Source organism: Trichormus variabilis 0441, assembly GCF_009856605.1.
Taxonomy (GTDB): Bacteria; Cyanobacteriota; Cyanobacteriia; order Cyanobacteriales; family Nostocaceae; genus Trichormus; species Trichormus variabilis.
The window spans coordinates 5,125,903-5,183,573 of sequence record NZ_CP047242.1; the positions used below are offsets into that span (position 1 = coordinate 5,125,903).

The 57,671-nt window shown below is 41.5% G+C and carries 49 protein-coding genes (2 of these 49 only partly in view); 27 read left to right on the forward strand and 22 right to left on the reverse strand.

The features are described from left to right. Both GSQ19_RS21115 and GSQ19_RS21120 read right to left on the reverse strand, forming a co-directional pair. Nucleotides 1-335, reverse strand: the 5' end (the start) of a protein-coding gene (locus tag GSQ19_RS21115) for a S1C family serine protease (protein WP_011319812.1). It extends 655 nt beyond the left edge of the window; 335 of the gene's 990 nt are visible here — the first part of the coding sequence; the start codon lies at nt 333-335; its stop codon lies beyond the left edge, outside the window. A gap of 125 nt (nt 336-460) precedes the next feature. Next, nucleotides 461-1,129 carry an HAD family hydrolase gene (locus GSQ19_RS21120; RefSeq protein WP_011319813.1) on the reverse strand — a complete coding sequence of 223 codons (669 nt, stop codon included), beginning with the start codon at nt 1,127-1,129 and terminating at the stop codon, nt 461-463. Between the two features lie 69 nt (nt 1,130-1,198). Between GSQ19_RS21120 and GSQ19_RS21125 the strand changes: the two genes are divergently transcribed. Next, nucleotides 1,199-2,029 (forward strand): uroporphyrinogen-III synthase, encoded by an 831-nt coding sequence (locus tag GSQ19_RS21125; RefSeq protein ID WP_011319814.1) that lies wholly within the window; start codon nt 1,199-1,201, stop codon nt 2,027-2,029. Between the two features lie 85 nt (nt 2,030-2,114). Here the strand turns inward: GSQ19_RS21125 and GSQ19_RS21130 are convergent, their stop codons facing one another. Next, on the reverse strand, nt 2,115-2,567 hold the full coding sequence (locus tag GSQ19_RS21130) for an Hsp20/alpha crystallin family protein (RefSeq protein WP_041456240.1): 453 nt from the start codon (nt 2,565-2,567) through the stop codon (nt 2,115-2,117). A gap of 356 nt (nt 2,568-2,923) precedes the next feature. Here GSQ19_RS21130 and GSQ19_RS21135 point away from each other — a divergent pair, with 356 nt between their 5' ends. The 4 genes from GSQ19_RS21135 (at nt 2,924) to GSQ19_RS21150 (ending at nt 15,503) form a co-directional block, all read left to right on the forward strand. After that, nucleotides 2,924-3,244, forward strand: a complete 321-nt coding sequence (locus tag GSQ19_RS21135; RefSeq protein WP_011319816.1) for a DMT family transporter — start codon at nt 2,924-2,926, stop codon at nt 3,242-3,244. Between the two features lie 950 nt (nt 3,245-4,194). Next, on the forward strand, nt 4,195-9,330 hold the full coding sequence (locus tag GSQ19_RS21140; RefSeq protein ID WP_011319817.1) for an nSTAND1 domain-containing NTPase: 5,136 nt from the start codon (nt 4,195-4,197) through the stop codon (nt 9,328-9,330). A 104-nt stretch (nt 9,331-9,434) separates the two neighbouring features. Continuing rightward, nucleotides 9,435-14,717, forward strand: coding sequence for an nSTAND1 domain-containing NTPase (locus GSQ19_RS21145; protein WP_011319818.1), 5,283 nt, complete (start codon nt 9,435-9,437; stop codon nt 14,715-14,717). A 15-nt stretch (nt 14,718-14,732) separates the two neighbouring features. Next, on the forward strand, nt 14,733-15,503 hold the full coding sequence (locus tag GSQ19_RS21150; RefSeq protein ID WP_224312135.1) for a hypothetical protein: 771 nt from the start codon (nt 14,733-14,735) through the stop codon (nt 15,501-15,503). A 201-nt stretch (nt 15,504-15,704) separates the two neighbouring features. Here the strand turns inward: GSQ19_RS21150 and rnc are convergent, their stop codons facing one another. The 3 genes from rnc to GSQ19_RS21165 form a co-directional block, all read right to left on the reverse strand. Next, nucleotides 15,705-16,391 carry a ribonuclease III gene (rnc, locus tag GSQ19_RS21155; protein ID WP_011319820.1) on the reverse strand — a complete coding sequence of 229 codons (687 nt, stop codon included), beginning with the start codon at nt 16,389-16,391 and terminating at the stop codon, nt 15,705-15,707. A gap of 147 nt (nt 16,392-16,538) precedes the next feature. Then, nucleotides 16,539-17,324, reverse strand: coding sequence for an NYN domain-containing protein (locus GSQ19_RS21160; RefSeq protein WP_011319821.1), 786 nt, complete (start codon nt 17,322-17,324; stop codon nt 16,539-16,541). Between the two features lie 408 nt (nt 17,325-17,732). Continuing rightward, the gene (locus GSQ19_RS21165) at nt 17,733-18,320 is read right to left on the reverse strand and encodes a Uma2 family endonuclease (RefSeq protein ID WP_011319822.1); all 588 of its coding nucleotides are present in this window, start codon (nt 18,318-18,320) and stop codon (nt 17,733-17,735) included. 107 nt (nt 18,321-18,427) lie between these two features. Here GSQ19_RS21165 and bchD point away from each other — a divergent pair, with 107 nt between their 5' ends. Further along, complete coding sequence (bchD, locus tag GSQ19_RS21170) at nt 18,428-20,464, forward strand: magnesium chelatase ATPase subunit D (protein WP_011319823.1); 2,037 nt, start codon at nt 18,428-18,430, stop codon at nt 20,462-20,464. 78 nt (nt 20,465-20,542) lie between these two features. Here the strand turns inward: bchD and GSQ19_RS21175 are convergent, their stop codons facing one another. Next, on the reverse strand, nt 20,543-21,328 hold the full coding sequence (locus tag GSQ19_RS21175; protein ID WP_011319824.1) for an RNA polymerase sigma factor SigF: 786 nt from the start codon (nt 21,326-21,328) through the stop codon (nt 20,543-20,545). 702 nt (nt 21,329-22,030) lie between these two features. On the opposite strand from GSQ19_RS21175, the gene GSQ19_RS21180 reads away from it, so the two are divergent. Continuing rightward, nucleotides 22,031-22,168: a hypothetical protein gene (locus GSQ19_RS21180; protein ID WP_153228396.1), complete on the forward strand. Its 138-nt coding sequence runs from the start codon at nt 22,031-22,033 to the stop codon at nt 22,166-22,168. Nucleotides 22,169-22,597: 429 nt separating this feature from the next. Beyond that, on the forward strand, nt 22,598-24,919 hold the full coding sequence (locus tag GSQ19_RS21185) for a cation:proton antiporter domain-containing protein (RefSeq protein ID WP_011319825.1): 2,322 nt from the start codon (nt 22,598-22,600) through the stop codon (nt 24,917-24,919). A 63-nt stretch (nt 24,920-24,982) separates the two neighbouring features. On the opposite strand, the gene GSQ19_RS21190 is transcribed toward GSQ19_RS21185, so the two are convergent. After that, nucleotides 24,983-25,201: an Hfq-related RNA-binding protein gene (locus GSQ19_RS21190; protein WP_011319826.1), complete on the reverse strand. Its 219-nt coding sequence runs from the start codon at nt 25,199-25,201 to the stop codon at nt 24,983-24,985. 103 nt (nt 25,202-25,304) lie between these two features. Here GSQ19_RS21190 and dapF point away from each other — a divergent pair, with 103 nt between their 5' ends. Both dapF and GSQ19_RS21200 read left to right on the forward strand, forming a co-directional pair. Then, the gene (dapF, locus tag GSQ19_RS21195) at nt 25,305-26,144 is read left to right on the forward strand and encodes a diaminopimelate epimerase (RefSeq protein WP_041456242.1); all 840 of its coding nucleotides are present in this window, start codon (nt 25,305-25,307) and stop codon (nt 26,142-26,144) included. Between the two features lie 229 nt (nt 26,145-26,373). Then, entirely contained in the window at nt 26,374-26,838 is a 465-nt protein-coding gene (locus tag GSQ19_RS21200) for a response regulator (protein ID WP_011319828.1), read from the forward strand. A gap of 63 nt (nt 26,839-26,901) precedes the next feature. Here GSQ19_RS21200 and GSQ19_RS21205 read toward each other — a convergent pair whose 3' ends face one another. Further along, entirely contained in the window at nt 26,902-28,539 is a 1,638-nt protein-coding gene (locus GSQ19_RS21205; RefSeq protein ID WP_011319829.1) for an alpha/beta hydrolase, read from the reverse strand. A 143-nt stretch (nt 28,540-28,682) separates the two neighbouring features. Between GSQ19_RS21205 and ggt the strand changes: the two genes are divergently transcribed. The 5 genes from ggt (at nt 28,683) to GSQ19_RS21230 (ending at nt 34,635) form a co-directional block, all read left to right on the forward strand. Beyond that, nucleotides 28,683-30,464, forward strand: a complete 1,782-nt coding sequence (gene ggt / locus GSQ19_RS21210) for a gamma-glutamyltransferase (RefSeq protein ID WP_011319830.1) — start codon at nt 28,683-28,685, stop codon at nt 30,462-30,464. A gap of 66 nt (nt 30,465-30,530) precedes the next feature. After that, a complete protein-coding gene (locus tag GSQ19_RS21215) occupies nt 30,531-31,682 on the forward strand; it encodes a tyrosine-type recombinase/integrase (RefSeq protein ID WP_158647768.1) in 1,152 nt (383 codons plus the stop codon). Nucleotides 31,683-31,766: 84 nt separating this feature from the next. Further along, nucleotides 31,767-31,934 carry a hypothetical protein gene (locus GSQ19_RS21220; RefSeq protein WP_153228395.1) on the forward strand — a complete coding sequence of 56 codons (168 nt, stop codon included), beginning with the start codon at nt 31,767-31,769 and terminating at the stop codon, nt 31,932-31,934. Continuing rightward, on the forward strand, nt 31,934-32,551 hold the full coding sequence (locus tag GSQ19_RS21225; protein ID WP_011319832.1) for a hypothetical protein: 618 nt from the start codon (nt 31,934-31,936) through the stop codon (nt 32,549-32,551). Before GSQ19_RS21220 ends, GSQ19_RS21225 begins: the two co-directional genes overlap by 1 nt. A 95-nt stretch (nt 32,552-32,646) precedes the next feature. Further along, a complete protein-coding gene (locus tag GSQ19_RS21230) occupies nt 32,647-34,635 on the forward strand; it encodes a virulence-associated E family protein (protein ID WP_011319833.1) in 1,989 nt (662 codons plus the stop codon). On the opposite strand, the gene GSQ19_RS21235 is transcribed toward GSQ19_RS21230, so the two are convergent. Together GSQ19_RS21235 and GSQ19_RS21240 are read right to left on the reverse strand one after the other, a co-directional pair. Further along, a complete protein-coding gene (locus GSQ19_RS21235; RefSeq protein ID WP_153228394.1) occupies nt 34,632-34,862 on the reverse strand; it encodes a hypothetical protein in 231 nt (76 codons plus the stop codon). The two genes, GSQ19_RS21230 and GSQ19_RS21235, sit on opposite strands and share 4 nt — an antisense overlap. 1,259 nt (nt 34,863-36,121) lie before the next feature. Beyond that, nucleotides 36,122-36,331 carry a hypothetical protein gene (locus GSQ19_RS21240; protein ID WP_041456244.1) on the reverse strand — a complete coding sequence of 70 codons (210 nt, stop codon included), beginning with the start codon at nt 36,329-36,331 and terminating at the stop codon, nt 36,122-36,124. On the opposite strand from GSQ19_RS21240, the gene GSQ19_RS21245 reads away from it, so the two are divergent. The 3 genes from GSQ19_RS21245 (at nt 36,308) to GSQ19_RS21255 (ending at nt 38,452) form a co-directional block, all read left to right on the forward strand. Next, complete coding sequence (locus GSQ19_RS21245) at nt 36,308-36,823, forward strand: hypothetical protein (RefSeq protein ID WP_011319834.1); 516 nt, start codon at nt 36,308-36,310, stop codon at nt 36,821-36,823. The two genes, GSQ19_RS21240 and GSQ19_RS21245, sit on opposite strands and share 24 nt — an antisense overlap. A 272-nt stretch (nt 36,824-37,095) precedes the next feature. Next, complete coding sequence (locus tag GSQ19_RS21250; protein WP_011319835.1) at nt 37,096-38,031, forward strand: tyrosine-type recombinase/integrase; 936 nt, start codon at nt 37,096-37,098, stop codon at nt 38,029-38,031. 127 nt (nt 38,032-38,158) lie between these two features. After that, nucleotides 38,159-38,452, forward strand: coding sequence for a hypothetical protein (locus tag GSQ19_RS21255; protein WP_011319836.1), 294 nt, complete (start codon nt 38,159-38,161; stop codon nt 38,450-38,452). 194 nt (nt 38,453-38,646) lie between these two features. Here the strand turns inward: GSQ19_RS21255 and GSQ19_RS21260 are convergent, their stop codons facing one another. Together GSQ19_RS21260 and GSQ19_RS21265 are read right to left on the reverse strand one after the other, a co-directional pair. Next, entirely contained in the window at nt 38,647-38,910 is a 264-nt protein-coding gene (locus GSQ19_RS21260) for a hypothetical protein (RefSeq protein ID WP_011319837.1), read from the reverse strand. A gap of 342 nt (nt 38,911-39,252) precedes the next feature. Then, nucleotides 39,253-39,828, reverse strand: a complete 576-nt coding sequence (locus GSQ19_RS21265) for a DUF1802 family protein (RefSeq protein WP_041456855.1) — start codon at nt 39,826-39,828, stop codon at nt 39,253-39,255. An 85-nt stretch (nt 39,829-39,913) separates the two neighbouring features. Between GSQ19_RS21265 and GSQ19_RS21270 the strand changes: the two genes are divergently transcribed. Together GSQ19_RS21270 and GSQ19_RS21275 are read left to right on the forward strand one after the other, a co-directional pair. Next, on the forward strand, nt 39,914-40,873 hold the full coding sequence (locus GSQ19_RS21270; RefSeq protein ID WP_011319839.1) for an aldo/keto reductase: 960 nt from the start codon (nt 39,914-39,916) through the stop codon (nt 40,871-40,873). Between the two features lie 1,154 nt (nt 40,874-42,027). Continuing rightward, complete coding sequence (locus GSQ19_RS21275; RefSeq protein WP_011319840.1) at nt 42,028-42,747, forward strand: hypothetical protein; 720 nt, start codon at nt 42,028-42,030, stop codon at nt 42,745-42,747. 162 nt (nt 42,748-42,909) lie between these two features. Here the strand turns inward: GSQ19_RS21275 and GSQ19_RS21280 are convergent, their stop codons facing one another. Beyond that, entirely contained in the window at nt 42,910-43,848 is a 939-nt protein-coding gene (locus GSQ19_RS21280) for an alpha/beta fold hydrolase (protein WP_011319841.1), read from the reverse strand. Nucleotides 43,849-44,065: 217 nt separating this feature from the next. On the opposite strand from GSQ19_RS21280, the gene GSQ19_RS21285 reads away from it, so the two are divergent. The 4 genes from GSQ19_RS21285 (at nt 44,066) to GSQ19_RS21300 (ending at nt 49,738) form a co-directional block, all read left to right on the forward strand. Next, a complete protein-coding gene (locus GSQ19_RS21285; protein ID WP_041456248.1) occupies nt 44,066-44,269 on the forward strand; it encodes an RMD1 family protein in 204 nt (67 codons plus the stop codon). Between the two features lie 5 nt (nt 44,270-44,274). Beyond that, a complete protein-coding gene (locus GSQ19_RS21290) occupies nt 44,275-45,999 on the forward strand; it encodes an ankyrin repeat domain-containing protein (protein ID WP_011319842.1) in 1,725 nt (574 codons plus the stop codon). Between the two features lie 263 nt (nt 46,000-46,262). After that, nucleotides 46,263-48,314 (forward strand): potassium channel family protein, encoded by a 2,052-nt coding sequence (locus tag GSQ19_RS21295; protein WP_011319843.1) that lies wholly within the window; start codon nt 46,263-46,265, stop codon nt 48,312-48,314. A gap of 554 nt (nt 48,315-48,868) precedes the next feature. Beyond that, nucleotides 48,869-49,738 (forward strand): shikimate dehydrogenase, encoded by an 870-nt coding sequence (locus GSQ19_RS21300; RefSeq protein ID WP_011319844.1) that lies wholly within the window; start codon nt 48,869-48,871, stop codon nt 49,736-49,738. Nucleotides 49,739-49,799: 61 nt separating this feature from the next. On the opposite strand, the gene GSQ19_RS21305 is transcribed toward GSQ19_RS21300, so the two are convergent. Beyond that, the gene (locus GSQ19_RS21305) at nt 49,800-50,402 is read right to left on the reverse strand and encodes a hypothetical protein (RefSeq protein WP_011319845.1); all 603 of its coding nucleotides are present in this window, start codon (nt 50,400-50,402) and stop codon (nt 49,800-49,802) included. Nucleotides 50,403-50,583: 181 nt separating this feature from the next. Between GSQ19_RS21305 and GSQ19_RS21310 the strand changes: the two genes are divergently transcribed. Further along, on the forward strand, nt 50,584-51,057 hold the full coding sequence (locus GSQ19_RS21310; RefSeq protein ID WP_104010038.1) for a biotin carboxylase: 474 nt from the start codon (nt 50,584-50,586) through the stop codon (nt 51,055-51,057). Between the two features lie 68 nt (nt 51,058-51,125). On the opposite strand, the gene GSQ19_RS21315 is transcribed toward GSQ19_RS21310, so the two are convergent. The 3 genes from GSQ19_RS21315 to upp form a co-directional block, all read right to left on the reverse strand. After that, the gene (locus GSQ19_RS21315; protein WP_010996222.1) at nt 51,126-51,404 is read right to left on the reverse strand and encodes a YggT family protein; all 279 of its coding nucleotides are present in this window, start codon (nt 51,402-51,404) and stop codon (nt 51,126-51,128) included. A gap of 190 nt (nt 51,405-51,594) precedes the next feature. Next, nucleotides 51,595-51,945, reverse strand: coding sequence for a ssl2009 family thylakoid membrane protein (locus GSQ19_RS21320; RefSeq protein WP_011319847.1), 351 nt, complete (start codon nt 51,943-51,945; stop codon nt 51,595-51,597). A gap of 64 nt (nt 51,946-52,009) precedes the next feature. Then, entirely contained in the window at nt 52,010-52,660 is a 651-nt protein-coding gene (gene upp, locus GSQ19_RS21325) for a uracil phosphoribosyltransferase (protein ID WP_011319848.1), read from the reverse strand. A 509-nt stretch (nt 52,661-53,169) separates the two neighbouring features. On the opposite strand from upp, the gene crtH reads away from it, so the two are divergent. Further along, nucleotides 53,170-54,690: a carotenoid isomerase gene (gene crtH / locus GSQ19_RS21330; protein ID WP_011319849.1), complete on the forward strand. Its 1,521-nt coding sequence runs from the start codon at nt 53,170-53,172 to the stop codon at nt 54,688-54,690. A 281-nt stretch (nt 54,691-54,971) separates the two neighbouring features. On the opposite strand, the gene GSQ19_RS21335 is transcribed toward crtH, so the two are convergent. The 4 genes from GSQ19_RS21335 to GSQ19_RS21350 form a co-directional block, all read right to left on the reverse strand. Then, on the reverse strand, nt 54,972-55,907 hold the full coding sequence (locus GSQ19_RS21335; protein WP_011319850.1) for an alpha/beta fold hydrolase: 936 nt from the start codon (nt 55,905-55,907) through the stop codon (nt 54,972-54,974). A 96-nt stretch (nt 55,908-56,003) separates the two neighbouring features. Then, on the reverse strand, nt 56,004-56,381 hold the full coding sequence (locus GSQ19_RS21340; protein WP_011319851.1) for a DUF4112 domain-containing protein: 378 nt from the start codon (nt 56,379-56,381) through the stop codon (nt 56,004-56,006). Nucleotides 56,382-56,466: 85 nt separating this feature from the next. After that, entirely contained in the window at nt 56,467-57,369 is a 903-nt protein-coding gene (locus GSQ19_RS21345; protein ID WP_041456860.1) for a YihY/virulence factor BrkB family protein, read from the reverse strand. Nucleotides 57,370-57,397: 28 nt separating this feature from the next. After that, nucleotides 57,398-57,535, reverse strand: a complete 138-nt coding sequence (locus GSQ19_RS21350; RefSeq protein WP_153228393.1) for a hypothetical protein — start codon at nt 57,533-57,535, stop codon at nt 57,398-57,400. A 131-nt stretch (nt 57,536-57,666) separates the two neighbouring features. On the opposite strand from GSQ19_RS21350, the gene GSQ19_RS21355 reads away from it, so the two are divergent. Beyond that, nucleotides 57,667-57,671 carry the start of a hypothetical protein gene (locus tag GSQ19_RS21355; protein WP_011319853.1) on the forward strand. It continues 469 nt past the right edge of the window, so 5 of the gene's 474 nt are visible here — the first part of the coding sequence; the start codon lies at nt 57,667-57,669; the stop codon falls past the right edge of the window.

The following is a 57,671-nucleotide window of genomic DNA, read 5'->3' on the forward strand; positions in this document are numbered from 1 at the left end:
CTTCTCGCCAAGCCTAATACTAAATGACCAACTTTGAGGGTAGCTGCATCACCAATCTTGGCTACAGGGATTTGGACATCTTGTAACTGAAAGACGGCTATATCAGTACTTGAGTCATGACCGAGGAAAGTCGCAGGTAGGCTTTGTCCCTCGGATACAGTAATGGTAATTTCGTCATAGCGCGGAAGTGATTCATCCGAGGTGATAATAATCCCATTGCGCCAATGAATCCCACTAGAGGAAATCCGTGTACCTGCATTCACAGCAACAACAGAACTACCAGCTTGTTCGACTAGTTCGGCTAAACTATTGGATAACCCTATTAATGAAGACATCAATTTTCTCTACATATTTTCTTGGATGTTCATATCTTGCCGTTTTGTCGGCAGAGATAGCATCGGAAAAATGGGGAGAATTTAATCTAGACAAATGGCTAGTGGCGGACAATAGAGTGGGTAATCTAAGCCTCTAGCCTCTGTTCTAAAAATTCACTGGCTTGTTCTAAAGAATCTAAAATTTTGTAAGTCAAGCATCTGATTTCCGGTGATGGTTGTTCTATATCGGGAACCATAATCGGATACATCCCAGCGCTAAAAGCTGCTTCTACCCCTACACATGAGTCTTCAAAAACTACGCACTGCACAGGTGTAACATTAATTCTGCGACTAACTTCCAAATATATATCTGGTGCGGGTTTACCTTGTGGTACATCTTCGCTGGTGACAATGGTTGTAAAGTAAGGCAAGATACCAGCGTTGCTTAAACGGCGGATGGTGCGGCTGCGGGATGTGCCTGTTCCTAAGGCGATGATAATCCCTAAACTATTTAGTTGACACAATAAGTTTAACGCACCTGGTTTCATTGGCAAACCTTCTTGCAGTTCTCGGCGATCGCCAATTTCAATTCGGTGTCTTTTTATCGCCTCAAAAGGAAAATCATTGCCATATCTTTGTTTGAGAATTTTTTCTCGCCATGACAAATCACGCCCGACAAATTCACTATAAAAATTATCACTCATTATATATCCATGACTGGCTAAGGCTTGCTGCCATGCCCAACGAGCAATGCTTTCTGTATCAAAAAGCAAACCATCCATATCAAAGATTGCGGCGCGGATATTTGCTAACACACTTAATCCCTTATTTTCAGCTTAACAACAACACACTATACAATTACGCTGCTGATTCGATATTTGCCAATGTCTAACTTGCTAACTGCATCTCACCAATTGCCCTTATACGGAAAAAGGATTTTAGTAACAGCGCCAAGAAACTACGCTTCTAGGTTGTCTGCACAAATTATCTGCAAGGGTGGTTTACCGATTCTCATGCCCACGATAGAAACCTGCTATTTACCTAACTTTTCTCAATTAGATGCTGTTATCAGCTGCATAAATGAATTTGATTGGATTGCATTTACTAGTAGAAACGGCATCATAGCATTTTTTGAACGTCTACATAATTTAGATATTTCTATAAATAAATTGCAAAATTGTCAATTATGTGCATTGGGGAAAGATATAGATGTTTTATTATCTTTGTTTGGTAGAGTAGATTTAATTCCTGACGAATCTAGCCCGGCGGGGATTGTGGCTAAATTTTCGCAAATACATGGAATTAGTAGACAAAAAATCTTAGTTCCAGTGCCAGAAGTTATAGGCATACCTGAGCCTAATATTGTGCCTAATTTTATCAAGGATTTAGAAAAATTGGGTATGCAGGTGATTCGTGTACCTACATACATAACTCAATCTTTAGACAAAAATATTTACTCGGTGGAAATAAATTTAATTCAACAAGGCTTAATTGATGTGATTGCCTTTAGTAGTACCGCAGAAATCGAAAGTTTTTTAAAAATGTTTAACTCTAAAAATGAGTTTCAGCATTGTGTTGTTGCTTGTTTTGGCCCTTATACAGCCGCCAACGCCCAAAAGTTAGGTCTGGATGTTTCTCTTGTGTCAACAGACTTTAGTTCTTTTGAAGGTTTCGTAGAAGCAATAGTAAAATTTTATATTGATAGTCCAACGTAATGCGATCGCCTATGTAATATCGTAAGCGATCGCAGTTCATCAAATATTTTGTATAATGAGCAAATATGCCCATTATAGAAGCTAGTTAGCCAACAGCAGATTCAATGTTAACCTTCACGACTTTATTCTTTTCTGCTTCGGCTTTAGGTAATGTCAAATTCAAGATACCATCTTTATATTCTGCCTTGACGTTGGTATTTTGAATACGTGTGGGTAAAGGGATTACGCGTTGGAATTTGCCATATTGGAATTCGCTTTTGACAACACCCTTATCTTCCGTCTTAGTTTCAGATTTACGTTCGCCACTAATATAAACTGCTTTGTCAGTGACTTGTAAATCTACATCTTTAGCATCAATTCCAGGAAGTTCTAGTTTTAGATGAATTGCTTCTGCTGTTTCATGTATTTCAGCAGCCGGAACTCTAGTTAGGGTTCTTTCTAATACTGTAGATGGTAGCATATCTTCCTCAAACAAATGATTTAATTGACGTTGTAAAGTATTTAAATCTTGCCAAGGGTTCCAACGAATAATTGTCATATCTTTGACTCCTCTAAGGTTTTCCTGCGAATCGCTTCCAGGCTTTAATCTTTCATTTGTTCTCATCATATTGAGAAAATAGGTGAGTGTAAATTCGGTTTTTATCACTTAATAGATGATGATGACCGAACCGTAAAAACCAGTATTTTCAGGTACGGGAAACACACATTTTCCTGGTTCGGTAAACTCTACTGTATATATAAAGTTTAGTCAGAAAGTCTGGAATATGAGATTTTTAAAATAGCTGTTCCCCAGATAGCAGAAATGTGAAAAATAAATTTATAAGCTATTTAGATAGCAACATGATTTATTTTTGCTGATAATACATTTTGCTTTTGTAAAAAATACATCACAATATGTCTACAAGTTTAGTTTACTTGCTGATGGCAATTATATTTGAAGTTTCCGGCACCACCTGCATGAAATTATCAGATGGTTTTAATAAATTGACACCTTCTATTTTGATATTTGTATTTTATGGACTTTGTTTTACTTTCCAGACACTATCCCTCAAAAATATTGACATTAGTATTGCTTACTCTGTTTGGGCAGGTTTAGGAACTGCTTTAATTGCTGGTGTTGGTCTAATTTGGTTTCGTGAATCCATGACGCTAGTTAAGTTTATCTCTATGACTTTAATTATCGTGGGAGTAGTTGGCATAAATTCAGGGAAATAAAAACTCTACCCACAAGGGGATCGAGTTTTGTCAGTGGTCAGTGGTCAGTGGCAAAGATATGTAAAAACTACTCCATGTGAGGGTTGGGGTATTAGACCAGTTTCAACAACTGACAACTGACAACTGACACGCAAAGCGCAATAAAAATACCTCATACATAATTTGTATGAGGTAAAAACAGAGGAAATCAACAAAGGATGATAATGTAATTTCGCCTTGTCAAGCTAGGAGAAAGTGTTGTGGTAAAGTATAACCAACTTAGTTGATAGGGTAACCGCCCAGCGTAGATAGTAACTATCGCAAATCTGACAATGGTGTTAGAAAAATTAGCAGACTAATCAACATCAGTCTGCTTTATATGCTCTTGAAAATAGTAAAGATAGAACGATTAAGACCGTAATTCCTTTACTTTGCATACTCTAGCAAAAGCGAATTGCTTTTTGTAGCCAGTTTGGCTAATTTTTATTATTTTCCGGCAATACAAAAGTCACAAAATAACTTCGCCAAACTTTTATATAGGAATCAGATTTGATTATTTTTGGGGTAGCCTACAATTGCACATAAAAATCTCAGCATCTGTAGGGTGGGCATTGCCCACCTTATTATGGTTTTAGTTGGCAATGCCCCATACTACCTGTATTTCAAAAATTAAGTATGAATCCTATATTACTAATAATTATTTAGAAATGTATTTTATTGTTAACATTTTGCAGAATTTATTGCTACATAGTTGTAAGAAACGACATTAAACCTAACTTATAGCCGAAATTAATCAATTGAACTCTAGCTTATGTCAATATAGTATCCGGGAGAGAACCATAGTCATATAAGATATCGAGTTTGTTCACCTCCTATATGGCACGAGTCGTCGTGTCCAAGCAAAACAGTACAAATATATTAATATCGGATTCTTATATTTAGTTTTCCGTAGGAAATTTTGAATTAAAAAAATGTCTCCACTCGGTGTTGCTACCAGTCATTCAACTCATACCCTAGCAACAGGGAAAGCAAAACTTTGGCTGTTGCTAGTGGGAGTTAACCAATACCAAGATGAAAGACTACCAACATTGCGTTATTCGGCTGTTGACTGTCAAGGTTTAGCAGCAGCTTTAGCCGATGCAACTTACAGGTTTCCCGATAAATCAGAGTGGGTACATCATGATTTTGCTACCCAACTACCCACACTTGCCACTGTCAGGAATAGTTTAAACAAAGTTACTCACCAGGCTCAACCAGAAGACACGATTTTATTTTACTTTTCTGGTCACGGTATCCTAGAAACCGGTTCTCAGCAGGTGATTTTGTGTTTAGCAGATACTCAAACAGATGATTTATTGAATACAGGTTTAGGTTTACCAGAACTTTTGCAATGCTTGGAAAATAGCCAAGCACAGACGCAGCTAGTTTGGCTAGATGCTTGTCATAGTGGTAGCCTCACATTTAGGGGTGCGAGAAGTAACCACACACCAGCATCTTTGCCCAATCCTACACCCCAGATAGTGGAATTATTACGCCAACGGGCAAAACAAAGTAAAGGATTCTACGCTTTACTTTCCTGCGATACCAATCAACAGTCTTGGGAGTTTCCCGAATTAGGACATGGGGTATTTACTTATTATTTGATGCGGGGGTTGCGGGGTGAAGCAGCAGACATACAAGGTTTAATTGATGCTGATGGGCTTTATCGCTACGTTTATCACCAGACACGGCAATATATTGAACAAACCAACCAACAATTACGGCTAATTAATCAACAAAATCGCAGTCGAGGAAACACTCAGGTTTATTCAGAATATCCATTGCAAACACCAAAACGTATTGTTGAAGGTGTGGGGGAAGTGATTTTGGGAGTAAAACCTGCGTTAGTTGTGTCTCCCGATGCTCGCAAAGCCTTGATTGTGGAAGGGTTAGCAATTAATCAAACAACTCTGGCTTTTAGTCAACTGTTGGGGACTGTAGGAGGCTTTGGGATTGAGTATTGGCCTCTGGCTCATACCAATCAAGATTTACAGGCTACAATTAGCAATTGTTTACAAACTAGAGAACTGGAGACAGAAAACCAGCAAAATCATTTTGCCACAGTCCTATTATATTTGCGGGGTAAATTGGCGCAAAGTTCAACTGGTGAACCTGTGTTAGTACTGGGAGAAAATATTCAGTTGAGTCGTTCCTGGTTAAGACAACAATTGAGGCGATCGCTATACTCCCAACAAATTATCATCTTAGATTGTCCTTTAGACCAACATAGTCACATATCCTTACAAGATTGGGTAGAAGACTTACAACTGGGATTCGAGCAAGGACAATGTATTATAGCGGCTGCTTCATCACCAGACAATCCTCAACAATTCCTGCAAATTCTACACTCTAACTTACAGGCAAATCAAGAACAACCAAACCTATCAGCCGCCGCTTGGATTAACCAATTGCAACTATCCTCCCCATTACCCTTACACATTTGGTTATCAGGTACAAAGGGAGTAATTGAAATTATCCCTGCAAGTACAGCCGCTAAAGGTAAACAGCCAAACGCCATCGTTGATTTAGGTATTTGTCCTTACAGAGGATTACAAGCCTTCCAAGAAGAAGATATCCAATATTTTTACGGTAGAGAAACCCTCACCCAGCAACTTATCGCAGACTTGGAAACTAAGTCATTTATGGCTGTAGTGGGTGCATCGGGAAGTGGTAAATCTTCCGTCGTCCAAGCGGGATTAATTGCCCAACTCCGCCGGGGTCAGCAATTACCAGGGAGTCAACAATGGTGGATGAAAAGCCTCCGTCCTGGGGAAAATCCTCTAGTCAGCTTATCCCATTGCTTAGTAGATAGTGGTACCGCAAAAGAAAAAGCGTATCAACAAATGCAGATAGAAGGGATGTTATATCAAGGGGCGCAAGGATTTGCCCATTGGCTACATCATCGCAGTGAACCAATGGTAGTGTTGGTGTTAGACCAATTTGAAGAATTATTTACTCTGGCGGCTAGTGAAGATAGGCAAAGATTTATTGACACTGTTTTGGGTGCGTTGGAGTTATCACCAGACAAATTTAAATTAATTCTTACTCTCCGGGCAGATTTTATCGCCCCCTGTTTAGAAATACCTACCTTAGCAAAGCTTTTACAGCAGTCAAGTGTTTTGCTACCGCCTTGTTTAACTCAAGAAGAGTACCGCCGCATTATTATTCATCCCGCCGAAAAAGTAGGGTTAACAGTAGACCCGGAATTAGTCGAGGTGCTATTGCAAGAGTTACATAACTCCCCTGGAGATTTACCATTACTAGAATTTGTTCTCGAACAGTTGTGGGAATATCGAGACAAAGGCGTAATTACCTTACAAGCTTACCAGCAATACTTGGGCGGCATTAAAGGCGCATTGGAAAGGAAAGCCCAAGGAGTTTACGACACTTTAGACCCAGAAGCCCAAGAATGTACAAGGTGGATTTTTTTATCACTGACACAGTTAGGTGAAGGAACAGAAGATACCAGACGGCGGCTACTCAAGTCTGAGTTAATTGTCAAAAAATACTCTGTTGCTTTAGTAGAAAGAACATTGCAAGTTTTGACTGCTGCTAAGTTAGTGGTGGTGAATGGGGATTGGGAAGAGGCAGGAGGCAAGAGGCAGGGGGCAGGGGGCAGGGGGCAGGGGGAAAATATCTTGCTTACAACTCCTTCCGTGACCATAGAAGTAGCCCATGAGGTGATAATTCGTCACTGGTCAACTCTACGGTGGTGGTTGGAGGAAAATCGTAGTAGATTGCGATCGCATCGACAAATTGAACAATCGGCGGCTTTATGGCAGCAAAACAACCAACAGCCCGACTTTTTATTACAAGGTGTCCGGTTAGCAGAAGCCGAGGAAATTTATCTGAATTACACAGATGAATTATCTTGGGATGTCCAACATTTCATTGAAGCTTGTCTCCATGAAAGGCGACGCAAACAACACCAGGAACAAAGCCGACTTAGACAAGCACAAAGGGCTGTCAGTATTATCAGTACGTTGGGTTTAACAGCCTTTGGTTTAGCGGTTTTTGCTTATCAACAAACCCAAAACGCCCAAATCAAAGAAATTCAAGCTTTAAATTCTCTGTCGGAAAACTTTCTCCTCTCCCACAAACAATTAGAAGCACTCATAACTAGTGTGCAAGCCGGGAAGGAAGTACAAAACATTAGCTTAGGAATCCCCGCAGATACCCGCACGCAGACGGCAACCACTTTACAACAAGCAGTCTACAGCACTCAAGAACGTAACCGGTTACTGCATAATGCTTGGGTAACTAGTGTCAGTTATTCACCAGATGGTGAAGTTATTGCTTCTGGTAGTGTAGATAACACTATCCATCTTTGGCGTAGAGATGGTAAATTGCTGACCACTCTCACTGGTCATAATGATGGGGTAAATAGCGTCAGTTTTTCCCCCGATGGTGAAATTATCGCCTCTGGTAGTGCAGACAGTACCATCAAGCTTTGGCAACGCAACGGTAAACTCATCACCACACTCAAAGGACATGACCAAGGTGTCAAGAGTGTTAGTTTTTCCCCCAATGGTGAAATTATCGCCTCTGGTGGTAGTGACAATACCATCAATCTTTGGAGTCGCGCAGGTAAATTACTACTTAGTCTCAACGGCCATAGCCAAGGTGTCAATAGCGTCAAATTTTCCCCAGAAGGTGATACCATCGCCTCCGCCAGTGACGACGGAACAATTAGACTGTGGAGTTTAGACGGTCGCCCTTTAATCACCATCCCCTCCCACACAAAACAAGTATTGAGTATTAGTTTTAGCCCCGATGGGCAAACCATTGCTTCGGCTGGTGCAGACAATACCGTAAAACTCTGGAGTCGTAACGGTACTTTGCTGAAAACTCTAGAGGGACATAATGAAGCTGTTTGGCAAGTAATTTTCTCCCCCGATGGACAGTTAATTGCTACCGCCAGCGCTGATAAAACTATTACCCTTTGGTCGCGTGATGGCAATATCTTAGGAACTTTTGCTGGACATAACCATGAAGTCAATAGTCTCAGTTTTAGTCCCGATGGCAATACATTAGCCTCAGGTAGTGATGATAATACTGTCAGACTGTGGACTGTGAACAGAACACTACCCAAAACCTTTTATGGACATAAAGGCAGCGTCAGTTACGTCAAATTTAGCAATGATGGTCAGAAAATTACCTCACTCAGCACCGACAGCACCATGAAAATCTGGAGTCTGGATGGGAAATTACTGCAAACCTTATCGTCTCCTCTACCTGATGTCACCAGTGTCAGTTTCACCCCAGACAATAACATCGTTGCCTTAGCTAGTCCTGACCATACTATCCACCTTTACAATCGGGATGGCATTTTACTCCGTAGCTTACCAGGTCACAACCATTGGATAACGAGCTTAAGTTTCAGTCCTGACAATCAAATATTAGCTTCTGGTAGTGCTGATAAAACCATCAAACTTTGGAGTGTAAACGGTCGCTTGTTGAAAACTCTCTCAGGGCATAATGGTTGGGTGACAGATATTAAATTTAGCGCTGATGGAAAAAATATTGTCTCTGCTAGTGCTGACAAAACCATCAAAATTTGGAGCTTAGATGGTAAGCTAATCAGGACTTTACAAGGTCATAGTGCTAGTGTGTGGAGTGTCAACTTTTCACCCGATGGTCAAACTCTCGCTTCAACTAGTCAAGATGAAACTATCAAACTCTGGAATTTAGATGGCGAATTAATCTACACCCTCCGGGGTCATGGTGATGTAGTTTACAACTTAAGTTTTTCACCTGATAGTAAAACAATAGCCTCAGCTAGTGACGACGGCACAATTAAGCTATGGAATGTCACTCATGGCACATTACTAAAAACCTTCCAAGGACATCGCGGCGGTGTCAGGAGTGTAAGTTTTAGTCCCGACGGTAAAATTTTGGCATCCGGTGGACATGATACTACAATCAAAGTCTGGAACCTGGAGGGGATAGAACTACAAACCCTCAATCTAGATGAGTTGTTAAACCGTGCTTGCGATCGCCTGCATAATTATCTCACAACCAACCCTAATATAACTACAGAAGAGTATCAGCTTTGTTTTGGAGATTAGGAAGCAGAGGAGTAGGGAGCAGGGAGCAGGGGAAGCAGGGGAAGCAAAGAAGAATAACTATGGACTGTTGACTATTGACTATTGACCAATGACCAATTAAAAATATGCCTCGTGCTGTTGCTACTAGTAGTTTAAATCAAAGCAAAAAAGCGGTTGTCTCGAAATTGTGGTTGCTGCTGGTAGGAGTTAATCAATACCATGATAAGCAACTACCCTCTTTGCGTTATTCAGCAGTTGATTGTCAGGTATTAGCAGAAGCTTTAATTTGTGCAACTCAAGAGCAATTTTCACAACAAGAAGTTAATATTTTTCATGATTTCGCTGCGGAATTACCAATCTTATCGCATATTCGTCATAGCTTACAACAAATCACTGCATCGGCTCAACATACAGACACTATCTTATTCTATTTTTCCGGTCATGGAATGCTGCAAGCAAATACACAGCAAGCATATTTATGTTTGGCAGATACACAAAATGATGACTTAGAAAATACAGGTTTAAGCGTTCAAGAATTATTGCAATATCTAAGTAATAGTGGTGTCCAGAATCAATTAATTTGGCTTGATGCTTGCCATAGTGGCGGCATGACACTACGTAGCTTGAATTCTACACCCCATTTATTAGATATCTTACAACAAAGAGCAGCCAAAATTAAAGGCTTCTATGCTTTGCTTTCTTGCGATACAGACCAGCAATCATGGGAGTTTCCCGAACTGGGTCATGGGGTATTTACATATTATTTGATGCGGGGTTTGCGTGGTAATGCGGCTGATAATCAAGGGATAATTTCGGCTGATGGTTTATATCGTTATGTTTATTACCAAACACTACAATATATAGATAAAATAAATCAACAATTAAGGTTGATTAATCAACAGAAGCGAGGCAAAGGAGATACCGAACTTTATAGTGAATATCCTCTACAAACACCAAAGCGAATTGTCGAAGGAATTGGGGAAATAATTATTGGGAGAATGCAGGCGATCGCTGAATTAATTCCCCCAAGAAAAGCCTTAGTCATTGAGGGGATTATCGGTTCACAAACAGCATTAGATTTTAGTAAAGTCTTGGGTCAAGCCGGAACATTTGAGTTAGAATATCTAACTCATTCTGCAACAACAACTGCCCAAAATATCCGTGAAACTATTAAAGATTTTCTACGTTCTCAAAATCAACTAAAGCAATACACATCCGAAGCACCAGCTACCGTCCTGTTATATCTGCGTGGACGACTAGAAGAAACCCCTACAGGAGAAGCTGCATTAGTTTTATTCCATGATATTTGGTTAAGTCGTTCTTGGTTAAGGCAACAATTACGCCGTTCTTGTGTTACCCAACAAATCATTATCCTAGATTGTCCAGTCAGAACCCACAGTCTATCTCTGCAAGATTGGGTAGAAGACTTACAACTTAGCTCAGATACAGGACAATGTATCATTGCTGCGGCTTGTCCCCAAAATAACCCAGAAATCTTTGCCCAAGCACTCATCGCCACTTTAAAAACTGCTTCTGCACCCGTTGGTTTATCAGTAGCCGCCTGGATAAACCAATTACAAATCCATCTAGCAGCACAAACACCAATTAACCCTTCTATCCCACTGCATATATGGCTGTCGGGTACGCAAGGTGTAATGGAAATCATCCCATCAAGCAATAGCGCCTACAACAATCAAAAACCAACCATCTTAGATTTAAAAATTTGCCCCTATCGCGGTTTAAGAGCCTTTAGCGAAGAAGATGCTCAATATTTCTATGGTAGAGAATCTCTAACTCAACAGTTAATTTCCCAACTAGCTCACAAATCATTCTTAGCCGTCGTCGGTGCATCCGGTAGCGGTAAATCTTCCGTCGTTCAAGCAGGGTTAATTGCTCAACTCCGCCCCGGAAAACAATTACCCGGTAGTGATTCCTGGCTAATTAAAACCATCCGTCCTGGCGTAAGACCCTTAGAAGCCTTAGCACGGCGCTTGGGAGAAGTGAAAGCAGGGGGAGTAGAGGAGCAGCACTCGCCGGGAGAAAAAATTTACCTAGTCCCCCAGTCCCCCCTTCGGGGTTCGCCAGTCGCTTATGGGGGAAACCCCCAAGACCGCGCTGGCTCACCAGTCCCCAATCCCCAGTCCCCAATCCTCCACCTAGAAGCCATGCTCTACCAGGGTGTAGAAGGCTTTGTCTACTGGTTACGTAGCCGACCAGAACCGATGGTGGTGTTAGTGGTTGACCAATTTGAGGAATTATTTACCCTTGCACCCAGTGAAGACAGACAGCGATTTTTAGAACTGCTACTGGGGGCAGTGGAATATGCCTCTGATAAGTTTAAAGTAGTGATAACTGTGCGAGCAGATTTTATCAGCGCCTGCTTGGAAGTACCAGCACTAGCTCACTTATTGCAGCAATCCAATATATTAGTTCCCCCCAACTTGAGTGATGACGACTATCGCCGTGTCATCGTTGAACCAGCCGAACAAGTGGGTTTAAAAGTAGAAGCAGGGTTAGTAGAAGTTCTTTTACGGGAGTTAAACCACTCAGCTGGCGATTTACCACTATTAGAGTTTGTCTTAGAACAATTGTGGGAACATCGCCAAGCTGGTGAGTTAACTTTGTCAGCCTATCAACAGCAAATCGGTGGTATCAAAGGCGCGTTAGAACGCAAAGCCCAGGAAGTTTACGAAAGCTTAGACTCACAAGCCCAAGAATGCGCTCGGTGGATTTTTCTCTCACTCACACAGTTAGGCGAAGGAACAGAAGACACCAGACGCAGGGTGTTGAAATCTGAGTTGGTAGTCAAGAAATATGCTGATGACTTAATTGAACGCACCCTCTTAGCGTTAACATCTGCGAAGTTGGTAGTAGTGAATTTAGAAGAAGAAAGCAAGGTAGAAGCAGGACAAAGTAGAACTTCCTCATCTCTCTCTACTCCTTATTACCCTTTATCTCTAGAGGGAACCCCACCTTCCCCAATCACAATAGAAGTCGCCCACGAAATCCTTATCCGCCACTGGTCAACCTTGCGCTGGTGGTTGGAGGAAAATCGTAGTAGACTGCGATCGCAGCGTCAAATTGAACAAGCTGCGGCATTGTGGAAACATCATCACGCCCAACCAGATTTTTTATTACAGGGTATCCGCCTAGCGGAAGCCGAAGAAATTTACATCAAATACACCGATGAATTATCTCAAGATGTCCAGAATTTCATCGCCGCTTGTTTAGCCGCCAGACAACAACAACAATTAGAACAAAAAAAGCGACTCCGCCAAGCCCAAAGGGCTGTAGCTATCATCAGTATTTTAGGTATCGCCGCTACTAGTTTTGGTGGTTTCGCGTATGTGCAGAAACGCGCCGCCCAGTTGCGGGAAATAGCCGCTTTAAATGCTTCATCGGAGGCGCTGCTATTATCGAATCAACAGTTAGAAGCTATTATTGCTAGTGTGAAAGCAGGAAAAGAACTAAAACAAGTTTTTGCACCAGAAAAAGATGTACAAATAGCCACAGTTGCCACTTTTCAACAAGCCATTGCCAACACTCAAGAAATTAACCGCTTGCAAAGTCACGCTCAACAAGTCAACGCCGTGAGTTTTAGTCCAGACGGCAAAGTTTTAGCATCTGCTAGTGACGACAGGACGGTAAAACTCTGGGATATACATGGTCAATTAATCACGACTATCGCAGCATCCCAAAAAAGAGTAACAGCGATCGCTGTTAGCCGAAATGGTAAATATTTTGCTATTGCTAACGCCGATTATACCATTAAACTTTATGCCTTTGACACTTCATGTCTAACCTTAAAAAGTCTACAAAAATGTATACAATTAATCAAAACTTTCCCTGGACACACAAATATTGTTACCGATGTAGTCTTCAGTCCAGATAGTAAAACTATCGCTTCTAGTAGCTTAGATAAAACTATAAAAATATGGCGCTTTGATGGCAGCATCATTAATACATGGAACGCTCATAATAGCTGGGTAAACTCTATTGATTTTCGCCCCGATGGTAAAATAATAGTTTCCGGTGGCGAAGATAATTTAGTCCAACTCTGGCAAGTAACAAACGGTCAGTTAATAAAAACTCTGGCAGGACATAAGGAACGTATTACCAGTGTTAAATTTAGTCCTGATAGTAAAATTCTTGCTTCAGCCAGTGGCGACAAAACTATCAAATTCTGGCATACAGAAGGTAAATTTTTAAAAACGATAGCAGCACACAATCAACAAGTTAACAGCATTAACTTTAGTTCTGATAGTAAAATTCTAGTTTCGGCTGGTGCTGATAGCACTATAAAAGTTTGGAAAATAGACGGTACGCTAATTAAAACAATTCCCGGACGTGGCGAACAAATCAGAGATGTAACATTTAGTCCTGATAATAAATTCATCGCCTCAGCCAGTAACGATAAAACTGTGAGAATCTGGCAATTGAATTATCAGGAATCAAAAACATCTAATGTTAATAGTATCAGCTTTAATCCTGATGGTACAACATTCGCCTCGGCGGGTTGGGATGGCAATATAACGATTTGGCAGAGAGAAAAATTAGCTCGTTCATCATTGTCTAAAATTCAAACAAATCAAAATATTATTACAACCATTAGTTATAGCCATGATGGTAAAACTATAGCCACAGCTAGCGCTGATAACACTATTAAACTTTGGAATAGTAAAACTCAGCAGTTAATTAAAACATTAACTGGTCATAAAGATAGAGTTACAAGCCTGAGTTTCCATCCCGATAATCAAACAATTGCCTCTGGAAGTGCCGACAAAACTATTAAAATATGGCAGATAAATAATGGTCAATTATTACGCACCCTCACAGGACATAATGACGAAGTGATAAGCATCGATTATAGTCCTGATGGTCAATTCCTCGCATCAGGTAGCGCTGATAATACAGTCAAAATTTGGCAGACAGACGGCACATTAATTAAAAATTTAACAGGTCACGGTTTAGCGATCGCCTCTGTAAAATTTAGCCCCGATAGCCAAACCCTCGCCTCTGCCAGTTGGGATAATACCATCAAACTGTGGCAAGTAACAGACGGAAAACTCATCAATAACCTAAGCGCACACACAGACGGCGTAACTAGCCTCAGCTTTAGTCCCGACGGTGAAATTTTAGCCTCCGGTAGTGCAGACAACACCATCAAACTGTGGAATCTTCCCCACGCCACATTACTCAAAACCCTCTTAGGACATCCAGGTAAAATCAACACCCTTGCTTTCAGTCCCGACGGTAAAACGTTGCTCAGTGGTGGTGAAGATGCTGGGGTAATGGTGTGGAATCTAGATTTAGATGACTTAATGCAGCAAGGATGCGATCGCATCACCGATTATCTCCAGCATAATAGCAATGTGAGTGCAGGCGATCGCCCCATATGTCAGAATTAATTTGGAATGATGTCAGTGCCAAACATTACACGCGAAATATTAGCCGATGACCCCTTTCCGCGGTTTGATGAATGGCTAGACCAAGTAGAACAAGTGCTGGAACAAAATACCGCTTTGCTAATGTTAGACGAGTTTGAGGCATTAGACAGCGCTATAAATAGGGGGCGCTTTGATGAAGAAGATGTTTTAGGAATGCTGCGCCACTTAATCCAACATCGTCCCCGCTTCAAGATGTTATTAGCTGGCTCTCATACTATTGAAGAATATCAGCGTTGGGCTAGTTATTTAATTAACGTCCAAGTAGTGCATATCTCTTATTTAAAGGAAGAAGAAGCACGACAATTAATTGAACATCCCGTCAAATATTTTACTCTCCGCTATGAACCAGAGGCAGTTGAGCGAGTTTTGCAACTTACCCGTTGTCACCCATTCTTAATACAGCTACTCTGCGGAGAAATTATCGTCTTGAAAAATGAACAAGACCCCTCTATCCGGCGCTTAACAAGTTTAGAAGATGTGGAAGCAGCCATACCAGAGGCTTTACAGAGTGGTGGCTTTTTCTTTGCTGATATTCAAAACAACCAAGTAGATGCAAATGGACGGGAGGTTTTACGTTTAATTGCAGCTCAGGGGGAAGGGGAAATTGTTAGCAAGTTCACTTTATCAGAACAATTTCCCGATGTTTGGGAAAGAACGATCGCCCTATTATTACAACAAGAGTTAATTGAAGAAGTTGCAGATAGTTATCGCTTCCAGGTGGAGTTAATTCGACGGTGTTTTGTTTAGTAAAAATTAGTAGATATCTTTGAGTATAAGCTGCCCTGATAGCAATTCTCTATGAAGTTGCACCCAATAAATGATGTAGAGACGTTTCATGCAACGTCTCTACAGTCCAGAATAAAACACATCTTCATTAAGAAACGGTATTACTGTAAATATCAACGAATCATGCAAGTGACCATATAATTTAAAAGCATAATACCCTATTTATGGCAATAATTCTTGTTTATTCAAATTAGCTAAAGCATTTTCGGCGGCTGCTTTCTCAGCCTCTTTTTTATTTTTACCTATACCTTCCCCATACTCTTTTTCTCCTACCAAAACTTTAGCTTGAAACTCTGGGGCATGAGAAGGGCCACTTATTTGTTTTGTTAAGTATTTGGGAGGAGTTGGGCCGATGTTTCGTTGTACCCATTCCTGAAACCGATTTTTTGAATCTACATTAGAACGCACCACTACAATTTGTTCGGGTACAGATTCAAATAAAGGTTCTATAATTACGCGTACGGCTTCAATATTGGAATTATTATCTAAATAATAAGCACCAATCACCGCTTCAAAAGTGCTGCTAAGTAAATTAGGATTTTGATAACCGCCATCTCGAATAGCACCTTTCCCCAGGCGCATCCGAAAATCTAAGCCTACCTCAATGGCAAATTTTGCTAGTTGTTTTTCATCTACCAAAGCCGAACGCCGTCGCGTTAATTCATCTTCTCCCCTGTCAGGGTGACTCCGATAGAGATACTCACCACTTAAGAAATTTAATATCGCATCACCAAGAAATTCTAAGCGTTCATTATGTTCACCTTCTTCTGGATTTTCATTTACATAAGAACGATGGGTAAGGGCGCGGCGTAAAAGTTTTTCATCACGAAATATTAGAATTTTGTGCATTTTTGTTTTTTGACTGTTGGAATAATTAACTAGTAGGAAAATTGGGAAATAGAAAAAGTCTAGTATGTTTAAACATAAAAAAACCGCAATAGTGGCGGTTTTAGATAAACTCAGTTAAGCAAATGAACTAGGTTTTTATAATTGAATTTAAGCAGGTATTCTGTCTAACTCAATTAAAAACAATTTTTCATTGCGCTTTTGTACTTTACCATCTTTGACAGTAGTATCAACGAATTGACTAAAGTTTTTAAATTTCTTGCCATCATTTTTGCAGATAGATGAAAATCCCTGATATTGATGACAACGCTGACGCATTAATTTGTCAATAGATGAAAAGGTTGTGGCTGTACCTTGAACTGATGCAAGCCTGATTGCCTCAATTAGATGCTTTATAGCTTCATTATAAGCAATTGGAGATTTGACCGGAGTGTTTTGATGTTGAGTCTCTTGCTGAATTTTCTGGCTTAACTCCTCTATAAAGTAAAACTCATCAGCAAGCTCTTTCAGTTTTTGTTTTACGTTACCTGCTTCAGCAATCACAATGACTTGTTTGCCAAGTTTTTGTAAAGGATTAATCAATGTTGTAAAGTCTCCATCACCTGAGACAATAATGAATATATCTGGAGATAGATTGTTATTAACTTGTAGGCAATCCACTATCAATTGATTATCAGCACTATTCTTTAAAAGACAAGGAACATCAATCCAGTTAAAACTCAGGTTGGCTAGATTGCGCTTTGCATCAGCCTGGTTTTTAAATTTAGAATTGTAATAGACATTTTTGTGAATTAGTCGTCCTTTTGATGTAGCAAATTCCAGCAATAACTTAGCTGTATCTGGTGTTAATGGAACATTCTGATAATCACACGCAAGCGCAACTATATTTTTGCTCTTGGTTTTTTGTTTGTTTGAGATGGAAAGAATATCTGACATTTGGAGTTATCCAGTATTGTTTGGTTTACTGGACAGCATTACAATCACACATCTAGTAAAAGCATGGCTTTGTGTAAGGAAGTATACTCAAAAAGCGTTTCCTTACCAGCCACAATCTTTTTCTTACTTCTTTTTGATTCATGTCTCAGCCGTAGAATTCCTAGCTTGCTGCGGAGCTTTGTATCATCTTCTCCCCTAAATATTGTTCCCGATTAGCTCATCATCTTGTTGGAAATGGAGTTAATTAAATTAATACTTAAGGGAAAGGATGTCACAAAACTGGGAAGGAAACTAGGAATTCTGCTGCTGAGACAACATCAAAAACCAGTAACTTCAGGCAGTTATAATTGCTGTCTAAAACCACAATTACACAGTACCAAAAGCTTGTCAACACAATTTATACAAACTTTAAAGATTTAGTTTTATAGGCAATATTCTACTTACATCCAGAGATAAATGGGGGAAACATGGTAGGGATATTACCTGATTAGGTAAGACAATTCTCTTATTAAGATAACCGTATTTTCCCTGGCTGTCTTGATAATGTTGACTGTAAGATTCCAAATAATTATCAAATAAATTGAATATCCAATAATCCACAATACCTGCTTTAGCATAGAGAGGTATTTTGATATCTTGGTCATAACTCAAGGAAGAATCAGCAACTTCTATCACTAGCAACACATCACTAGGACTAGGGTGAGCAGATAGATAATTGTCGTCTCGGTTTTTCACAATGGCAAAATCCGGTTCTGGTTCGCTGTTAGGCGGTAAAGTAATTGGGGCTTGGGATTGTAAAGTAGCCCTATCACCGACTAATTTAGGTAATTCTCGTAATAATTTGCGTAAGCAAGTCTCATGGGCTTTACCCTTGGATACCATTTGTATAAGCTCTCCGTTAATTAACTCAATGTGGTCATCTTCGTGGAAAAAGCCCAATTCCGTGAGTTTTTGGTACTCATCGAGGGTGAAGCGTTTAGCTTGAGCGATACTCATAGATTTTTCTCTCCAGGGTAATACAAAGCCTTTATCCTCATAACCCTTATTCTAAATGTGCCAGAAATTGATATGCTAAAAGCCGAGACTAGCTATTTTGCAAACCAATGCCTGCGCCTACTATTAATCCCACAATTACTGCTTTTCCCTTGACAGCCGTAGTCGGTCAAGAAGCCATCAAATTAGCGTTGCTGTTAGCAGCAGTCGATCCTGGTTTGGGGGGAGTAGCGATCGCAGGTCGTCGTGGTACGGCAAAATCTGTAATGGCTCGTGCTATCCACGCCCTACTCCCACCCATTGAAGTTGTTAAAGGCTCATTGAGCAATTGCGATCCCAACCACCCAGAAGAATGGGATGATTATCTATTGGCGGAGTACGCTGACAAAAATCTTCAAGATGTCCCCACGGAAATTATTCCCTCGCCTTTTGTGCAGATTCCCCTTGGCGTGACAGAAGACCGCCTCCTGGGTTCTGTGGATGTGGAACAGTCGGTGAAGCAAGGAGACACCATATTTCAGCCAGGGTTACTCGCCACAGCTAACCGGGGTGTGCTGTATGTGGATGAAATCAATTTATTAGATGACCAAATATCAAATCAGCTATTAACAGTCCTCTCGGAAGGTCGTAACCAAATTGAGCGTGAGGGGATTAGTTTTCAGCATCCTTGCAAATCTCTGTTTATCGCCACCTACAACCCAGAAGAAGGCGCATTACGGGAACATTTACTAGATAGAATTGCGATCGCTCTTTCGGCTGACGGTGTTCTCGGTCTAGATCAAAGAGTAACAGCTGTTGAGCAGGCGATCGCCTATTCCAAATCCCCCCAAGATTTCCTCCAGCAATACAACGAAGATTTAGACTCACTCAAAACCCAAATCATCTTGGCGCGGGAATGGTTGAAGGAAGTCACAATCACTCAAGAACAAATAGCCTACTTAGTAGACGAAGCCATTCGCGGCGTTGTCCAAGGTCATCGTGCCGAGTTATTTGCCGTACGGGTTGCCAAAGCGGCGGCGGCTTTAGAAGGGCGGACAACCGTCAACGCTGAAGATTTGCGGCGGGCTGTGGAGTTGGTAATTGTACCACGGGCAACAGTTATCCAGACACCACCACCAGACCAGCCACCGCCACCACCCCCGCCACCACCACCACAAAGCCAGGACGAGTCAGAGGAAGAACAAGAAGAAGAACAGGAAAACAACGAAGATAAACCAGAGGAACAAGAACAGCCAGAACCCCCTGATATTCCCGAAGAATTTATCTTCGACCCAGAAGGGGTAATTTTAGATAACAGTGTTCTGTATTTTGCTCAGATGGCACAACGCCAAGGTAAATCTGGTAGTCGGAGTATCATCTTTTCCGACGACCGGGGGCGCTATATTAAGCCTATGTTGCCTAAGGGGAAAGTGCGACGTATTGCAGTAGATGCCACTCTCAGGGCAGCTGCACCCTATCAAAAAGCACGACGAGAAAGACAGCCTGATAAAAAAGTTATTGTTGAGCAAGGTGACATTCGCTCAAAACGCTTGGTACGCAAAGCTGGGGCGTTGGTTGTTTTTGTGGTAGATGCTTCTGGCTCAATGGCCTTAAATCGGATGCAGTCAGCTAAAGGCGCAGTGATGCAACTACTCACCGAAGCTTATCAAAACCGTGACCAAGTAGCTTTGATTCCCTTCCGGGGAGAACAAGCAGAGGTATTACTACCACCAACTCGTTCTATTGCCTTAGCACGGAACCGACTGGAAAGATTACCCTGTGGTGGTGGTTCGCCCCTAGCTCATGGTTTAACCCAAGCTGTACGCGTCGGTGTCAATGCCCAAATGGGTGGAGATGTTGGACAAGTTGTCATTGTAGCTATCACCGACGGCCGGGGTAATATTCCCCTATCACGTTCTTTGGGTGAACCACAAGAATCAGGAGAAAAACCAGATATCAAAGCGGAACTATTAGACATCGCCGCGAGAATCCGGGCTTTGGGGATGCAGTTACTCGTTATCGATACCGAAAGTAAATTTGTCTCTACCGGCTTTGCTAAGGAATTAGCGAAAACCTCAGGAGGTAAATATTATCATCTACCTAAAGCCACCGATAAAGCCATTGCTGCTATGACTAAAGGAGCGATCGCTGATTTAAAATCTCGGTAGATAGTCACTGGTCAATGGTGGTCATTAGTCATTGGTAAATACACTATGGACTATGGACTATGGACTTTTGACTATTGACTATGAACCAGTAGGCATTACTTGTGGTTGTAAATAACAAATTAAATCTTGAATACCTTTTTGCAAATATCGCGTTACTGTCATAGGACTAGTACCGATGTTTTTAGCAGCATCTTTGCGAGAAAGCTCTTTCAAGAAGACCATTTCCACTGCTTGGCGGGGCTTTTCTTCTAGCATACTAATTGCCCCTTGGAGTTGTTGCCGTTCTTCATCTTGTTGTTGTTGGGCAATTGTTCGGGGACAGGGTAGGGCTTCACCTAAGGTGATTTGGCAATCTACATAGTGTACTGCCGTAGCATCTAAACTTAAAGGCATCCGATTTTGGGCAGCCAACTTAGTTTCTTGCCATTCTTGCACAGATACCTTGAGGTGCTTGGCAATTTCAGCATCCTTTGGTGGACGACCTAGAGATATTGATAATTCTTTACGGATTTTTTGTCCTTCGTTATATAATTCTTGCCAACGACGAGGAATTTTTAATAGCGTACTGCGATCGCGGAGAAAATGCAGCATTTCACCTCTGATATATGGCACAGCAAAGGAACTAAAAGCATATCCTTGGCTAGGATCAAAGCGTTCTATAGCTCTAATTAAACCAAAATAACCAATTTGTTCCAAATCTTCATAAGGTTCATTACATTGATGGCTAAATTTATGAGCCATTTTTCTTACTAAGCCAGTGTGTAATTGAACCAGTTTGTTACGAAGTTTAATAGAAGGATTATGGTGGTATGAGCGCAATAACTCCATACCGTCAGTTTGCATAGAGGACTCACTTGCTGCCATATAAAAATTCCCTTGTGGTAACTCCTTTTTTCACCAAATTGGAGTTGCGTAATATGTTCTTCAAAGCTGTCATTATTTTCCTTAGTAGAGCCTGAATAAACCATCGTCGTTTCACTGAACTTACTGGGGCGCTGACTCTGCCGTTCAGTGTTTGTACGCATGATTTATAAGTTATCTCTGTTATAAGTATTTTTATTTATTCAATGAAAAATATTCTCTGTATAATGTTTATTTCATACAACAAACTCAGTTATTTCTGCTGGGAAATACATACACAAGGGACTTCCAAATAGAAAAATATTCAAAATGTAGAGTGCGCTACTTGCGATAGAACCTAACTATAGGGCTCATACTTGATTTTTGAAATATACGTAGGGGAGCCACTGCGTTGGTGAGGCAGTTCCTTCTGGGGGTTTCCCCCAGAAGGAACTGCCGAAAGGGTTTCCCGGCTTAGAGCAAGTGGCGTTGGGCATTGCCCACCGGCTTATGGTTTTGATGGGCAATGCCCACCCTACAGATACTGAGAATTTTATGCACAAGTGCAGGCTACGCGAACAGAAATCAAATCGGATTCCTATATACTCAAGAATTATTCATACTGACGCACCCTACTAACCGTCAATTTGGAATAAATTAACGTGAGTTAGACTGGTAGGAAGGGGCAAAAAGCTTGCTGTGTAAGAATTTTCTCAAGTGGCATTCATGGCAGCGAGACCTGCGGCACGCCTGACGGCGATCGCACAGAATTCAATTGGAGAATTCTGGCGACTGACGCATGTATTCTGCTTTGTTGATATTTACCCAAAAGATTTACCTGCACTACCTCCTGCCATTTTTTAGTTCCATCAAACTCCTAAGAAAACAGCAAGTTTTCTTTTGCTCTTCCTGTAGGTGCGCCTCCGTTGGAGACTCGCGTTAATATTATGTAAATGAAATAATTTGGATAAGAGTTCGTAAATTTCTAGGGCTAAAACTTATAGAACTTACGCATGAATGTTTAAAACCCTAAACCCCTACACCCATTTTCACCAGAAAATCTGCTTGCGTCAGTCCTAATACCGTTTCTTCATGAAGATGTGCTTTATTTTGGACTGTAGAGACGTTGTATGCAAAGTCTCTACATCATTTATTGGGTGCAACTTCATAGAGAATGGGTATAACTTAAAAAAAATACATAAATTTTGTTGTTTTGGTACAGTTCCCTTCCCCCAGATAGTTAAAAATTTGTATTCTAAAGTTAATAGGTCTTAATGGTTCTTAGAAAAACTGGTGCAAGAAGATTTTAGATTAATTGTTGATTTAGTGTCAGTTCTCGCCGTTGCTGCCTGTGGTGGATTGTTTGCGGCGTTGCTCAAACAACCTGTGCTGCTGGGCTATCTCATCGGCGGGATGGTGGTGGGGCCGGCTGGGCTGGGGCTGATTAAAGAAGTTATTCAAGTAGAGACTCTGGCACAGTTTGGCGTTGCTTTCTTGTTGTTTGCCTTGGGTGTAGAATTTTCCTTTGCTGAATTGAAAAAAGTAAAGGCGATCGCCCTTGGTGGTGGTGGGCTGCAAATTGCCCTGACAATCTTAACTACAGTGCTGGTTTGTGGGTTAACGGGAGCCTGGGGAGCCTTACCTGCTAAGGGCGTGTTTCTAGGGTCGATTCTCTCCCTATCATCTACAGCCGTTGTCCTCAAATGCTTGATGGAGCGTAACGAAACGGAAACGCCCCACGGTCAAGTGATGCTGGGGATTTTGGTTGTTCAGGACTTGGCGCTGGGATTAATGCTGGCGGTGTTACCTGCTTTGCATGAACCAGGGGAAGTCATTGGTATGGCCGTCCTCACAGCTTTGGTCAGGATTGGTTTATTTGCGGCTGGGGCGGTGGCGGCTGGGATTTGGGTCATACCGCCTTTATTGCGACTGTTAGCCCGCACAGAAAGCCGAGAACTATTTTTATTAGGTGTGGTGGCGCTGTGTTTGGGTATTGCCCTACTGACAGAATCTTTAGGCCTGTCAATTGAAATGGGGGCTTTCGTCGCTGGGTTAATGATATCTGAGGTGGAGTATGCTGACCAAACCCTGACCTATGTAGAACCTCTACGAGATATATTTGCTAGTTTATTCTTTGCAGCGATTGGGATGCTCATTGACCCAGTGTTTTTGTTGCAAAATATAGAACTAATTCTGGGGTTGGTAGCTTTAGTTTTCCTCGGCAAGTTCTTAATTATCACTCCCTTAGTCAAACTATTCCGCTACCCATTAAAAACAGCCTTAATTGCTGGCTTGGGATTGGCGCAGATTGGGGAGTTCTCCTTTGTGTTAGCCAGTGAAGGACAGGCGCTGGGTTTGGTGTCCCGGCGGATATATTTACTGATTCTGGGAACTACAGCCGTTACACTTATGCTCACTCCATTTGTGTTACGTTTACTACCATCTTTATTTAACTTTGCCGAATCTATACCCTGGCTCAAACCCTACATCTCTGGAGAAGGTCAAGCATTAGATATTTCAGAAGACCTACCATTTCAAGATCATATAGTGGTGTGCGGTTATGGGCGAGTAGGTAAGAATTTGGTGAAGTTGTTGCAGCAACACAATGTGCCTGTAGTCGTTATCGACCAATCAGAAAGCCGGATTCAACAGCTACGAGATGGGGAAATACCTTATGTATACGGTAATTGCGTCAGCCTCCATGTTCTAGAAACAGCAGGAGTTAGTCATGCCAAAGGTATGGCGATCGCTCTACCTGACCCCATGAGTACCCGTTTGTGTGTGAAACGCGCCCTGGAACTCTGTCCTGAATTAGATTTGGTGGTTCGCGCTACCCAGGACAAAAACATTGAGTTGCTGTATCAATTGGGGGCGCGGGAAGTGGTGCAACCAGAGTTTGAAGCCAGTATCGAAATGGCGACTCACTTATTAACCGATGTAGGCTGGACATCAGGTTTATTACAACAAGAAATGCAGCAAATCCGTAGCGATCATTACTTAGATTTTCGCCCAGAACGGAACGCTGATGAAGTTTCCCGCCACTTACAGCAAGCTACTCAAGATTTAAATCGCCGTTGGTATGACCTACCAGTCGATTCTCCCCTAATTGGGATGAATTTAGAAGAAGCGGATATGCGCTACTTAACAGGTGTAAGCTTAATGGCAATCCGCCGCGCCAACGGTGAAGAAATCGATTATCCCAACAATCAAACCAAATTAGCAGCAGGCGATCGCTTATTGATTGTCGGCGCTAATGAAGAACTAGCAGCATTAGAGGAATTTGCCCAAGGTAAGGTAGCTGTTCCCGGACAAAACAGCGCCTGTCAGTGGGTCGCCGTCGATGGTAACTCTGCCGTTTTGGGTAAAACCCTCAAGGATTTGCCACTGGATTTACAAAGCGGTATCAAAGTACAAGCGATGCGACGAGACGGTAAATTTATTCGCTCTCCCCATGACAACATTGATCTGCGGACTGGCGACCAAGTTCTACTATGCGGTAGCCTCTCAAGTCTGAATCAAATACAGCCTCTATTTGCCGTAGTTAGCGAAATACCTCTAGCGATTCCCCTAGTAAAAGCCAAGGAAACGGAAGTAGTGAAAGAAATGCGGGGATGAAGAGGTACGAGGAAAAACTTAGAGAAAGATTTCTCTTGTTTCCTAATCCCCAGTCCCCAATCCCTAGCCTTTGGGTTGTAAATAGGCGATCGCTTGTTTCCAAATAGTCGTTTGGCGGCTGTTTTCGTCGGCGATACACACACAGGCAGGATCTTGCCATAAAACTCTACCTATAATTGCATCTCCTGTCACCAGTTTGATTTCTACTGGTGCTGCTTGTTTAATCAGGTTTTGTAGTTGACGAATACTCGGTAGTGAAGTGTCAAATTCAGTTATAGCCATTTTTGATAATGATGGAATAATTGAGGGATTAGGTAATGGGTGATGAGTAATGGGTAATTACCAATCCTCAATACCTAATCATTGATAATTCATCATGGGAAAAATGGCAATCGAATTTACTAAGTATCACGGTCTAGGCAACGATTTTATTCTCATCGATAATCGCGCTTCTAAAACGCCGGCAATCACTCCAGAGAAAGCGGTGGAGATGTGCGATCGCCACTTTGGTATCGGTGCTGATGGTGTAATTTTTGCCTTACCTGGAGAAAACGGTACTGATTACACCATGCGGATTTTTAATTCCGATGGTTCAGAACCGGAAATGTGTGGTAATGGTATTCGCTGTCTCGCTGCATTTCTGGCTGATTTGGAAGGGCTTTCTCGTAATAAGGATACCTATCGTATTCATACTTTAGCTGGTGTGATTACCCCCCAACTCACCCCTGATGGACAAATCAAGGTGGATATGGGTTTACCTCGGTTACTAGCTGGGGAAATTCCGACAAATATTGCTGCTGCTGATCAGAAAGTAATTAACCAACCCCTAGAAGTAGAAGGGAAAACTTGGGAAGTTACTTGTGTCAGCATGGGGAATCCCCACTGTATTACTTTCGTGGAAGACGTGGCAGCGATTCCTTTAGAAACCATCGGCCCTAAATTTGAACATCACCCAGCTTTTCCTCAACGGACAAACACCGAATTTATTCAAGTTGTCAGCCGTGATTACTTGAAGATGCGTGTCTGGGAACGCGGTGCAGGAATTACTTTAGCTTGTGGTACAGGTGCTTGTGCTTCCTTGGTAGCGGCGGTATTGACTGGAAGAAGCGATCGCCTCGCTACTGTAGAATTGCCTGGTGGCCCTTTGGAAATTGAATGGTCAGAAGTAGACCAAAGAATTTATATGACCGGCCCAGCTGATAGGGTATTCACAGGTAAACTGTGAGCAAAAATCCTGGGTGCTGAGTTGAAAGACCACTCATAAATGTTTTACACCCCTACACCCGGTCTCAACAGAAAATCTGGGTGCGTCAGTCCTAACTCATAACTAAATCAACAAACCTCAGGTTGTGGTAGTTTGATTTACAGATGTATACCAAAGAGCTAGTCACCACTAGCTCTTTGGTATAACTTCCTCCGTAATTGGTTTGGGCAACTAGGGAGGCTATATTAGCATGGCAAATAACTCGGAAGAACTGCATCCACAAAACGTTACAAATTACTTTCAGTCTTTAGATGGGTTGCACATTTTAGCAGTAGATGATAATGCTGACAGTCTATTTTTAACTACCTGCGTTTTAGAAAGCTATGGTGTTCAAGTAACAACAGCTACATCAGCATTGGAAGCACTAGAAACAACCAAACAATTAAAGTTTGATATTTTGATTTTTGACATTGCCATGCCCAATATGGATGGATATACATTAGTACAAGAAATTAGAAACAATGCCCTATTAGAGAACAGGAACATTCCGGCGATCGCTCTCACGGCTTTAGGCTCAGAAGACGCTTTGAACATGGCTTTCATGTCTGGATTCCAAGGCTATGTTAATAAACCTTTAGACCCTAATATTCTCGTAGCAGAAATTCTCAAGCTCATAGGAAGTTCCGTATTAGAAAATGGGACGAATAGTCATTAGCCAGAGACGTGATTAATCGCGTCTGTACAGTTGTTAGAGATGCGATTAATCCCGTCTGTACTGCTATTGTTTACCTATAGGAATAGCTTGTGGAGGGATTTCTGTAACTATGCGAAAAGGAAATGACTCGGTTGAAGCTAACTGAGCGTAATCTGGGGTGAGGAAGACCGCATATTTTTCGGCTTCTGGCGTGAGTTGTGCCACCATTGCTAGAGCGATCGCCTTGACAAATTGGCGAACATCGGTAGCTTGCTCTCCGACTATTTCACCACCAGTCAGGGGTGTGTTGGGTTTGTCCACCTGATCTAATGTGGTGCTGGGGTCTTTCACACTCAAATGTGTACCACCAATGATACCCACCAACCATTTCGGCGATGGAATTTTGCTAAATCCCAAAATTTGTTCGGTTAAAGCAGGGGTGGTTTTATCTGCGGAAGCCGCGACAATTAAAGTCGGGATTTGCACCTTTGTTAAACCAGTTTCGCCAAACATTAATGAAGTTGTGGGAGTTAAAGCTATTGCTTGTTTAATTCTGTTATCCCGCAGTTGATAAGTTTTTTCTGGCAATTCTTGAGCAACACATTGGATAGTTTCTCCCAGGCTTAAAATAGTTAATTTATTCTGACAGCGTTCTCTGATTCCTGCTATTTGTAACTCGGCTCCAGCCAAGGATAAAGCTGTACCACCGCCAAAAGAATAGCCAATCACCATCGTGTTATTAGTTGCCAATTTCCCTTGTAAGGGATTACCTGTTGTTTGGTTGAGTTTTTCTAATACATCCAAAACAAAACTGACATCTTGAGGACGATTTAAAAACTCTTGGGGTTCTAAAAGTCGCACTTTACCTTTGGTTGCTAAATCTGTATTGGCCTGATTACTTCCCGGATGTTCTAAAGCGACAAATATATAACCGTGGGAGGCTAGATGTTCGGCTAGATAGTGTAAATCTGTGCGGACTGATCCCATCCCGTGGGAGTAGATAATTACGGGTTTTTCCTGAGTTGCAGAAGTTGACCAGTATATATCCGCCGGAATTTGGCGGTTGCGTTTTTGATCATTCAAGTTCAATTTCAGTACTTGCACTTGAGCGTTTCCTGGTTGGCTGGGGTCAAAAGGTATGGAAATCTGAGGTTTGGCGGGATCAAGTTGAGGACTAATCGCCAGCATAAATTGTTGTGTACGCCAGAAAGCATTGTTTAAACTCCCCGCGACTTGGAAGGCTTGGGGTAGGTTAATTTCTAGGCTGCGACTGGGGTAAGCAGTAATAAAACTGAGAATTGAAAGACCCTGTGGTGCTGTAGAACCCAATACCAAACTAGCTCTTAAGGCTTTTGCACCAGATTGATCTTTGCGAACCACAGCCCTGGATAAGTCATTGAGAATAGTTGTCCCAATTTGAGTATTTAGTAACCTGCTGATGGTAACAACATTCAACGGTACTCTCATCCTCAGCGCTCCGATGAGGGTACGGCGTTGTTGTTCTGATAATCGTCTTGTGAATAGGTTTAAACTGCTGGGAAATTCGCCAGTCTCCGCCGCTTTTTGTAAGTCAGCCACAGGTATAGATTCGGCAAATAACCCAAATCGCACTACGACTGTTTCAGCTGCTTGTACAGGAGTATTTGTAGCCAAAAACTGTGTGAGGCTAAATGTGCAGACAAGACCAGCAAAAAGTTTTATACTTTTCCCAGTGATTCCCATAAGAATATTTCCTAAAATAGTACTTACGGGAATATAGCGAATATCGGTGTATTTAGCTACTAAAATCTCCAAAAAATTGAAAGCAACTGGCGAGCATAGTAAAACTTAAGTCGCACAAAATAATCTCCGTTAAAGGTATAAAAATGCCTATTCTTGCTAAGTCCAAGCTGGTTGTATTTACAGTCTTTTCTCTGGGGGTTCTTTGCTACAACCAAATAGCCTCAGCCACTATTACCTTACCTCTACGCAGTAAAAAAGGTATGGTAGTATCTGCCCATCCTTTGGCAAGTGAGACTGGTGTGGCAATGTTACGCAAAGGTGGTAATGCAGTCGATGCAGCAGTAGCCACAACCTTTGCCATTTCTGTTGTTGAGCCTTTTTCTGCCGGAATTGGTGGCGGGGGATTTTTGCTGATGCGTTCCCAGAAAACAGGAGAAATCAAAGCGTTAGATTTTCGGGAACGCGCACCCCTCAAAGCCACGAGAAAGATGTATTTGGATGATGCAGGGAAGGTACGCCCAAATGCAAGTATCAACGGTTATTTGGCGGTAGCTACACCAGGAACGATCGCCGGGATGTATGAAGTGCATCGTCGTTATGGTAAATTACCCTGGTATGAGGTGGTAAAACCTGCGATCGCTCTAGCTAAGGATGGTTTCGTTCTTGCTCAAAAACCAACTTGGCGATCAATCCAAGTTTATGGAACCCGCAAACAAGCAATTCTCAGCAACCAAGCAGCACGGGAAATTTTTACTCGCAACGGCGAATTTTATCAGCCTGGAGAAAGGTTGGTACAGCGCGATTTGGCACGTACTTTAGCAGAGATCGCCCAAAATCCTCAAAGCTTTTACACTGGTGATATTGCCCGTGCGATCGCGGCTGATATGGCGAAAAATGGCGGTTTAGTTACCTTAGCAGACCTGAAGGCCTACAAACCCATCTGGCGTAATCCTGTCTGTGGCAATTTCCGTCAAGCTAAAATCTGCTCAATGCCACCACCTTCATCGGGGGGTGTGTTGCTATTGCAGATGTTAAATATTATTGGTGACACAGATTTAAAATCTTGGGGTTGGCATCATCCCAAGGCTCTGCATTTATTCACAGAAGCAATGAAAATTGCCTACAGCGATCGCTCACAATATTTAGGCGACCCCGATTTTGTCAAAATTCCTCTACAAGCGCTGCTTAGTCCTGCCTACGGCAAAAAGCGCCGTGCAGAAATTGATTTACACAGAGCCATACCCTCAACCCAAGTCAAACCCATCGCCCCACAAATTTTACAACGGTTCGGAAAAGCCGAGATTCCCCAAAGAATATATGCAAATCGCTATGAATCTCCCGAAACCAGCCATATAAGTGTCGTCGATAAAGAACGTAATGCAGTCAGCCTCACTTTTACAGTTAATTATGGTTTTGGTTCTGGAGTGGTGGCATCGGGGACTGGTATTTTGCTCAACGATGAAATGGACGATTTTGCTGCTGCGCCAGGAGTTCCCAATGTATTCGGGTTAGTAGGAAGCGAAGCCAATGCGATCGCACCCCGCAAAACTCCCTTATCGAGTATGACACCGACTATCATCACCGAGAACGAACGCCTCCGCATGGTAGTAGGTGCGCCTGGTGGTAGCACCATCATCACTCAAGTTTTGCAAATTATTCTCAATGTTTTAGAATACGATATGGATGTTGGTGCAGCCGTATCTGTCCCACGCATACATCACCAGTGGCTACCCGATGAGTTACGAGTAGAAACTTGGGGATTAGATGCGCTTACCCTACAAGACTTACGCCGACGCGGACATAACATCAAAGAAACTAATCCTTGGGGCAATATTAATGCGATCGTTGTCACCAAAGAAGGCGACTTAGAAGGCGCAGCCGACCCACGCGGTGAAGGTTCTCCTATAGCAAATGACCGTTTGTAGGGTTTGGCAACACGTCTCAGTTAGTGAATTGGCTATCGGATGGCTATTCACTAACGAATGGAAACAATGGGACGTAGCAAACGCGGGACAGTTGGAATAGAGACAACACCAAACAATAAGTTGCGGCTGAGACTACCTCGAACAATAGCTGAAGTCAATGCTCGGTACATCTCGACTGGGTTAGATGACACTCCTGAGAACAGACGTAGGGTACAGAGAACAGCCTGGGAGATAGAAGAAGATATACAAAACAACAGGCTAGACCCTACACTATCTCGGTATGCCTTTAATAATGGGTTTAGTAGTGTAGTTGTTACTAAAGCTACCAAGGATGTACCAAACCTAACTGAGTTATGGGATGCTTACTGTGAGTATCGGAAACCATTGGTTAGCATTACTACATACAGACAGAAGTATTGCAGCTATTTCGCTAACCACATCCACAAACTACCAACACATAACCTAGCCGATGCTGAAGGTATCAGGCAATACCTTATTAACAACCTATCTAATGATGCTGCAAAGCGGGTATTAACTCATATAAATGCTTGCTGTAGATGGGCAGTAACAGCAGGTTTAATACCTCACAACCCGTTTGCAGGTATGGCTGATGGGTTGCGGCGTTCGTGGAATAGTGAAGCTATTGACCCCTTCAGTGTCGATGAACGCGAAGCTATTTTAAACGCCTATAAAGACCACCCAAAGTATAGCCACTACCATAGTCTCGTTCGGTTTCTGTTTCTGACAGGATGCCGTCCAGGGGAAGCGACGGCGTTACATTGGGCAAACGTACACCAAGAGTACGTTTTATTTTGTGAGTCGTATTCAGGCAGGTATAGGTTAGTAAAGGACACCAAGACTCATAAACCTCGACGGTTTCCATGCAACAACCAGTTAAGAGGTTTGCTTGACAGTATTAAACCAACAAATAAATACGACCCTAATGGCTTGGTCTTTGTCACCCATCACCACAACAAACAAATAAACAGTGATGCTTTACCAACAGCAGTTGGCTGGAAGCTTATTCTAACTGGGTTAGTCGATGAGGGTAAGGTCAAGCGATACCGCCCACCTTACAACACAAGGCATACATTCGTCACACTTGCCCTTGGTGCGGGTTTAACTGTGTCACAGGTTGCAAAGCTTGTAGGTAACACTCCAAAAATAATACTCGCTCACTATGCAGGTTCGCAGGTTTTAGAGGTTCCTGTGTTTTAGCCATACAAGTTTTTATCAACTAATACGACATCGCAAAGGTGGCTGGCTACAGAAATAAATACCAACACAATAAACCCAGCAACTATGACCAAACGAAACATACAACTAACCGTGAGACTAACAACAGATGAACACGAAACTTACACCAGACTAGCAACTGTTTTAGGCACAACACTAGCTGACTTATTCCGTATTAGTCTCACCTCTCAGTATTCCAACCAGATAGAAAGTTTAAAGAGAGAGGTAGTTTAATGAAACACTCGCAGTTTTACATCTCTTCTTGTTTTCTGATGCCCGGCTTTACAACGTTTGCAACAAACGATGTACTGGATGTTTCCACAGATGACCCCTATGAAGAACGAGCCACAGAGTTTAGAGACAAACTCAGACTAGGTAGGTTCGCTGAACGTCAGGTTGTATTTAAATTAAACGAAGCTGCTAAACAACACAGTGAGCGTGTTTGGTTGCCCCCATTTTCCCAACATGGATATAACCCAACAAAGAGTAGGGACGTGTTCGCAACTAAAAACGGTTGCACGTATGCCATCGAAGTTAAAACTAACGACAAGTTATTACGACCTTACACCGCAACGCTGGTAGATAACTGCGACGACTATAAAGCAAAATGCAAAACAGCAAAAAGCTTTGGGTATATACCACTGTGTACCGTTGTCGTTGGTTCTCAGGCTGACAGTGGTGAGTATCCAATGGTTGTAATACCAGATAGCACCATCGATAAATGGGAAGTCTTCTCTACAAAACACCGGCGAAACTATTTAGCTTATCGTTCACATCTCAGTTGTTGGAAGACATTTACACAGCTACAGGAATGGCTTTATCCAACACATGAAACAGAGTTTGGACGATAAACAAAATAGGTCTGGGAAGCGACCAAACTACCCCAGACCAAAGATACCAAAACACAACACAACCAACCCATTAGTAATTTATTCATAGGTTAGATATGTCAACTACATTCAGAGTAACACAACAGTTTTCATCTGCCAACAACTTTCTTAAATTGGTAGGTGAACCACCTTACTTGTTCCAAACGTTCGATGATAGCAAACACAAAGATAGAAGTTTAACCCGTCAATTCTATGGCTCACTTGATGAGCATTGGGATAAGCTTGTCGAGTTTAATAATAGGGGCGCGGGTATCTTTGTAACTGTTAATATGACCAGTGGAAACAAACGTAAAGCTGAGAATATAACTGCTGTTCGTGCGTTATTCATCGACTGTGACAACGAGTTACCTAACGAGTTTCACCTAACACCTACCGTCGTTGTTAATAGCAGCAACAACAAAGGTCATGCTTATTGGTTATTGGATAAAGCATCTAATGATGTTGCTAACTTCACCCAACATCAGCAACAACTTATCAAACATTATGGTAGTGACCCAGCCGTTAAAGACTTACCTAGAATAATGAGGTTGCCAGGGTTTAACCACATGAAAGGTGAGCCTACATTGGTCACATTCATACAAACTGGAAAGCCTTATGAGTCGATGGCATCTATCACTGATGGTTTAGTTTCTAATGACTTTATACAACAACTAGAAAGCTTTGCTAACAAGGTTAAAAATGCACCGGAAGGTACGAGAAATGACACATTAAACACAGCAAAATATACACTAGCTGGAGCATACCCAAACAAACTACCAGAGATAGACCAACGTCTGACTGAAGTTGCGTTAGAGAATGGTTTAACCATCGGTGAAATAAAACCAACTTTAAACAGTGGTGACGTAGGCGCACAGCGTCCTATTAAACTTGTAGGTAGTGGTAAGAGAAGTAAGAGCAACATGGTAAGGGAAGTGTTAGAGCAATTCTTCGGTGACGAGTTGCAATGGGATGAGATGAAGAATAAGCTTAGGTTTCGTGGGCAGAATGTCACTGCTGAAAAACTACACGACATTTGTGAGCGTGAGTTAGACATTGACCTACCATTTGAAAGCTTTAAACGTATGGCATCTGTTAAAGCAAGCGACAACCCGTATCATGCTGTTCGTGAATATCTCCAAAGCTTACCCACAGTTGATAACCCTGAGCCTGTCTTGTCTGCTCTCTATCAAGCAATGGGTATCACCAACAAACTACATAGGCTTTACATTCGACGTTGGCTTATTGCTGCTGTTGGTCGTGCCATGACCCCAGGTTGTAAGGCTGACTGTGCATTGGTGTTGCAAGGTAAACAAGGTATAGGTAAGACTACTTTCTTTAATAGTTTGTTTGGTGAGTTTTTCCAAACACTAGGGGAGCATAAGAGTGACGTAGACCAACTGCTATCGATGGCTCGTAGTTGGTGTATCGAGTGGGGTGAAATAGAGAATGCGTTTAGTCGCAAAGCTGTTTCAGCCATTAAGAGTTTTATGTCCACAACTCACGACGTTTATAGGCGACCTTATGCGGCTGAACCTGACAACTACCCACGTCATTTTATTATCTGTGGCACAACCAACCAGTCTGAGTTTCTAACTGACTCGACAGGAAACCGTCGTTTCTGGGTTGTTAATGCTGAGAACCGTATCGATACTGCGGCTGTTAAAGAGATGCGTGATGATGTCTGGTCAGCCGTTCTTAAGTTGTACCTCGACGGTGAGCCAAGCTTCCTTAATGAAACTGAGGTAGTAGAGTCAGCAGAAGACACCAGCCAGTATGAACAAACTCACCCTTGGTTTGCAGAAGTTTCAGCGTACATGACCCACCACAACCCATGTACATTAGCCGACATTATGAAGAATGCTCTAGGGTTTGAAACGAGCCGACTAAATGACAAGAAGGCACAAAGGGAAGTGAGCGACATTCTAGATAAACTGGGGTGTACCAAAAAACAACAACGGTTAAACGGTGTTAAAGCTATTTATTGGCACAAACCTACCCTTGATAATGTCACAACTGATGATGTCAGAGTGACAACAAAGGACATCCCAACGTCTGAATACTTCTAAAACCACAAGCCTGTTAACCCAACAATACACCATGACTCTCTAAGTAGGGCGTGGTGTTTTTGTTGTTGTTGTTGTACGGTGTCCACAGATAGGGGAGTGTCCACACCCCATGTCCACAGGTGTCCACAGGCTAAAACCCTTGCTGTGTATGGGTTGTCCACGCTGTCCACAGGTGTCCACAGGGTAAACAAGACTTTGGCGTGTTTTCTAAACGCTCTACTACCCACCTCTTGTACGCTTATGCAGTAGCTATAACTCTTAGAATAGGTGTGGACAGTGTGGACAGTGTGGACATTGCTTACTGGGTAAGGGTTTCAATGTGTCCACAGGGGTGTCCACAGGTAATGGGGGGTGTGGACAGTAGTGTTGTGGTTGTACGATGACGTGTCGGCTACATTATGGTTAACAACCTACACCAGTGGCTCAGTGAGTGGGTTGTATTATCACTGAGAATGAATACCTCTTATAGTAAACATAAGCCAGAGCGTTGTAATAAACAGCGTCCCTGGCTTTATAAATGTCACGACACTAGAATTCATCAATAGGGTATTTATATGGTTGGTGTTTGTCAAAGAAACAGTTGTACGCCTTTGTGGTTTGCCAGTATACAAGTGAACGTTTAGCTGCAAGTAATGAGTTAGTCACTCGTCTATACTCAACCGTGCCTTCTGATAAACACTGTTGGTATTCTGTTAACAACTCAATGTATTTATCGAGGTGTTCAGCAGGGTTCCGAGGTGACATAGTGTTGCTAGTAATATCTACCTGCAACAGAGTATACCCTGTTTTTATAAACACCAACCCATCATCATCTACTCACTCAATAACATCAGGCTTAGGTTGTCGTTGTCTGTAGTGGTCGGTATGCTCATATAATTCTATTGCTCTAGCTAACGTGAGTATCACAGTGTCCACTAGTTTGTATTCTCTACTGTCTAGTGGTTGACGACAGTTGTAACGTATTAACTCGTCAAGGTAGTGGTCAAGTATTGTACGTATTTTATTACTCATGTGGTTGTCACATCATTTACCTACACATAATATCCCATCCTCGAATTTCCCCAAAAAACGACAAAGGACGCTGAGACTATGCCCCAACGTCTTTATCGGTGTTAGTAAGGTGTATGCTTGGTTAAATTCTGTAGTATCATTATACCACAACTGGGGTGAGAATAGCTAGGTACACCCACACTCAGGGCGACTCACTAATACAACCATACCAACCATCCCGGTACACAATATCAACCATCTAGATAAACAACCATCTAACTAGTTGCCGTCCTAGACTTGACTGATATTAGTCAGCATCACATTACAACCATTAAGGGTCAACCAGTTGGCTGTATAGGCTCATTGGCTGAAACCGTTGGTATAACGCTCATCTGGTCGATGCTTGAAACCCTTACCACGTCTAGTTTCTACTGTGAAATTTGGTACGTAATATTTTGGTGTATCTAGAGTGAGTGAGTGGTAGCCATTCCCCCCGTCACCGCCCACCCACACCCAACGGAACAACTACAACAACTACCATCAGCCCACCACTACATAACCATCCGGTTGCCCCTCTGTTGCTGGGTATATCTGCCTTTACCAACTCCAAATAATTTGTCATATTAATTGCATCGGGAACAGGCAACCACTCTTCACCACCTGACCCAAAGGGAATGCAACCATGACTATTAAAGACCTGAAACAACAAGCTTCTGACCTCGGTTTAACCAGTGAATACGTTAAGACATTCGGTAAACTATCAGCCAAAGCAACCTGGCAGTCTGCTATCGATGCACATCTCAAAGCCACCACAACAGAACCCGTCATCGAACCTACGCCCTCAGTCGCCATTGACGACCCTTGGTTATCTGAACCGACCACCGAGTGTCCTACCGTCGAACCGTCCAACGTTGTCGAGTATCACAGCTATCAGTTGTGTTTACCCTACGCCGTCGAACCTGACGTTGTACCTATCCCAACCACAACCACAACCCCTACACATTCAACCCATACACCACCGTTCGCTGTTGTGTTGGTAGTCGCCATTATGGTGTTGCTTGGACAGGTCATAGCCATTGCTAACCCGATAGTCACCTACCTATATAAACAGGTACGGTCAGCCATCGCACGTAGACGTGATGAGCATCGACGTAGACAGCAGTGGTACAACGAGTTGCGCCAACTCATGACAACGTAAGTATTTCACAACATACTGAAAAGAGTGGGTAGCAAATAGGTGTCAAGACGTGGCGACAACGCCGATACCCTACCCCAACCACCAACCACAAACAAGGGAGGGATAAATATATGGGTCACATTCTCATACCGTTGTTCTTTATCATTTTGTTTTTGTATTACGTCAACTGGTAAAAACGAATAATACTCACAGCCAACCATCATTTATAGGTTGGCTCTCTCTAACGATCTACACATCACAAAACAGTAGTTTCGAGACACGTACACAAAGCCATGACAACCACTCTCACCATCCATGAACCACAGGTAGTTATACCTAATAGCCTACCTATAACCTACAGTGAAGACACTACCACAACAGAACGAGTCATAGAGTTGTGGTTGGTTGGGTTAAGTCGAACGACACGAGAACAATACAGCCGTGACATGAGGCAGTTTAGAGCGTTCGTCAAGTTGGACGACATTCGTATCATCTCACCGATGACGTTCATCGCCTACGCCCAACACCTAGAACAGACGTATGCTGTTGCCACTACTCGACGTAAGTTAGCATCGTTGTCTAGTTTCTGTTCGTTCGCTGTCCGTCTGGGGTTTCTGGCTGCAAACCCAATGGCTGCTGTCCGTAAGCCAAAAGCATCGACCACATTAGCGGGTAAGTCTTTAACACAACAACAGGTGTTCAGGATGCTAGATAGAACAGATGACCACCGCAACAGGTGTTTGTTAAAGGTGTTGTACAGTCTGGGGTTGCGTGTAAGTGAAGCTGTTGGTTTACGTTGGTCAGACTTTACTGAGGTCAACCCCACCAAGACAACCGTCAGTGTATTGGGTAAAGGTGGTAAATATCGAACGCTGGTTGTACCTCAGTCAGTTTGGTTGGAGTTAACCGAGTTGCGAACAAACCAACAGCACAACGGACAGAATGACTACGTGTTTCAGTCATATAGCAACCGTCATCGTAAGCAGTCAGGTAAACAACTCGACCGTTGCAACGCATCCAAGATAGTTAAAGCCTGTGCCGTTGCTGTTGGGTTGCCTGAGTCAGTGTCGGCTCACTTCCTACGTCATGCCTGTGCGTCCCACAGTTTAGCCAACGGTGCATCTATCCAACTGGTAAAGGAAACGTTGGGTCATGCCAATATCTCTACAACAAACTGGTATTTGGAAGCTAACCCAGATGACTGTGCCTCACTGTACCTTAACGTTTAACTGTTATTGTCACCCGCGTTTACTTCAACTGTCCCATTCTCAGCTAACCATTCCTCTATTATTTGGGTTAATAACGTAGCCTATATTATGATATGCTGTAACAGCAATTCAAATAGAGGTAGGGTCTATGTCTACAGGTGGTTACAGACCAGGAGCCGGACGCAAGAAGGGTACACCAGCCAGCAACAGGAAGTATGCAACCGAAGCTGAAACTAAGGTGGTACGTGTACCTGTTGGTTTCGATGAGGTAGCAGCAGTCTCTAACATTGAACAATTGCGCGTGTTAGTAGAGACGTGGCAGTCGCAAGCTGATGAGGCTGCACAGGTCAGTAAGACTGGTACAACCCCACGCACGTATGACAAGGCATTACTGTTATTAGAGGAATTACGACAGATGTTAAAACATAGTGAGCAACAATAGGTAGACATTATCGTCTGGCTATTGGTAGGCTATTGTTGTGTCATGAAACTAACTGAGACAAATTGCTGTAATACCTTAGTTTTAGAACCTTGTTGTCACCAAAGAAGGCGACTTAGAAGGCGCAGCCGACCCACGCGGCGAAGGTTCTCCCAGAGGAGATATGAAACTAATGACGAATGATGAATGACTAATGACTACTGTCCATTAACAATAGACTCTGCATGAACACTGCTACCGAATTCGTTGGCACGGGCGCTGGGAACTAATGTCCAGCCTGCTTTTAGTAACTTCTGATAAGTTGCCCAACCTTTGGAGCCACCTGGTATCTGATAATCTGGTACTGAATATTGGGGAAAAGCTGTGTATGGTCGCCAGGGTTGGCTGGGCGCAGTTTGCAGATATAAAATTTTGTCACCATCTCCGCTAGTCTTAGATATCCAGCACATTTGTCGAGACATGGCAGACTCCTTTGCATTAAGCATATGTTGCATATTGACAGAATTTTGTCAACGGTCACATCACCCTTGTGGGATAATTTGAGTGTTCTTAGGGTATGTCAACTTATGTACAATCTAAAATCGTACAATTACGTAAATAAATATGAGATATTTAGATTGCTTATCATCAGCTAATTAGAGAAATAAGCCGAATAAGCTTCATACCTGCCTTTAATCTAGGATTAAGATTTTTTCAATAGTATACGCGGCTTTCATAATCGTATGTATCAACAGTTACTTTTTTAGAAAATATTTAAAGTTTTATTTCAAAAAAAGAGTTTTGACGGCATGAGCAATTACCAATTACTGAACGATCGCCCGAATTGTTTGTGCAATCTGCCCATAATCACAATCGGACAAAACTGGCTGAGAATCTTGTAGTTGTATGGGTGAGGTAATATCAATCCATGACTTGCAGCCGCCATATTCTGCACGATAAGAAATTTCCTGCTCTTGGGGTAGTTTGTAAGTCCGCAGGAGGAGAATAAATATTGGCTGTTGTGGCTTCCATTTTAGGCGATCGCTAATAAACTTCTCGTTCCAAATATGGAAAGGTAATAGGGCGTTGACAGTTACCTCATCACTTATTGGCAGAATATCGGTAATTTGCGCCCAACTTCCTATCCTCACCGTTTCTGGATGCCAACCAGATGTTACTGGGCGAACAAGACCTGCATATTCAGTCTTGAGTAAGGAAGGCTGTTGATGTTCATAGGTAGGATAGAGCAGAACTTGTTCATGAGCTACTTGGAAGCGTCCTTTGTTTTCATGAATACCGCCTTTCCGCAACAACATAATTGTTTTGCCGGCTTCCAAGGCATTTATCGCCACTGCCCATTCTTTGAGGGTATGCACCGTTGTAGTCAATTCTGTTAGCATCGCCATCTACTGTAACTCTGATTTAATTTACAGCGAAGACCGTTAAAGTATAAAACTATCCAGGGAAGTGAATTAGGGAACCTTTATGGAAAAGCGCACACTAGGCACATCCGATGTCAAAATTTCACCCATTCTGATGGGGACTTGGCAAGCCGGGAAGAAAATGTGGGTGGGAATTGAAGATGCTGACTCGATTAAAACCATTCGTGCAGCTTTTGAGGCAGGAATTACCACAGTTGACACAGCCGAAGTTTATGGTGAAGGACATTCCGAACAGATTGTGGCTGAAGCTTTGTCTGATGTGCGTAACCAAGTTGAGTATGCCACAAAAGTTTTCGCCAACCATCTCAAGTATGATCAAGTAATTCAAGCTTGCGATCGCTCCCTGAAAAATCTCCAGACTGATTACATAGACTTATACCAAATTCATTGGCCTGCTGGTGCTTTCAATAGTGAAATAGTACCAATTGAGGAAACTATGAACGCCCTGAACCATCTGAAAGAACAGGGTAAAATCCGCGCCATCGGTGTTTCTAACTTTTCCCGCGCCCAATTAGCAGAGGCCTCACAATATGGCAGAATTGACAGCTTACAGCCTCCCTATTCTCTATTTTGGCGACAAGTAGAAAAAGATGCAGCACCTTACTGTGTGGAAAATCATATTTCTATCTTGGCTTATTCACCCTTAGCTCAGGGATTACTGACAGGGAAATTTACTCGCGGACAGCAATTTGATCCAGCCGATAACCGAGCTAAAAATAAACTGTTTCAAGGCGAAAACTTTGAACGCGCCCAACAAGCTTTAGATAAACTGCGTCCCATCGCCGAAAGCCATAACGCTACTTTGGCGCAGTTGGCACTAGCTTGGTTAATTGCTCAACCCCAAACGAATGCGATCGCTGGTGCGCGTTATCCTGAACAAGCAAAAGATAATGCCCAAGCTGCCAATATTCAACTCTCTCCTGAGGAAATTAGCGAAATTGATGCGATCGGTCGTATTGTTACCGAGCATCATGATGATAGTGCTGTGATGTGGAACTGGTAAAAGATTTCTTGAATATCACCCCAATTATTCACGAAAGATAGTTGGGGATCAAAGCTTTAAGTATTTATTGCAAAAATCTACAAAATATCAACTTTAGTAAACTAACAATTGATCATCATGAACTAGGTGCTAACTTAAATATCAAGACACCAAAAACCAAACTTAATGGGTAATGACTCGGTGTCTCCCGTCATCAGCCCAAGCAAATCCCAGCATATTTTATGTGATGTGGTAACAAGCCCGAAGCAGGCAAAACCAAATCCCAAAGCGGAAAAACAAAGAATGCTGAATTTGCTAGTTGTTATGTCCACCCTAGTTGTAAACTTTCTCAACTGTTTTCTTATTAAATTTAACAATTTTGAAACCTGTGAATATTGAAAAACCTGGTCAACCTGCACCAGGTTTTTCAATATTTTAATGCTTTTCAACATAAAGAGATGATAATGTATTATACATAATGCAAGGAGTGTCATAATTTACGCTTGAAAACCTAGTAAAAAGACTAGGGTAAGACTACCAGTTTCAGACAGGTACTCAAGCAACCGAAATACTTTATTTGGGGTATTTTATGCACTTTAAATAGTATAGACAAGCCCACATTTGTGGGCTATTTTTTTTATTCACTTGGGAAAGTCGAATTTTTGATACTAGTGCTTAGGGACTTCCAGATGAAAAATATCCAAAATGCAGAGTGCGTCAAGTCGCTTCGCTCCAATTCAAAATTCAAAATTCAAAATACCCTGCGGTAAGGCTACGCCAACAAAATTAAAGACCTCGCGGATTTATCCGGGGGCTTAAATCCTTTTTTTGTTCGGTCAGTGTGAGAGAACCTAGCGGTAGCAAGAAATTATTCATACTGACGCACCCTACTAACGGTCAATTTGGGATAATTTATTTTCCGGTGTTAGGGACTTCCAGAAAATAAATTATTCAATGGGTCAGAGCAAATATGATCATTGTATTCTTCCTCCCTTGCTTTCCCTGCTCCCCCTGCCTCCCCTGCTTACCACAGTGATTGTATATTTTTTTAGTTGGAAGTCCCTTACCTCTCGAAAGACTATAAGAACTAACTCGACAGAGTAAGACTGATAAATATGGTTAATCTTTTAGCAACCAATATAATAAGACAGAATATTTTCTTATAGGAACAGATAATGAAAAAGAATTATTTCGTCAAGAATGTTGTAGTCACAATATTCGCAGCAAGTCTTTCTTTATCTTGTAACACCAATATTTCCCAAAAAACAGAATCATCACAGGCTGTTGGACAGCAGCAAACACAACCTCAAATTAACTATGGCGACTTAGTTATTAAAGAGCCGACAGATTATTTAATGATTCCAGTTAATTCCACAAATAGGGAGGTGGAAAAAGAAGCTAGTTTAGATTATTCTCGTTCTCCTAAAGGATATAATGTGTTACTCCATAACTTCATATTTTATCGTAAACAAGATGGTGCAAGTCACCTTTTATTAAATAAGAAAGCAATTATCCAGGCTTTTGATTTAGTAGAAATAAAAACTACTGGTCAGCCATCTACAAGAGTTTGGCTTTATCAAATTATTGATAAAGACACTAATAAAGATAAAAAGTTTAATCAAGAAGATTCTGTTATTGGTTATATGTCCGATTTATCGGGAAAAAATCTCCAACAAGTAACACCTAATAATTCTAAAATTATTAATTGGGTGGTCGTGCCAGGACAGAAAGAAATATTTATCAAAATTATCAAAGATTCTAATAAAGATAATAAATTCTCTACAGGAGATCAGATAAATTTTGTGAAGGTTAATATTGCCCAACCTAGCATAGGTCAAGAAATTATTAGTGGACAAATAGAGCAAGAAATTAAATCAATCATTATAAAACAATAAATCTTAAGTAGTAGACTGGCACGACTAAAATGATGCAATAGACTTGGATGTAATTAAACGCAGATGCACGCAGATATTGAAGAATTCTTCCCGCAGAGTATGCGGATATAACTTCTATTATTGCACTATTTTAGCCTTGCCATGCCACTGCATAAATGTAATTTATCGAGCAATTGACAGAACCCATTCTTGTAAAAGTGGGTTTACTTGATTGGGTACTTCATCATGAGGGCAATGACCAGCCTTGAGAAAATATTCTGTGAGTTCTGGATAATATAGACGAAACTTTTGAGAACGTTCTCTAGCATTTATCCAAGGATCAGCTTCACCCCATAACATTAATAAAGGACAAGTTAATTGCTTTAATAGCACATCAACTTTTTCGCCTTGAGGACTGCTAAAAACTGAGACAAATACATCCAGCGCACCAACATCGTAAGCAGGACGAGCAATTTCTTCAACTAATTGGTTTGTAATTGCACTTTTATCAAGATAAACCTTTTCTAAAGTTTGCCGAATTACCCAACCTTGGCGCACGTATTGAAATAATAAAAATTGGGCTAAAGGTTGTTGAAAAATCCACTTAACACTATCACCAAATATTTTCTGTAAAGGTGAGGATTGTTTGGGCGGCTGAATTTGTGATTGTAAAGCCTCTGGCTCTGGTGTGGTTTGAGTTTCGCTAAATGGCCCAGCGCTATTGAGTAAAACTACACCAGCTGCACTCTCCGGACGTTGAGCAGCAACACACAAGCAAGCATAGCCACCAAGGGAATTACCTGCTAATACTGTTTTTTGACCAATGACTTCACTGATGAAATCATGGAGTTGGTCACGCCACAAGTCGCCGCCATATTGTAATTTAGGTTTAGCGGAACGCCCAAACCCCAAAAGGTCGATGGCAAATACTTCAAAATCATCACACAGTCCTGTAATATTCTTACGCCAGTGGTCTGTAGAAGCACCAAAGCCATGTACCAATAACAATGGTGGACGCTGTGGGCGCTTTTCTCCTGCACGAACGTAGTAAATCTTATGCCCTCGCCACTGCCAATATTGTCCAGGAATTGGAGTTGTAGAAGGGACTGTAGTTGCCTGCATATTACAAAGAAATGTTAAGTAGCTTTTAATAATTGTAGAGCTATGAGTGGGGAGTAGAGGGGCAGAGTAGGGCTAATTCGTGGTCATTCTTAATATTCATCTTTTCTGGTTAACAAGACAACAAGAAATGACCCAGGAGGGCTGAGTTAAAGAAAAACAGGTTTGAAGGGTGAAAATTGACTGACTTAAGCAAATTCTGACTGTTTTTTATCTGCGCTTGGGGGATGAATACGAAATCCGGGAGCGTCACAATCCTTTGGAACGCAAACTAAAGCTAATTTCTCAAACTGCACAAACAGTACTAGAGTTCATGCAACATAGTAGTAGCCAGCGAGTAGAATGGTATGTCGTGATTTTGATTGTGGTGGAAATTCTGCTGTCACTGTACGATATTGTTTTCAAACGAATAAATATTTACTAATAAATATGAAAATTCACGATTTTGCAATCCAAGGAAATATTGCAGGTGTAAGACAACAATTAGCTAAGGGAGTTGATATCAATTGCCTCGATGAATCATCACAAACACTATTAATGTGCGCCGTAAGTAGCCCTAATGCGAGTTTGGAGATGGTGCAATTTTTAGTAGAAATAGGTGCAGATATTAACGCAATTGGAGGAACAACTTTCAACCGTACCGTGCTGGAACTTGCCATCCAATCGGGAAATATTGAGATAATTAAATATCTTTTAGAAGTAGGAGTCAATATTCACGCTCCAGGTGCAGATAGCTGTGATATTTTAATTGATGCGATATACAGCCAAAATATTCCATCAGGTGAAAATTTAATCTCGATTCTTCGTTTATTAATTGCTAAAGGTGCAGATTTAGGAAAGAATCAATATGGAAAATCTGCGTTGACTGCTGCTGCTTCGGAATGCCGCTTTGATGTGGTGGAGTTTTTATTAGCAGTAGGTGCAGACAGAGAACAATTGCAATGGACGGAATTAATGTATGCAATTGTATTTGGCAGCGTTGAAGAAGTAAAGCAATTAATCGATGCGGGTGCAGATTTAGAAGTGTGGGATTTCTGTAATCGCACACCGTGGATTTTGAGTGTGCAAATAGGTGAAATAGAAAAAGCGCAATTACTTTTACCATCAGCAGCTGATCGAAATAAATATCTCACTTCTGAAGAACCTGAATTAATGTATGCCATCAAAAATAATCATACTGAACTTCTCAAATGGCTGATTGCACAAGGTTTTGATGTAGAAGCTACTGACCATTATGGTACAACTCCCTTAATTGCCGCAGTTGAACGAGGTGCGACTGATTGTGTGAGAATATTATTGGAAGCTGGAGCAGATCCTAGTAAAAGTGGAAATTACGGTCAAAAGCCGATTAATTGTGTAAGTAATTTGGAAATTCTCAAAATGCTCATCGATGCGGGTGAAGATTTAAGCGACATCCATGATGATATGCAGCAGTTATTAACGGGGTTGAGCAACGATAAAGAGATTTCAAATATTGATCAAGAACAATATTTAAGTGGAAAATATCGGCGATTTGGAAAAGCGAATCCAGAAATAATGGCAGTCGAATTTTGGCACGCAATGGTCAGAAGCATTGCAACAGCGTGGACTGCACGCAATACTTTTAACGATGCTGATAATGCTTTTGGAGATAAAGCAGTCTGGTGTTTTCAAAGACTTGGTCGGACAATTACTCAGTTACCTGATGGGAGAATTATTCAAATAGCAGGGGAACATGAAGATTACTATGACCCTGATTTTTGTATATATAATGATGTCGTAGTTTTCCAAAATGATGGTAAATTTACAATTTTTGGTTATCCCCAAGAAATTTTTCCTCCTACTGATTTTCATTCAGCAACTTTAGTTGGGGAATATATTTATATAATTGGCAATTTGGGGTATGACAATCAAGTGATTTATGATGAAACACCTGTTTATCGGCTAAATTGTCACACATTTAAAATAGAAAAAATTGAAACAAATGGAGAAAAACCTGGATGGATTAGCCGACATAAGGCTTGTTATAAAGAGCCATTTCATATATATATTACTGGTGGTAAGCGCTTTTCTAAAGTAGGAGATAAAACAGATTATATAGACAATAAAAACTCCTATATACTCGATTTGAAAAATATGTATTGGAGTCGGAAATTAGAGCAGTTTTCAAACTAATAATTTGCCAACAATAGACACAATCACCAGGGCGTAAGATGTCATAAAGAACGATATACTCTGCCGAATCTTTTACGGGTTTTGCCCTGATTTCCTGGCTACCTGCCTGGTTTTATTTTAAATTTTTGCCCATAGATTATCATAAATGTAGGTGATCGCTAAAATATATGGATTTTGCTGCATACATAACATTTAAATACAGTCTTGGTGAATACTGGTAAAACGAGCAATACACTGAGAATGTATAGTATCAAAGTAATGAAATGCTACGCTCTTCAGATAATACCTATCAAGCTAGTAGTAGTTGTCAATCAAAGCTAGATCGATTTTTGGTTTGTGGGTTGGGAAGTTTAGGTCAACATTGTGTAGCCGCTCTCAAAGAATATGGTGCAAGTGTTAGCGCCATTGATCAAGTAGAACCTAAAAACTGGGAAGTTACTAATTTACAAAATCTATTAGAAAATTTCTTGATAGGAGATTGCCGCCAAACCAGCGTGCTAGAACAAGCACACATTGATAAATGCCGGACTGTACTGTTAGTTACTAATGATGAACGTGCAAATATAGAAGCAGCATTTGCAGCGCGGCTGTTGAATCCTCAAGTTCGCCTTGTTGTCCGTTCTGACAAAGAAAATCTTAATAAACTTTTAAGTCAAAATCTTGGTAATTTTATTGCGTTTGAACCAGATCAACTCACTGCTTCTGCTTTTGCATTTGCTGCATTGGGTAATGAAAATTTAGGTTATTTTAACTTAGAAGGGCAAAAGTTAAGGGTGGGAAAATATGAAATCAAAGCAGATGATTTATGGTGTCATAAACGACAGTTACATCAATTAAATACATCTTTTCGCCGTATCTTATATTATGCTAATAACTCATCTCAAATGCCTCCTAATTACGGTGATTGGGAGTTAGAAACAAAATTACAACCTGGGGATACAATTGTTTATATAGAGATTGCAAATATGCTTCCCCTGGCTCAAAAGCCTGCTATTAAATTTCAAACAAAGAAACGACTCTTTTGGCAAGAGATTATCCGCACAATTTCATGGTCTAACATTAAACAGAAAATTATCCAATTGTGGCACACTGGTGAGCAGGGTCAAATTACGCGAGTTGCATTCATTTGCGGCATTACAGTATTTATTTTGTGGGGAAGTGGTATTATTTTTTATAATCAGTACTACCCTAATATCGGTTTTGTCGAAGCATTCTACACTACTGCTGTTTTACTTTTAGGTGGATATGGTGACGTATATGGAGGTGTAGAATTTGAAAAACCTATTCCTGCATTACTACGTTTATTTAGCTTGGGATTAACATTAGCTGGTACAGCTTTTGTAGGAGTATTATACGCACTGTTAACAGAAAAACTTCTCTCTTCTCGGTTTGGATTTTTCTTTACGAGCCATTATTCAGCAATACCTCAACAAGACCATGTAGTCTTGATAGGTTTAAATAAAGTTGGTTTACAAATTATTACTTTATTACAACAACTACAGGAACCTTTAGTAGGGATTAACAGTACACCTATTGAGCATAATAGTATTCCTAAACTACCTTTAATTATTGGTAATTTAGTTAATAATATCACTAATGCTAATATTAGCTGTGCTAAAAGCGTTGTTGTGGTAACCGATGATGAAATGGAAAACTTAGAAATCGGTTTGATGGCTCATAGCCTCAGCCCTAATAGTAATTTAATCATCCGTACTTATAACCGAAATTTTAGTGATAGGGTAGCACAGTTATTTCCTTATGCTCAGGTTTTATGTACATCGGCTCTATCGGCAGAAGTATTTGCTGCTGCGGCTTTCGGAGAAAATATTCTTGGATTATTTCACTTAAATAATCAAACTATCCAAGTTGTGGAATATATGATTGAGTCTGGTGATACACTTAATGGATTGATGCTCACTGATATTGCTTATGGTTATGGTGTTGTACCAATTCTTCATCAAAAGTCATCACCATCTTCTGCCAAATTCATGCCTGTTGATGAAACTAAATTAGCAGTAGGCGATCGCATAGTTGTTTTAGCGACAAGCACTAGTCTACAAAGAATTGAACGTGGTGAATTAACTCCTCGAAATTGGCAGGTACAAATCGAAAGAGCTTTAAGTCAAGATGCTATCTTTGATGGTGCAAATGAAATTAGTATTATTGCTGGATGCAGTATTAGCACAGCTAGAGAATTGATGAAAACTTTACCAGGAAGGTTACCACAAGCTTTATATAAACAACAAGCTCAACGTTTAGTATTGAGACTGAATAAATTAAGAGTATTAGCTCATTGGCTACCAATAGATAATTGAATAATTTACTTTGAAGGACGAAGAATGGTAGTTCATTATGTACAACACATATGCCAGTAGGAAAAGAATGTAGAGGTAAAGCCCTACATCCTTTTATCGAAAAGAATTCAGGAGTCAGGAGCCAGAATTCAGTATGAATTCTGTGCGACTGGTGAGGCAGCGACGGGTACGTAGGGGGTTTCCCCCATGTTGGCGTAAGCCTTCCCGTAAGGGTGCGACTGCCGAACCCGTAGGGTAGATGAATAAATGGGCTTAAGCACGAATAAGAGGAATTCAGGCGTGAAGCTATGTGCTTTAACTTACGGAATTTCCAGTTTTCTCAACTACCACACTTCAAGGACTGGCGTTGGTTGTTTAATTTGTCCAGGCTAATCCTGGCATTGACAAAACTTGTGCAAAAGCCCCTAAAAGCGCATACTTAAAAAATATCTAGCTTTAACCCTGCTATCAGTAGCCCTGCTATGTCCCAAGATTTTTCCCACCAGAATCTCAGAGGTGGTTATTTCAAGAGTCAAGACTTGGCTGGGACAAGGTGTTGACAACTGACAAAAACAATGATTACAGGCAAAACTAAACTATTAGGGGTAATTGGACATCCGGTGGAACATTCACTGTCACCGGTGATGCACAATGCAGCGATCGCCCAATTGGGATTAGATTATGTATATCTACCTTTTCCTATAGCACCAGATAATTTAGAAGCAGCGATCGCTCTTTTGGCTACTATTGGTGTAGTGGGATTTAGTGTGACGATTCCTCACAAACAGGCAATCATCCCCCTGCTGGCTGAAATTAGCCCCGTTGCTCAAGCTATAGGCGCAGTAAATACTGTCACCCGTCAAAATAATCAATGGGTGGGGACAAACACAGATATAGAAGGGTTTATTGCCCCTTTGCAGACAACATATAAACGAGATTGGAGTCAGCAAATCGCCGTAATCTTGGGTAATGGTGGCGCAGCGAGAGCTGTTGTCGCAGGTTGTTATCAACTGGGTTTTGCGGAAATTCATGTAGTGGGGCGCAATGTGCAACGCCTAGAGGAATTTCGCCACAGTTGGGACAATTCCCCCATCGCTGAGAATTTACAAGTACATACCTGGGATTATTTAGCAAAGCTCGTCCCTCAAGCTAACCTACTGGTGAACACAACCCCGATAGGAATGTATCCGCAGGTTGATGAGTCGCCTTTGAGTACCGAAGAACTGGCGAATTTACAAACTGGTGCTATTGCTTATGATTTGATATATATTCCCAAACCAACGCAATTTCTCCAAAAAGCACAACAACAAGGCGCAATTGCTATTGATGGTTTAGAAATGTTAGTTCAGCAAGGAGTCGCCGCCTTAAAAATTTGGTTGCAGCAAGACGATATCCCTGTAGATGTGATGCGTCAAGCATTACAAAAGCATCTTGGTTTGGTTTAATAGTTCAGTAGAAGTAATGAGTAATGAGTAATGAATCAATACTCCCTACTCTTCTGCTTTTTCACTTCTTCGGCCAGCGCCAATTATAGCGATTCCATTCATAGATACCCGCAATTTCGTACTCAGCCCCATTGTAGAAGCGCACAACGCAATTAGTAGAAACATTGCTAGTTTCGTCAATCTGAATCACGATCGCACCAAACCATTCTCGTTTGCAAGGCCCATCGTCTTGCACCCATTCCCAGAGGGCATTGGAAACTTCGATGCGATCGCCTATTCTGAGTTTTAGTGCATCCTCAAAATAAGCATACTTGTCAAAATGATATGACTCAACTCGGTTTAACCACTGCAACCCATACCGTTCTCTCACAAACTGCACATTTCCTGAGTCTTGGTTATGCAGCCAGTCGTTGAGTAACTGCACCTTCCAAGTGCGGTCTTGTTCTTCTTCAGTCTTAACGAAGGCTAAAAATATTTCTAATTCTTCTGGGGTGAGTTCATCTAAAGGATTAGGAGTATCTGACCCACCAGATAAAGATTGCCTTTGAATTTCCTCCAAAACTTGCAATAAAATCTCCTTCTGCCTAGCACTGAGAGGACAGCTAGCTGCATCACAACGATGAAAAGCTGTTTGCAAGACTGTGGCAATCTCATCTGGAGTCATAACTGAATTGCGATCAAGGGCCTAATCTAATAATTATTACAAAAGTAAATAAAATTCATTAGTCGGTTGTCAGTAGTCGGTTGTCAGTTGTTAATTGTGTTATTCTCCCCCATTCCCCAGTCCCCAGTCCCCAGTCCCCGTTATAAAGTTTATGTATGTTTCCTTGCTACCTTATACAGATATGAAAAAGAAAAACAGTACGGCACTAATATTCAATTTTCAGCCTTTAGCTAAACTCATCACGACCATCGTTATTTCCTGTCTGGTGGTGTTGATTTCCTGGGTATGGACTCCATCTGCTATGGCCTTGACTCAAATTAAACTATCTGATTTGTCTTATCAGGAGTGTCCAGCAGAACTAGCACAGGGGACTGTAGCCAGTAACAGCAGTACATCCGCTAATTGCTTTATTGTCACTGGTAAAGCGGAAAATGGCACTTATAAGACAGTCTACGATGCAGATATCTACGGGCGCATTTATGATGCTAACAATGACCCGATATTGCAAAACCGCACCCGTCTAGGTTCTATTACTGAAGTTCCACCAGGAATTAGTGATTTTGAATTGAGAATTACTGTACCTGCAAATCAGCCTTTACCTCTCAAGCTGAAGCAGTTTAAAGCGTCTGGTTTTAGCGCCCAAGTCCGTAAGTAAGTTGGAAATGAGGAGACTTGTAGAGACTTGTTTACCTTACGTCTCTACAAGTTTATGGCTCAGGTTGATTAAAATCCCTGTACGAATGGCAATCTAGTTAAAGTTCTCAGTAAGTCGCCAGTTAAATTCAACACTAAAAAGGCGAGGATAGGGGAAAAATCCATACCACCCAAGGGGGGAATAATGGAACGGAACAGATTGAGATAAGGGTCGGTTATTTGGCTTAAAGCTGCGAATGGTTGGTTATACCAGTCAATCTGAGGGAACCAGGTTAGAAGAACCCGGATAATCAGTAAATAGCTGTAAATAGTAACGAATGTAACTAATGTAGTAATCAGTAAATTCATGGATGGTTCAGTTTCCTACTAAGTGTTAAAGCGGTCTTATTATTGATTTTAATTTACTCTAAGTTATGACGTATGTGGATGGTTGCCGCATTAACCGCCATTATCTTAGAAATGGGTAATGGGGATTGGGGATTGGGAAGAGGAAGGGAAACAAGGAGTACTGCCCCTGCCTGCTCCCAACAATAATAATTTAAGAATCTTTGTGAAGGGAGCGATCGCCTGTAGATTGTTCCGGACTACCATTAACGTTTCCCAGATGCTTCCTCACTTCGTCAATTGTGGCATTTAGCTGGGCAATTTTATCTTCTAGCGATCGCCGTGCTGATTCCATTTCTAGGTTATCGCCGTCTGGGGATATCATTTGACGACGTTTGCTTGGTACTTTCCTGCTTTCTCCTGAGCCATTAATTAACTCTTTCCCTTCGTCGATTAATTCTTCACTTTGTCGAGAAGCAATCACAGCACCCAGAATACCGCCGACTACGCCGCCGAATACTGCCCCTGCGAAAAAACCGCTAGCAAAACCATCACGCTGACTCATAATACCGCCTTGAAGCAACTTTTACATTAGTTAAGCTATTTTCCTTCCCTAGCTGCATACTAGCTCATGTCCCAAAAATGCGATCGCCTGCATCGCCTAATCCTGGGACAATAAACCCTTGATCATTCACCGTTTCATCAATTGTTGCAGTGTAAACTATCAAACCAGAATAAGCTGCATTCAATTTTTGTAAAGCTGGTGGTGCTGCCACTACAGAGACAATTCTCACTAAAGACGGGTCAACGCCACGTTCTGTTAGTTCTGACATTGCCTTCATGATAGACCCACCTGTAGCTAACATCGGATCGGTAATTAACACTCTAGTTTGGGGGTCAAATTTTTCTGGCAATTTGTTGAGGTAACATGAAGCTTCCAATGTCTCCTCATTACGCACCAAACCCAGGTGGTAAATTGAAGCCAAAGGTAAGACAGTTTGCGCCCCTTCTAACAAGCCTAATCCTGCTCGCAAAATCGGCACAACTGCCACGGGTACTTGGGGATTAATTACAGTTGCTGGGCATATCTCTAAGGGAGTTTGTACAGTCGTCTCGTCTGTAGGCAACCATTCCCGCGCTGCTTCATAAGTTAGCCATCTACCCAATTCGGTGATGGCACTACGAAATAAGACTGAAGGTGTGGCAGCATCACGGGCAACTGCCAGCCAGTGCTTAATTAGAGGATGGGGAGGAACGTAAACACGCAGTTGTACCGTCATAGCCGGAAATTGCCAATTTTAATTCTGTGAGAACTGAAACATCATCATACTCTGTCTCGTAATTTGTAATTCGTAATTCGTAATTCGTAATTAATTTGGCTTGGTGGGTGGGCATTTGTGAGCTAAATCTGAGATATCAGAATTTAATGCAAAAGATTTTCATTAATAGTTGACAGGTATTCTCAATCCGAGTTATATTATTTGTCAGTGTTCTCCTCTCTTTAAGGATCGGCAGACGGGATTAGTCGGCGGTAGCAGGCTCATCCCTCTTTTTTGTATTGGTAAACACTTAACAATTCAAAATACCCTACGGGAAGCAAGCTACAAAATTCAAAATTAAGTTTTTACATATCTTTGCCACTGACAACTGACAACTGACAAAACTCTATCCCCTTGTGGGTCGAGTTTTTATTTACGATAAATTTGAGGAAATTGCCTAAGCTTTACCTGATTATAGATGTATTATGAAATACGGTTTGGCTGGTTAATTCCATGTAAGTGCAGCTTTTATGTCCGTAACCTCAACTACTTCCCAAAATTCTTTGTTTGATGTCATCGTGATTGGGTCTGGCATTGGCGGACTAGTGACAGCAACCCAACTCGCCGCCAAGGGAGCGAAAGTTCTGGTACTAGAAAGCTATATCATTCCTGGTGGGAGTGCTGGCTACTTTGAGCGTCAAGGCTATCGATTTGACGTTGGGGCTTCCATGATTTTCGGCTTAGGGAACAGAGGGACTACAAACTTACTCACCCGTGCTTTACAAGCTGTAAATAGTAGTGTAGAGGCGATCGCTGATCCCGTACAAATCCATTACCACTTACCCAGCAACTTAAACCTGAAAGTTGACCGGGTTTATGATAAGTTTTTGCAAAATCTTGCTGCTTACTTTCCTCATGAAACAAAAGGGATTCGTCGCTTTTATGACGAATGTTGGCAAGTGTTTAAGTGTCTCAACCGCATGGATTTGTTGTCATTAGAAGAACCTCGGTATTTGCTGCGAACGTTTTTACAGCATCCTTTAGCGTGTCTAGGTTTACTTAAGTATCTACCTCAAAATGTCGGAGATATCGCCCGTCGCTACATCAGAGACCCAGAATTATTGAAATTTATCGATATAGAATGTTACTGCTGGTCTGTAGTGCCAGCAGCGATGACACCGATGATTAATGCAGGTATGGTCTTTTCTGACAGGCATTATGGCGGTGTTAACTACCCCAAAGGTGGAGTAGGTCAAATTGCCCAAAAACTTGCAGAGGGCTTAGAAAAAGTCGGTGGTGAGATTCGATATCAAGCCAAAGTAGCAAAAATCATTACTGAAAAATACCGTGCTGTCGGTGTACAACTAACTAATGGTGAAATTTATCGAAGCAAACGGATAGTTTCTAATGCTACACGGTGGGACACATTTGAAAAATTGCTACCTGTAGATAAAATGCCATCTAATGAGAAAGATTGGCAACACAGCTATAAAAAATCGCCCAGTTTTCTGAGTTTACACATGGGGGTGAAAGAGTCCGTCTTACCTCAAGGGACAGAATGCCATCACATTATCTTGGAAGATTGGCAAAACATGACCCAAGCAGAAGGTACACTGTTTGTCTCCATACCCACATTACTTGATCCAGAATTAGCCCCAGAGGGATGCCATATAATTCATGCCTTTACGCCTCATTGGATAAATGATTGGCAAGGGTTTTCTGTGAGTGACTACGAAGCGAAGAAAGAAGAGACAGCCTGGCGAATTATTGACCGACTAGAGAAGATTTTTCCTGGTTTAGATGCGGGTTTAGATTATTTAGAAGTAGGCACACCCCGCACCCATCGCCGCTTTTTAGGACGAGAAGACGGCACTTATGGCCCCATCCCCAGACGTAAACTGCGGGGGTTATTGTCCATGCCCTTTAATCGCACCGCTATCAAGGGACTGTATTGTGTGGGAGACAGCACATTTCCCGGACAGGGTTTAAATGCAGTCGCCTTTTCCGGCTTCGCCTGCGCCCATCGCATCGCCGTAGATTTAGGACTGTGAAAGGGATGAGAAAGGCGGGAAGAAATACCGCACTGGTTCAGGCTAGGGACTTCCAGATAAAAAAATATTCAAAATGTAGGATGTGTCAGTGCGAGAAAACCTAGCTGTACCAAGAAATCATTCACACTGACGCACCCTACTATTGGGACAGTAGGGTGCGTCAGATGTGGAAAATCCTTTAATGTGTACGAAATTATTGGGGCTGACGCACCCTACAGTTAGTTTGATTATGACACTTGCGTAAGTCCTATAATTTATGTTTTTTAATTAAATAAACATGGTTACAAAAAATCTGTCTCCTTGAGAAATTGCAAAATTTCTTTGTTGACCACTTTTGCGGAACCAGTGGAAGCGTCATGATAGCAGTTATCCAAAATTTGCAACTTGGAATTAGGCAAATGTTGATGCAATTTTTTCCCGTGACTGGCAGGAAACCAGCTATCTTTATCGCCCCATAAAATTAATGTGGGAGCCTCAATTGTATTTAACTTATTTTGAATTTCACTGAGCATATTCGGTTTATTTGCTTGCCAATTCTCGATTTCTCTTGCCGCTATTTGTAACTCTTCGGCAACCTTCACTAAAGTACCGGGAATTTCAATAAATGGGTAAGTAATCCAATAAACATCTTCTTGAGTCAAAATTGACGGATCAAACAGCACCTTCCGCCTTTCTATCGCCATAACTTCTCGAACTATTGGCGCAAATAAATAAGCTAAACGCAAATCATCGATTGTTTGTAATATTTCTATTGGTGTTTGGGCGAGTATGGACATTGCCCAATGGGGCAGACTTTCGGTAAAAATTGGTGCATTAATTACTACTAACCGCCCGATTAATTCGGCATTTCTTTGTGCCAAGGCCAGGGCAACTAATGCACCTAAGGATTCAGCCACAACAATAGCTGGTTCATCACATAAACATTGAATAATGCGTTCTAATTCAATGACTTGATGCCCATTCTTTTCTTGACGCAAACAAGGTTTATCAGAAAAACCGAAGCCTTTAGCATCTACACAAATGACTCGAAAAAACTTAGATAATGGACCTACACTATAACGCCAATTATAGCTCCAACTACCCATACCGTGTATTAGAAATAATGGTCTACCTGTACCTTTTTCACCGTATGCAATTTGTACAGGATACCCATGAACATCACTAATTATCAGACTTTGCCGCCCCTTGGGGAAAGTTTCTTGCCACCAATCTTTCATGTCTTTGCTCAATGAGTGATCTCAACACTCGTTAAGGCATTCTACAGCAGAAATTGGAGAATGGGGAGATGGGGGAGGGTGACTGTTGACTGTTGACTAATGACTATTTAAGTGTTGTTCTATTAGCTTGATGTTATATTCGTTTGCTGTCCACGCAAAGTCGAATAGGTCACCGATGATGGGGAAACTACCTAATAAACTATCAATGATGATATTAAATATCATTCTACTCAATATCTTTTTAGGCACACCTAGCCGCCTTGCTTCAAAGACGATGTAACTGGAAAGTATTAAGCCTAAAGCATCACCACCAATGGGTATAAATCCGATGAGAGGATCTATACCAATAGCTATTGGTGTACCAGGAATAGTGATTACTGTATCTAACAAGCGGCTTAATTTACGTAGGCGCTTGATGGTAACTGCTTGAGCATTATAGTCAATATAAGGAAATTTGGGAGAAGAATTAGGCATTCAGGCGATCGCTCATTGTTCGCAATAAAATTGTTCAATATTCTACTGCTATTTGTAAAATTTACAATATTTGTCACGAGACTTATTAACCAACCTCTTGTGCTAGATCCTGGGATGCTTTTGAGCGCATATCTTCACCGACAGTTACGTTTAATTGATCGCCGATTAGCAAAACAGCAGCACTCATCCACAGCCACAGCATTAAAACTATCACTGTCCCCACAGCACCATAGACTTTGTTATAGTTACCAAAATTTGCTACATACAGCCGAAATAGAGCAGATAGAATTGCCCAGAAAATTGCGGCGATAATTGCTCCTGGCATTATGGGTGTGCCTGGTTTCCAAACACTAGTCCCATAACGATAAATAAAACTAAAGGCTGTAGCCACAATTCCCAAGGCTAAAGGCCAGCGCAATAATTGCCAAAGATGCAGTAAGAAAATTAAAGCACCATTTTTGTTTACCACCATTCCTAATAATAAATCACTGATAAAAACTAAAAAAGAAGCCAGTACCAACAGCAAGATAGTACCGACTGTTAAGCCTAAGGACACAAGTTTAGACTGCCAAAAGGGGCGTATCTTTTCTTGAGGGATTTGATGGATTTGATCAAAGGCAGTCATAGCAGTACTTACAGCACCGGAAGCTGTCCAAATAGCAATGACAAAACTCAGAGAAAACAAGCCACTGTTTCGAGAGTTAGCAATTTCTCTACCAGCAAACTCTCGAATTAATACCATCGCTTCTTCTGGTGCGACTTGGCTTAATTGCGCCGCTAGTTGTCTAAAGGTGTCTTGCAAAGAGTCTGCAAAGAAACCAATGGCAGTGAGTACGGCGAGAATTGCCGGAAATAAAGATAACATCGCATTGAAGGCAATTTCGGAACCCAGTCCCAACAGTCGTCTTTCCGTTGTCCTAGTAAACGTTTTCTTGAGGGTGCGCCAATTCAGGTGACGAAAGAAGCGAACAAAACGAGACTGAACCATGATTTTTAGTGATGGCAGATAAGTTTCCTTAAATAATGTGCCAGATTTGACTGGCGATCGCATCTACCGTAAAACTGGTTATGCTAAGTTGCTTAACTGCCTTATCTGTCTTTACGTTGTATTGACACAGTACTGAGCCAAAATGTGCAACGCGGAAGTTGTGCATTTCGGCTCACACTTGTTTTATACAGAGAAGCAGTTATACTTTGTTTGTTTTATGAATGTACTAACTAAAACTGCTTATTTAAAGAATAATTGCCTTTATACAGTCCAAAAATAGGAGAAGCAGGTAAATAAATGGC

Bases quoted from the DNA above. Each gene is read 5' to 3' on its own strand.
- GSQ19_RS21245 (WP_011319834.1), top strand. From the start codon at position 36,308: ATGACTATTAAAGACCTGAAACAACAAGCTTCTGACCTCGGTTTAACC.
- GSQ19_RS21250 (WP_011319835.1), top strand. From the start codon at position 37,096: ATGACAACCACTCTCACCATCCATGAACCACAGGTAGTTATACCTAAT.
- GSQ19_RS21345 (WP_041456860.1), bottom strand. From the start codon at position 57,369: ATGGTTCAGTCTCGTTTTGTTCGCTTCTTTCGTCACCTGAATTGGCGC.
- GSQ19_RS21145 (WP_011319818.1), top strand. From the start codon at position 9,435: ATGCCTCGTGCTGTTGCTACTAGTAGTTTAAATCAAAGCAAAAAAGCG.
- GSQ19_RS21350 (WP_153228393.1), bottom strand. From the start codon at position 57,535: ATGCACAACTTCCGCGTTGCACATTTTGGCTCAGTACTGTGTCAATAC.
- GSQ19_RS21300 (WP_011319844.1), top strand. From the start codon at position 48,869: ATGATTACAGGCAAAACTAAACTATTAGGGGTAATTGGACATCCGGTG.
- GSQ19_RS21255 (WP_011319836.1), top strand. From the start codon at position 38,159: ATGTCTACAGGTGGTTACAGACCAGGAGCCGGACGCAAGAAGGGTACA.
- GSQ19_RS21160 (WP_011319821.1), bottom strand. From the start codon at position 17,324: ATGTCAGATATTCTTTCCATCTCAAACAAACAAAAAACCAAGAGCAAA.
- crtH (WP_011319849.1), top strand. From the start codon at position 53,170: ATGTCCGTAACCTCAACTACTTCCCAAAATTCTTTGTTTGATGTCATC.
- GSQ19_RS21175 (WP_011319824.1), bottom strand. From the start codon at position 21,328: ATGGCAGCAAGTGAGTCCTCTATGCAAACTGACGGTATGGAGTTATTG.
- GSQ19_RS21200 (WP_011319828.1), top strand. From the start codon at position 26,374: ATGGCAAATAACTCGGAAGAACTGCATCCACAAAACGTTACAAATTAC.
- GSQ19_RS21315 (WP_010996222.1), bottom strand. From the start codon at position 51,404: ATGAATTTACTGATTACTACATTAGTTACATTCGTTACTATTTACAGC.
- ggt (WP_011319830.1), top strand. From the start codon at position 28,683: ATGCCTATTCTTGCTAAGTCCAAGCTGGTTGTATTTACAGTCTTTTCT.
- GSQ19_RS21225 (WP_011319832.1), top strand. From the start codon at position 31,934: ATGAAACACTCGCAGTTTTACATCTCTTCTTGTTTTCTGATGCCCGGC.
- GSQ19_RS21260 (WP_011319837.1), bottom strand. From the start codon at position 38,910: ATGTCTCGACAAATGTGCTGGATATCTAAGACTAGCGGAGATGGTGAC.
- GSQ19_RS21125 (WP_011319814.1), top strand. From the start codon at position 1,199: ATGTCTAACTTGCTAACTGCATCTCACCAATTGCCCTTATACGGAAAA.
- dapF (WP_041456242.1), top strand. From the start codon at position 25,305: ATGGCAATCGAATTTACTAAGTATCACGGTCTAGGCAACGATTTTATT.
- GSQ19_RS21265 (WP_041456855.1), bottom strand. From the start codon at position 39,828: ATGCTAACAGAATTGACTACAACGGTGCATACCCTCAAAGAATGGGCA.
- GSQ19_RS21230 (WP_011319833.1), top strand. From the start codon at position 32,647: ATGTCAACTACATTCAGAGTAACACAACAGTTTTCATCTGCCAACAAC.
- GSQ19_RS21165 (WP_011319822.1), bottom strand. From the start codon at position 18,320: ATGAGTATCGCTCAAGCTAAACGCTTCACCCTCGATGAGTACCAAAAA.
- rnc (WP_011319820.1), bottom strand. From the start codon at position 16,391: ATGCACAAAATTCTAATATTTCGTGATGAAAAACTTTTACGCCGCGCC.
- GSQ19_RS21305 (WP_011319845.1), bottom strand. From the start codon at position 50,402: ATGACTCCAGATGAGATTGCCACAGTCTTGCAAACAGCTTTTCATCGT.
- GSQ19_RS21270 (WP_011319839.1), top strand. From the start codon at position 39,914: ATGGAAAAGCGCACACTAGGCACATCCGATGTCAAAATTTCACCCATT.
- GSQ19_RS21140 (WP_011319817.1), top strand. From the start codon at position 4,195: ATGTCTCCACTCGGTGTTGCTACCAGTCATTCAACTCATACCCTAGCA.
- GSQ19_RS21190 (WP_011319826.1), bottom strand. From the start codon at position 25,201: ATGGCTATAACTGAATTTGACACTTCACTACCGAGTATTCGTCAACTA.
- GSQ19_RS21310 (WP_104010038.1), top strand. From the start codon at position 50,584: ATGAAAAAGAAAAACAGTACGGCACTAATATTCAATTTTCAGCCTTTA.
- GSQ19_RS21135 (WP_011319816.1), top strand. From the start codon at position 2,924: ATGTCTACAAGTTTAGTTTACTTGCTGATGGCAATTATATTTGAAGTT.
- GSQ19_RS21205 (WP_011319829.1), bottom strand. From the start codon at position 28,539: ATGGGAATCACTGGGAAAAGTATAAAACTTTTTGCTGGTCTTGTCTGC.
- GSQ19_RS21130 (WP_041456240.1), bottom strand. From the start codon at position 2,567: ATGACAATTATTCGTTGGAACCCTTGGCAAGATTTAAATACTTTACAA.
- GSQ19_RS21290 (WP_011319842.1), top strand. From the start codon at position 44,275: ATGAAAATTCACGATTTTGCAATCCAAGGAAATATTGCAGGTGTAAGA.
- GSQ19_RS21215 (WP_158647768.1), top strand. From the start codon at position 30,531: ATGGGACGTAGCAAACGCGGGACAGTTGGAATAGAGACAACACCAAAC.
- upp (WP_011319848.1), bottom strand. From the start codon at position 52,660: ATGACGGTACAACTGCGTGTTTACGTTCCTCCCCATCCTCTAATTAAG.
- GSQ19_RS21335 (WP_011319850.1), bottom strand. From the start codon at position 55,907: ATGAAAGATTGGTGGCAAGAAACTTTCCCCAAGGGGCGGCAAAGTCTG.
- GSQ19_RS21295 (WP_011319843.1), top strand. From the start codon at position 46,263: ATGCTACGCTCTTCAGATAATACCTATCAAGCTAGTAGTAGTTGTCAA.
- GSQ19_RS21340 (WP_011319851.1), bottom strand. From the start codon at position 56,381: ATGCCTAATTCTTCTCCCAAATTTCCTTATATTGACTATAATGCTCAA.
- GSQ19_RS21280 (WP_011319841.1), bottom strand. From the start codon at position 43,848: ATGCAGGCAACTACAGTCCCTTCTACAACTCCAATTCCTGGACAATAT.
- bchD (WP_011319823.1), top strand. From the start codon at position 18,428: ATGCCTGCGCCTACTATTAATCCCACAATTACTGCTTTTCCCTTGACA.
- GSQ19_RS21220 (WP_153228395.1), top strand. From the start codon at position 31,767: ATGACCAAACGAAACATACAACTAACCGTGAGACTAACAACAGATGAA.
- GSQ19_RS21180 (WP_153228396.1), top strand. From the start codon at position 22,031: ATGGCAGCGAGACCTGCGGCACGCCTGACGGCGATCGCACAGAATTCA.
- GSQ19_RS21275 (WP_011319840.1), top strand. From the start codon at position 42,028: ATGAAAAAGAATTATTTCGTCAAGAATGTTGTAGTCACAATATTCGCA.
- GSQ19_RS21320 (WP_011319847.1), bottom strand. From the start codon at position 51,945: ATGAGTCAGCGTGATGGTTTTGCTAGCGGTTTTTTCGCAGGGGCAGTA.